Origin of the sequence: Dactylosporangium aurantiacum, from assembly GCF_000716715.1 — a bacterium.
GTDB lineage: Bacteria > Actinomycetota > Actinomycetes > Mycobacteriales > Micromonosporaceae > Dactylosporangium > Dactylosporangium aurantiacum.
Window position 1 is genome coordinate 57,672 of the sequence record NZ_JNYJ01000041.1, and the last position, 57,543, is coordinate 115,214.

Genomic DNA, 57,543 nt, shown 5'->3' on the forward strand with positions numbered 1-57,543 from the left:
GAAGCCGGGTGCCACGTCGGCGCCGGGGCGCAGGACGTCCTGCCAGTGCGGGAACTCCGCGACCCGGCCGGCGCGGGTGGCGTCGTCCTGGGCGACGCGGGCGTGGGCGCGCAGCGGCGTGCCGGCCGGCGGCAGCCGCGGGGTCCGGCCGTCGGCGATCGCGGCGCACGCGGCGGCGAGGTCGTCGGCGACGAGGGTGAGGGTCGCGTCGTCGGCGGCGAGCGGATGCCCGGCGAGCAGCACCTGCCCGGCGTCGTGCGGGCCGGCGTCGAACCACACGACGCCCAGCGTCGCCGCCGGGTCGAGGTCCGCGACGGCGGCCTCGACGGCGCCCTCGGTGCGGCCGCCGGGCAGCGGGACCCGCCGCAGCAGGGTCGCGGCCGGCACGGTGCCGGGGGCGGTGACCTCGAGGGTCAGGAACAGCCCCGCCTCCCGGGTGATCCGCAGCCGCAGCCCGTCATGGTGGTCCAGGACGGCCTGCAGGGCCCGCTCCAGCACCGGCGCGGTGAGCCCGGCGGGCGCCTGGAACAGCGCGAGCCGGGCGGGGGCGCCGGGGGCGTCGGTGAGCCGCTCGGCGGCCGGCAACAGCGGCAGCGGCCCGACCGCCGCCGGGTCCGCCGGCGCCGCGGGGGTCCGCGCGGACAGGTGCGCGTCGAGGGCGCCCGGGGTCCGGTGGTCGAAGATGTCGCGGGTGGTGAGCACGATGCCGTCCTGGGCCAGCCGGTTGATGACGCGGATCGCGGCGATGCTGTCGCCGCCGAGGGCGAAGAAGTCGTCGTCAGGCCCGGCGTCGGTGCCGAGCACGGCGCTGTAACAGGCGCCGATGCGGGCCTGCCGGGCGGTGCGCGGCGGGCCGCCGCGGCCGCGGGTCACGGCCGGCTCCGGCAGCGCGGCCCGGTCGCGTTTGCCGTTGGGCAGCGACGGGATCGCGTCGAGCACGGTGACGGTGGCGGGCACGAGGTACGCGGGCAGCTCGGCGCGCAGCGCGGCGCGGACCGCGGCGGGGTCGACGGCGGCGCCCGGCGCGGCGACGACGTAGCCGGCGAGGGCGTTGCCGCGCCGGACGGCGGCGGCGTCGGCGACGCCGGGGCGGCCGGCCAGGGCGGCCTCGACCTCGGCGAGCTCGACCCGGAAGCCGTTGACCTGCACCTGGTCGTCGGCGCGGCCGAGGAACTCGATCCGCCCGGCGGCGTCGCGGCGGCCGAGGTCACCGGTGCGGTAGAGCCGGTCCCCCGGCGCGCCGAACGGGTCGGCGACGAACCGGGCGGCGGTGGTCCCGGGACGGCCGAGGTAGCCGCGGGCGTTCTGCACGCCACCGACGTAGATCTCACCGGCGGCGCCGTCCGGCACCAGGGTGAGCGCCGCGTCGAGCAGGTGCACCCGGACGCCGGGGACCGCGGTGCCGAGCGGCACCGGGTCGTCCGACGGGGTGACGACCGCGGTGAGGACGTCGCCGGCGACCTCGGAGGAGCCGTAGGAGTTGACGATCTCCGCGGCCGGTGACGCCGCGGCGACCGCCCGCACGACGGCGGGGGTGAGCGCCTCGCCGCTGGTGATCCAGCGGCGCAGCCCACGCAGCCCGGTCCCGGCCCGCTCGGCGATCGCGGCGGCGAGGCCGGGCACGGCGAGCAGCTGCGCGGCGCCGCTGCGCTCGACGAGGCGGCCGAGGGCGGCGCCGTCGGCGGCGGTCGCGTCGTCGGCGAGCACCACGGTAGCGCCGGCGACGAGCCCGCCGAGCAGCTCGGTGGTGCCGTCGACGAAGCTCAGCGAGCTCTTCGCGATGCGGACCGCGGCGGTGGCGGCCGGCCACGCGTCGCGGGCCCAGGCGAGCCGGTTGGCGAGGGCCGCGTGGGTGCCGACGACGGCCTTCGGCTCGCCGGTGGAGCCGGACGTGAACAGCACGGTGGCGGCGTCGGCGCCGGTGAGCCGGGCGGCCCGCAGCTCGCCGGTGGCGGCGGCGACGGCCGGTGCGACGCGCAGCACCGGCAGCCCGTGCGCGGGCAGCGCCGCCGTGCCGTCGGTGAGGACGCACGCGGGAGCGGCGACGCGGAGCATCAGCTCGATGCGGGCGGCCGGGTACGCCGGGTCGACGGGCAGGACCGCGGCGCCCGCGCGCAGCACGCCGAGGACGGCGACGGGCAGGTCGACGGAGCGGGCAACGGCGACGGCGACGAGGTCGCCGCGGCGGACCCCGGCGGCGGCGAGGGCGTGCGCGAGCCGGCCGGAGCGCCGGTCGACCTCCGGGTAGCTCAGCTCCCGCCCGCCGCAGACGACGGCGGTGCGGTCCGGGAACGTCAGCAGGTCCAGGACCGTCCCGGTGTGTGCGGCCGGGGCGGCGGGCACGGCCCGGGCGCCGGACAGCGGGACGGCGCAGGTGCCGTCCAGGGCGGCCAGCAGCGTCTCGTACTGATGCAGCAACCGCGACGCGGTGGCGGTGTCGACGTGCCGGCGGTCGTGGGTGACGGTGACCGTGAACGGGTCGCCGGGGCGGACCATGAGGGTCACCGGGTAGTGCGGCGCCTCGACGACGTCGATGCCGGTGACGCGCAGGTCCCCGCCGGCGACGTCGACGTCGGGGTAGTTCTCCACCACGACGAGCGTGTCGAACAGCTCCGCGACGCCCAGGCGCCGCTGCAGCTCGGTGAGCGGCGCGTGCTCGTGGTCCATGGCGTCGCGCTGGTCGGCGGCGAACCGGGCGACGACCTCGGCGACGCGCTGCCCCGGCGCCCACCGGACCCGGGCCGGGACGGTGTTGATGAGCAGCCCGGCGATGCGTTCGATGCCGGGGACGGCGAGGCCACGGCCGGCGACGGTGGAGCCGAACGTGACGTCGGCGCGGCCGGTGAGCCGGCCGAGCAGCACCCCCCAGACGCCGCCGGCGACGTTGCCGACGGTGACCCCGTGCGCGGTGGCGAAGGCCCGCACGGCGACGGCCGGCCCGGCCGGCAGCGCCCGGGTGACCCGGCCGAAGCCGGCGCCCTCGGCGGGGGGCAGCGCCGCGACCAGCCGGGTCGGCTCGTGCACGCCGTCCAGCAGGCGGTCCCAGACGGTGTGGTCGGTCGCCCGCCCGGCGACGGCGGCGAGGAAGTCGCGGAACGGCACCGGCGGGGGCAGCGCGGCGCCGGCGTACAGCGCCAGGAGGTCGTTGAACATGACCGGCACCGACCAGCCGTCGGCCACGATGTGGTGGACCGTGTGGATGAGCACGTGCCGGTCGGCGGCGAGGCGGGCCAGCGTGAACCGCATCGCCGGCGGCTCGGCGAGGTCGAAGGGGCGGGACCGGTCCACGGCCGCGACGCCGTCGAGGTCCCGCGGGTCGGCGACGGTCACGGTCCGCCACGGCGCGGCGGTGCCGGCGGTGTGCACGGCCACGACATCGCCGGCACCGGTGGGGCGGAACGCGGCGGCGAGGTTCGGGTGCCGCGCCAGGAGCCGGTCGGCGGCGGCGCGCAGCCGGTCCGGGTCGAGGGGCCCGGCGAGCTCGACCCGCTGCTGCACCACGTACGGGTCGGCGCCGCTGGTGTGGGTGGCGTGGAAGTACAGCCCGGCCTGCAGCGGCGCCAGCGGCAGCACGTCGAGCAGGGCACCGTCGTCGAGGCGGTCGACGTCGGCCTGGGCGAGGGGGGCGAGGGGGAAGTCCGACGGGGTGTGCCCGGCGACGCGGGGGTCGGCGGCGATCGCGTCCAGGAGGCCGGTCCAGTGCCCGGCGACGGTCCGCACGGTGTCCTCGTCGAGGACCCCGGCGGGCCAGCTGAACGTGGCCGACAGCACCGGGCCGGCGGCGGTGTCCGTGGTGACCGCGTTGATCTCCAGCACCCGCGGCAGCGGCATGCGCGGGTCGCGGTCCTCGGCGACGGGCCCGCCGGGCGCCGCCACCGCGGTCCACGGCCGGTCGCCGCCGCCGAAGCGGCCCAGGTAGTGCACGAGGACCTGGGGGGCGGCCGCGAGGTCGGCGCGGCCGGCGAGGTGGCGCAGGACGCCGTGGCTGAGGCCGTGCGACGGCACCGCGCGCAGCTGGTCCTTGACGGCCTTCACCGACGCGCCGAGGTCGGTGCCGCCGCCGGCGTCGACGGCGACCGGGTACAGCGTGGTGAACCAGCCGACCGTGCGGGACAGGTCCAGGTCCCCGGCGAGCTCCTCGTGCCGGCCGTGCCCTTCCAGCTCCAGCAGGACGGGTCCGGGGGCGCCGCCGCGCCACCGGTGCACGGCGAGGGCGGCGGCGGTGACGAGAGCGTCGTCGACCCCGCCGTGGATGGCGGCCGGGACGGCGCCGAGCAGCCGGGCGGTGGTGGCGGTGGAGAGGCTGACGGTGAGCCGCCGTTCGGTGGCCACGACGTCGCGGGCCGGGTCCAGGGGGCGGCGGCCGAGCGGCGGGTCGGCGACGGCGGCGACCGCCTGCCAGTACGGGGCGTCGGCGGCGAACCGCCCGTCGCGGGCGGCGCCGCCGAGGGTGGTCGCCCACCGGCGCAGCGACGTCGCGGCCGGCGCCAGCTCGGCGGGGCGGCCGGCTTCGACCGCGTCCCACAGGGCGCGCAGGTCCTCGGCGAGCACGTGCAGGGACACGCCGTCCACGACCATGTGGTGCACGGCGACGACGAGCCGGCCGGGCCCGTCCGGTCCACCGTCGGCCCAGGTGAAGGCGGCCATGGCACCCCGCCGCGGGTCGAGCCGGGCGACGGTCCCGGCCACGGAGGCGTCCGGCGACGGCACGACGGCGGGCACGCGGTCCGGGTCGAACACGGCGATGGTGAGGCGGCCGCCGTCGTCGACCCGGGCGCGCAGCGCGTCGTGCGCCGCGACCAGCGCCGTGACCATCCGCCGCAGGACGTCGTGGGTCAGCCCGGCCGGGGTGTGCAGGGTGACCGCCTGGTAGAACCCGTCGAGGGCGGGCCCGTGCCCGCGCAGCCACGCCACGATCGGCGTGTCCGGCACGGCCCCGGCCCGGTCGACCTCGGCCGCCGGGGCGGCGGCGGCCGTCGCGACCCGCGCCACCGCCTCCGGGGTGCGGTGGGTCAGCAGGTCCCGGGGGCGCAGCGCGATCCCGGCGCGGCGCGCCTCGCGGACCACGCCGATGGCCACGATGCTGTCGCCGCCGAGGGCGAAGAAGTCGTCGTCGGCGGCGACGGGCACGCCGAGCACGGCGGCGAAGATGTCGCACAGCGCCCGTTCCAGGGCCGTGCGCGGAGGGCGGCCGGCGCTGCCGGGCAGCGCCGGCGCGGGCAGGGCGGCCCGGTCGACCTTGCCGTTGGCGTTGACCGGCAGCGCGTCCAGGCGCACGACCGCGCTCGGCACCGCGTACTCCGGCAGCCGCCCCGCGCACCAGGCCAGCAGGTCGGCGTCCTCGGCGGCGATGACGTAACCGACGAGGTGGGCGGCGCCGGCGGCGTTGCGCCGCACCGCGACGGCCGCGTGCCGCACGGCGGGGTGCGCGGCGAGGACGGCCTCGACCTCCTCCAGCTCCAGGCGCATGCCGCGGATCTTCACCTGGTTGTCGGCGCGGCCGACGAACTCCAGCGTGCCGTCCGGCGTCCAGCGGGCCAGGTCGCCGGTGCGGTACAGGCGGCCGCCGAGGGCGCCGAACGGGTTGGCGACGAACCGGGCCGCGGTGAGCCCGGGCGCGTTGACGTAGCCGCGGCCGAGCAGGAACCCGGCGGCGTACAGCTCACCGGTCGCGCCCGGCGGCAGCGGGGTGAGCGTGTCGTCCAGCACGTACAGCTGCGTGTGCGGGTTGGGCCGGCCGATGGAGGTGGCGATGCGCGCGGCGGTGTCGCGGTAGATGACGTGGGAGACGCCGATGGTCGCCTCGGCCGGTCCGTAGCCGTGGTACAGGGTGGTGCCGAGCTGGCTGCGGAACCGTTCGAACAGCTCCGGGGTGAGCACCTCGCCGCCGCACCAGACGTGCTTGAGGCGGGTGAGCCGGCCCTGCCCGCGGTCCATCTCCAGCAGCACGTCGAGCATCGAGGAGACCAGGTACACGAACGTGACCCGTTCGGCGGCGATGAGGTCCAGCAGGTACTGCGGGTCGCGTTCGCCGCCGGGCTCGGCGACGACGACGGTGCCGCCGGACACCAGCGGCAGCAGGATCTCGTTGACCGAGATGTCGAAGGCGAGCGGCGCCTTGAACAGGCCGGCGTCGCCGGGGCCGAAGCCGAGGACCTCCTCGACCTGCCAGCGCAGCCGCTCGCAGATCGCCTCGTGCCGGATCATCGCGCCCTTCGGCCGCCCGGTCGAGCCGGAGGTGAAGACGACGTACGCGAGCCGGCCCGGTGCCAGGTCCAGGTCGAGCGGCTCCGGCGACTCGGCGCCGTGCGCCCACGCGGCGAGGTCCAGGTCGTCCAGCACGATGCGCACGGCGGCGTCGGCGAGGACCTGCCGGCGGCGCTCCGCCGGCCATGCCGGGTCGACGGGCACGAACGCGCCGCCGGCGACCATCGCGGCGAGCACCCCGACGACCATCTCCGCGGAGCGCGGCACGGCGATGCCGACGATCTCCTCGTCGGCGAGGCCGCGCCGGCGCAGCGCGCGGGCCAGCTGGAAGACCCGCGCGCCGAGCTCGGCGTAGGTGAGCCGGGTGCCGCCCGCGACCAGGGCCGGCGCGTCGGGGGTGCGCCGGACCTGGGCGGTGAACAGTGCCGCGACGGTGCCGCGGCGACCGGGCACGGTCGGGTCGTTCCAGTCGTCCAGCTGCCGCAGCACGTCCACTGTGGACACGGTCGTCCCTGCCTCTGCGCTTGTTCGGAAAAAGACGGTGGTGGTCTACTCGGCCGGCAGCGGGGCGCGTGACTCCCAGGCGGCCCACAGCCGCGCGTACCGGCCGCCGGCGAGGAGCAGCTCGTCGTGGCTGCCCTCCTCGGCGACCCGGCCGCCCTCCAGGACGACGACCCGGTCCGCGGACCTGGCCTGGGTGAGCCGGTGCGCGACCACGAGGGTGGTCCGCCCGGCGGTCGCGGCGAGCGCGGCGTCCTCCAGGTCGCGGGCGCCGTAGCTGCCGGCCTCGGCGGTGGCCTCGTCGAGGATCGCGACCGCCGGATCGGCCAGGACGAGCCGGGCGAGGGCGACCTGCTGCGCCCGGGCGGCGGTCAGCTCGTGGCCGCCCTCCCCGACGACGGTGCGCAGGCCGTCGGGCAGCGCCCTGACCCACCCGGCCGCGCCGACGGCCGCCAGGGCCGCCGCGACCTGCTCGTCGCTCGCGCCGGGCCGGGCCAGGCGCAGGTCCTCGACGAGCGGGCCGGCGAAGACGTGGGTCTCCTGGCTGACGATGGCGACGTTGGTACGCAGCGTCGCCGGGTCCATGAGGGTGACGGGCATCCCGCCGATGGTCGCGGTCCCCTCGGCCGGGCGCAGGATCCCGGCGGCGACCGCGGCGAGGGTCGACTTGCCGGCGCCGGTCGAGCCGACGAGCGCGACCCGCTGCCCGGCGTCGATGCGCAGGTCGACGCCGTGCAGGACCTCGGGTCCGCCGGGGTAGCCGAAGCGCACGCCGCGCAGCCGCAGGGTCGCGTCGCGCGGCGGCGGCCCCTCCCAGGCGGGACCGGCGGGCTCGTCGGCGATGGTGACGACGCCGACCAGCCGGGCCAGGCCGGCGCCGCCCGCCTGCAGCTCGTCGAACGTGTACAGCAGCATCGACACCGGGTTGAACAGCCGGTGGAACAGCACGGCCGCCGTGGCGGTGCCGCCGACCGTCACCGAGCCCTCCCGCACCAGCCAGAAGCCGGTGACGACGATGACGGTGAGCCCGGCGAACTCGGCCCGGTTGATCCGGCCGACGAACCGGGTGAAGAGGCCGAACACGCTGACGGACACGTCGCGGGCGCGGGCGGAGGCGGCGTCGATGCCGCGCAGGTGCGGCGCCTCCAGCCGGTACGCGTGCACCGTGCGCAGCCCCTGCACGCTCTCCAGCAGCAGCTGGGACCGTTCGCCGGCGGCGGCGCGTTCCACGGCGTAGCCGGGGGCGGAACGGGGCAGGTACCAGCGCAGCGCCAGCACGTACAGGGGCACGGTGACGAGCCCGGCGAGGCCGAGCCGCCAGTCGATGCCGACCATCGCGGCGATGCTCAGCGCGGCCAGCAGCACCGACGACGTCATCGTCGGCAGCACGTCGGTGACGGCCTTGTCGACCGCGGCGACGTCCGCCCCGACCCGCGACATGAGCTCGCCCTTGCCGGCCCGCTCCAGGCGGGTCGCCGGCAGCGTGACCGCCCGTTCGACGGTGTCCTCCCGCAGCCGGGCCAGGATCCGGCCGCCGAGCCGGGCGATCAGGTAGCTGGACACCGCGGTGCCGACCCCGGCGACGAGGGCGGCGGCCGCGATGACGACGGTGATGCCGACGATGTCGGAGGCGGGCGCGCCGGCGCGGACCCGGTCGACGAGGACGCCGAGGGCGTAGACCGGGGTCACGCCGGCCGCGGCGGCGAGCAGGCCGACGGCGGCCGCGGCGGCCGCCTCGCCCCGGCGGGCCCGCAGCGCGCCGCGCAGCCACCGCAGCGTCTCGTGCCCGTCCGCGATCGGCAGCGGCCCGCCGCCGGGCTTCGCGTCGCTCACCGCAGCACCACCTTCCGGTAGTCGTCGTGGGCGCCGAGCTCGGCGTGGCCGCCCTCGGCGGTGACCCGGCCGTCGTCGACGACGACGACCCGGTCGGTGACGGCGAGCAGCGCGGGGCTGCTGGTGACCACGACGGTCGTGTACCTGCCGCCGGCCGGGTCGCCGTGACGCAGCGCGCGGACGGCCCGGGCGATCGACTGCTCGGTGACGGTGTCGACGGCGGTGGTCGGGTCGTGCAGCACCAGGATCGGTGGGCGGGCCAGCAGCGCCCTGGCCAGGGCGAGCCGCTGCCGCTGCCCGCCGGAGAGGGTGAGGCCGCGCTCCTCCACGTGCCGGTCCAGCCCGTCGGGGTGGTCGGTGACGACCCGGTCCGCGGCGGACGCGGCGAGCGCCTCACGCAGCGCCGCGGGATCGGCCGGCGCGGTCCGCTCCGGCGCCGGGTCCGTGGCGCCGGTGCGGGCGGTGACGTTGGCCGTGACGGTGCCGGTGAACAGGTCGGTGTGGTGCGGCTCGACCAGCAGGGCGGCCCTCGCGGCGGCCGGTGCGAGGTCGTGCAGCGGCACCCCGCCGACCAGGATCCCGCCCTCGAAGTCGCCGGGTGGGACCCCGCCGGCGAGCAGCCGCACGAGCGCCTCGCCGTCGGCGGCGCGGGGCGTCACGATCCCGAGAAGCTCGCCGGGGCGCACCGTCAGGTCGAGCCCTTCCAGGCTCCCGTGCCGCACCCCGCGCAGCACCAGGTCCGGCACCGGCACCGGCTGCCGCGCCGCCCCCTCGGGCAGCAGCAGGTCGGCGCCGAGGACGAGGGCGGCCCGGTCGGCGGAGGCGCGGGCCTCGGCGACCCAGCTCGGCACGATCGCGAGCAACCCGATCGGCTCCAGCAGGAACTGGGCCAGGCCGATCACCATGATGAACTCGCCGACGCTGATCCGCCCGTCGAGGGCGAACCAGCCGGCGAGCACGGCGACGCCGCACGCGAGCAGGGCGCTGCCGGTGGTCGAGAACGCCAGCGACCGGCTGGTGGTGGCGGCGGCGCGCAGCGCGGCGCGCAGCGACGCCTGGCTCACGTCGCGGTACCGGCGGGCGGCGGCCCGTTCGGCGCCGAGCCCGCGCAGCGGCCGGACCCCGCTGACCAGGTCGGTGGCCAGCGCGGTGGCCTTACCGGCCAGCTCCTGCTGCTCGGTAACCCGGCGGGTGATGAGCGGGCCGGCGAACTGCATGCCGACCAGCACGACCGGGGTACCGACGAGCACGACCAGCCCGAGCCGCCAGTCGACGGCGAGCAGCACGGCGGCGCTGACCCCGGTGGCGGTGACCGCGCCGGCGATCCGCGGCACGTAGTCCAGCAGGTACGACACGTTGTCGGCGTCGGTGCTGGACACCGTGAGCAGCTCACCGGCGCGCAGGTCGGTGCGCAGCCGCCGCGGGTGCATGATCTTCGCGGCCAGCTCGCCGCGCAGCAGGTACGCCTCGCCGGCGATGGCGAGCATCAGCTGGCGCGCGCCGAAGCGGTAGCACAGGTGCAGGCCGGTGAAGAGCGCGCCGAGCGCGGCGACCCACAGCAGCAGGGCCGTGCCGTCGCCGGGCGCCACGGCGCGGTCGATGCCGACGCCGATGAGGACCGGCACCGCCGCCTCGGCGAGCTGGTGCAGGCTGATGAGGCCGGTGCCGGCGGTGAGCCGGCGCCGGTTGCGGGTGATGGACCGCCGCAGGATGCGGCGGCCGGTGACCGGCGCCATCTCAGGCGGCCGCGGCGGTGTCCCGCGCCATGCTCTCGCGGAGGCTCCTGGGCCGTAGGTCGGTCCAGTGCCGCTCGACGTAGTCCAGGCACTCCTGGCGCCCGGTCCGGCCGTTCTCGCCGAAGACGATGCGCCAGCCGGCCGGCACCGCGGCGAACGTCGGCCACAGCGAGTGCTGGTCCTCGTCGTTGACGAGCACGAAGAACGTGCCGTTCTCGTCGTCGAACGGGTTGCTGGACATGCTGGTCGTTCCCCTTTCAGGAGGGTTGCGGGTCAGCGCGACGCGGCGTGCAGGGCGCCGGCGCGCGGGATGACGAGCGGGGTGCCGGTCTCCGGGTCGGCGATGATGCGGCACGGCAGGCCGAAGACGTCCTCGACGAGGTCACCGGTGACGACGTGCCGCGGGTCGCCCTCGGCGACGACGACACCGGCGCGCATGACCACGATGTGGTCGGCGTACCGGCAGGCGTGGTTGAGGTCGTGCAGGACGGCGACCATCGTGGTGCCCTGCTCGCGGTTGAGCCGCAGGCACAGGTCGAGCAGCTCGACCTGGTGGGCGATGTCCAGGAACGTGGTCGGCTCGTCGAGCAGCACGATCGGGGTCTGCTGGGCCAGCACCATCGCGACCCAGACCCGCTGCCGCTGCCCGCCGGAGAGTGTGTCGACCAGCTCGCCGGACAGCTCGGCGACGCCGGTGGCGTCCATCGCGGCGGCGACCGCGGCCTCGTCGGCGGCGGACCACTGCCGCAGCAGCCGCTGGTGCGGGTACCGGCCGCGGGCGACGAGCTCGGCGACGGTGATGCCGTCGGGCGCGACGGACGACTGCGGCAGCAGCCCGAGCCGCCGGGCGACCTCCTTCGCCGGGTACGCCTGGATGGCCCTGCCGTCCAGCAGCACCTGCCCCTTGGACGGGGTGAGCAGCCGGGACAGGGCCCGCAGCAGCGTCGACTTGCCGCACGCGTTGGGCCCGACGATGACGGTGAACCGCCCGTCGGGGACCGCCAGGTCCAGGTCGGTGCTGATCGTCCTGCGGTCGTAGCCGACGGTGATGCCGTCCGCGCGCAACCGGGTCATGCTCATCTCCTCGCCTGGCGGGCCAGTAGCCACACGAAATACAGGCCACCGATCGACACGGTGACCACGCCGACCGGCAGCTGCGTCGGCGCGAACGCCCGCTGCGCCGCGTGGTCGCTCACCATGAGCAGCAGGGCGCCCATCGCCGCGGACGGGGCCAGGGCGGTCCCGGCGGTGCGGGCCAGCCGGTGCGCGAGCTGCGGCGCGGCGAGCGCCACGAACGAGATCGGCCCGGCGACGGCGGTCGCGGCGGCGATGAGCGCCACGCCGAGGGCCAGGTACGCCAGGCGGGTGCGGTCGACGGCGACGCCGACCGCGGCCGCGGCGTCGTCGCCGAGCTCCAGCACCTGCAGCTTGCGGCCGAGCGCGAGCACCGCCACGCAGAGCGCGCCGATCGCCACGGCGGCGGGCGTGACCTGGGGCCAGCCGAGGCCGTTGAGGGTGCCCTTGCCCCAGATCGTGGCCGAGACGGCGGTCTGCAGGTCGACCTTGATGATGAACCACTGGTTGACCGAGCTGAGCAGGGCGCTGACGGCAATGCCGACGATGATGAGCCGGAAGCCCTGCACCCCGCGGCGCAGCGACAGCAGGTAGACCAGGGCGGCGGTGGCGAGGCCGCCGATCAGGGCGGCGGCGGCGGTCTGCGGGTAGCCGCGGCCGACGAACACGACGCAGACGAGCACGCCGGTGTACGCGCCGGTGCTGAACCCCAGCACGTCGGGGCTGCCGAGCGGGTTGCGGGTCAGCGCCTGGAAGATGGCGCCGGACAGGCCCATCGCGGCGCCGGCCAGCAGGGCGAGCAGCACCCTGGGCAGGCGCCACTCTACGACGACGAGGCGCACCGCGCGGGGGCCCTCGCCGGTGAGCGCCCGCAGCACCTCGGCCGGGGTGGCGGTGAACTCGCCGCTGCCGAGCGCGACGACGCCGACGGCGGCCGCGGCGAGCAGCAGCACGGCGGTGGTGGCGGCGGTGCGGACCCCGGCGCGGACCGAGACGGCGGGGCCGAGCCGCAGCACCAGCACCGACCGCCCGAAGTCGACGCCCCACCGCCCCGCCGCGCCGCGGCTCGTGCCCGGTCCGCCGTGGCTGCCGGTGCCCGTGCCGGGCTTCACAGCGCGCTCGCCGAGCGGCGGCGGACCAGCCAGATGAGCACGGGCGCGCCGACGAACGCGGTGACGATCCCCGCCTGCAGCTCGCCGGGGCGCAGCACGACCCGCCCGACGATGTCGGCGGCGAGCAGCAGCGTGGGCCCGCCGACGAGGGTGAACGCGAAGATCCACCGCTGGTCGGGCCCGGTGATCCAGCGGGCCACGTGCGGCACCATCAGCCCGACGAAGCCGATCGGCCCGACCGCCGCGGTCGCCGCGCCGGCGAGCAGGGTCACCGACAGCACCGCGCCGGCCCGGGTGCGGCCGAGGTTCGCGCCGAGGGACCGGGCCAGGTCGTCGCCGAGCGCGACGGTGTTCAGCGACCGGGCCACCAGCAGCGCCAGGACGAGCCCGGCGGCCATGAACGGCGCGACGGCGCCGATGACGTCCCAGCCGCGGCCGGTGAGCGCGCCGACGTCCCAGAACCGCAGGTAGTAGAAGGCTCTCGGGCGCACCAGCCGGACCCCGGCGGCGGCGCCGTCCAGCACGGCGCCGAGCGCGACGCCGGCCAGCAGCAGCCGCACCGGGGTGGCGGGGCCGCGGCCGACGGCGGCGAGGGCGTACACGAGCAGCATCGCCACGACCACGCCGGCGAACGCGAACCAGACGTAGGCGGTGACGCTGGACAGGCCGAGCAGGCCGATCGCGACGGCGACGAACAGTCCGGCACCGGCGTTGACGCCGAGGACCTGCGGGTCGGCGAGGGGGTTGCGGGTGACGGCCTGGATGACGGCGCCGCAGATGCCGAGGGAGGCGCCGGCGAGGACGGCCAGGACGGTCCGCGGCACCCGCAGGTCCCGCACGATCGACTGGTCACTGGTGCCGGTGTAGTGCGCGAACGCGTCCCAGATGACGGCCGGCGACAGGTGTTTGGTACCGACGACGACGCTGAGCAGGCAGCACACCGCGAGCACCGCGACGGACCCGGCGAGCCACGCCGCGCGGCGGGCGTTCGTGGCGGCCACGCCGACCGTCTTCGTGGCCGGCACCACGGCACGCCCGGGTGCCTCGGGACGTGCCGTGGTGAGCGTCGCGGCCGGTGGCTCCGCCGGGGCCGGGCGGGTCACGCGTAGGAGGCGGCTCGGCCCGAGCCGGACAGTGCGGGCGCCGCGTGGCGCCGGCCGCAGACCGACTCGAGGATCTCCGCGGCGCGGGTCGCGGTGTTGGACAGCAGCGACGAGCTGATGCCGTGCGTGTGCTCGGTGCCGCCCTGCAGGTAGATCCCGGCCCGCACGCCGGCGTCGGTGCGCACCCGGTAGTCGCGCTCGACCACGGCGCGGCCCCGCTCGTCGTGGTGGCAGCGGCCGGCCAGCTCGCCGAGCAGCGGGAACGGGTCGGCGGGCGCGTACCCGGTGGCGCAGACGAGCACGTCGGCGTCCAGGACGGTCCGCGCGCCGGTGAGCATCGACTCCACCGTCACGGCGACCCGGCCGGCGAGCTCCTCGGCGGCGGTCAGCCGGGACACGTTGAGCAGCCGCAGCCGCGGCGCGCCGAGCACCTTCTCCCGGTAGACCCGCTTGTAGAGCGCCTCGATGAGGTCGGTGTCCACGACGGAGTAGTTGGTGTTGGCGTGGTACCCCAGCAGCATCGACTTCACCTGCGTGGACGCCTCGAAGTAGTCGTCGACGGCGAGCGGGTCGAAGATGCGGTTGGCGAACGGGCTGTCGTCGGCGGGGCTGTAGCCGTAGCGGGACAGCACCCCGCACACCTCGGCCGACGGGAAGCGCTCGTGCAGGAAGGCGGTCACCTCGGCCGCGCTCTGCCCGGCGCCGACGACCACGAACCGGGACGGGTCGGTGCCGGCCAGCGTGTCCACATTGGTCAGCAGGTCGCGGCTGTGCCAGATCCGCTGGGACGCGGCGATGCCGGGCGGCAGCGCGGGGCGCAGGCCGCTGGCGAGCACGACGTTGCGGGTGCGCACGACGCCGCGGGCGCCGGCGGCGTCGCGGACCTCGACGTCGTAGGCGTCCACGACGCCGTCGGTGACGACCGGCCGGACCGCGGTGACGTCCTGGCCGTAGCGGACCATGTGCCGCACGCGGAGGGCCGCCCATTCCAGGTAGTCGTGGAACTCCACGCGCAGCGGGAACAGGCTCTTGTGGTTGACGAAGTCGATGAGCCGGCCGCGCTCGTGCAGGTAGCACAGGAAGCTGAAGGAGCTCGTCGGGTCGCGCATGGTGACCAGGTCCTTCAGGAACGACACCTGCATCGTCGCGTCCTCGATGAGCATGCCGCGGTGCCAGCCGAACGCGGCCTGCCGCTCCAGGAACAGCGCGCGCACCGGCGGTGCGGCGGCGTCGGCGCGTTCGTGCACGGCGATCGCCAGCGCCAGGTTCGACGGGCCGAAGCCCACCCCGACCAGGTCGAAGACCGGCACGGTGTCGTCCTGGCGCAACTGTGGCATCGCAGTCCCATCGTCCACGTCGAGACCGGCTCGACCGTTCCACCGCCGCACGTCCAGCGAGTCAAAGTTAGGGCAGCCTAACCTAAGTCATGCGCCTTGTCACGATCCGAGCGTCGCTGTACCGGGAATGAAGGTTAGACTAACCTAACCTCCGATCGAAGGCTATGGCATCGAAACCCGCCACTCATCCAGGAGGCCCCATGCGCGTCGTGATGTTCGGATATCAGACCTGGGGCCATCGCACGCTCCAGGCGCTGTTGGCCTCCGAACACGAGGTCACGCTGGTCGTCACGCACCCGGCGAGCGACCACCCGTACGAGCGGATCTGGAACGACTCCGTGGCCGACCTCGCCGCCGCGCACGGGATCGAGGTCCTCGTCCGGGACCGGCCCGGCGACCCGGAGCTGCTCGACCGGCTCAAGCTGGCCGACCCTGACGTGATCGTCGCGACGAACTGGCGCACCTGGATCCCGCCGGAGATCTTCCAGCTGCCCCGGTACGGCACCCTCAACGTGCACGACTCGCTGCTGCCCGCGTACGGCGGCTTCTCGCCGCTGATCTGGGCCCTCATCAACGGCGAGCGGGAGGTCGGGGTCACCGCGCACATGATGGACGCCGAGCTGGACGCCGGCGACATCGTGCTGCAGCGGGCGGTGCCCGTCGGCGACCGGGACACCACGACGGACCTGTTCCACAGGACCCTGGCCCTGTTCGGCCCGATCACCGTGGGGGGTCTGGACCTGATCGCGTCCGGGCGCACCGACTGGACCCCGCAGGACCGCTCCAGGGCCAGCTTCTTCCACAAGCGGGCCGAGGAGGACAGCCGCATCGACTGGACGTGGCCGGCGGAGGACCTCGACCGGCTGGTGCGGGCGCAGTCGGACCCGTATCCGAACGCGTTCACGTACCACCGTGGCCGCCGCATCCGCATCGTCGGCGCCTCGGTCTCCAAGGGCCGGTACGGCGGCACCCCCGGCCGGATCTTCATCCGCGAGGGCGACGCCGTGGTGATCGTGGCCGGTGCCGAGGCTCGCCGCGGGCGCGGCCACGGCCTGGCGGTGGAGCGGATCCGCACCGAGGACGGCACCGAGCTGGCCGCGGCCGACTACTTCACCACGATGGGCGGCTACCTCACCGCCCGCCGCTGACCACGCGACCGGCTCAGCCGCAGCGCTTCGGCGGCTGGGCAGCGGCCGTGGTGGCCGGCCCGTCCGCACCGGCCGCGGCGTCCGAGCTGTCCGAGACCGCCGGGCCCGACGCCGTCGCCGTGGCCGACGCCGTGGCGGTGACGGACCTGCTCGCCGCCGGGGTCTTCGGCGCCACCGAGGTCGCCGTGGCGCCGGGGCGCTGCACGGTGCCGACGGTCAGGGTCACCCCGGTCAGCGTCGTGCGGCGGCCGGCGGTGTCGGTCGCGCGGATCGTGAACGGTCCGGTGCCGGCGCCGTTCTGGGCGATCCAGTAGTTGTAATCGGTGTGGCTGAGCGCCTTCCAGCCGCCGCCGGCCTGGATCTCCACAGTGGACAGCGGGTTGCCGGTGTTGTCCAGGCGCAGCGCCAGCCAGTAGCGCGACGAGCCCTCCTTCACCCGCACCGTCACCGGGCCGGGCACGGGCGGGTTGACGACCCTGCTGTAGGTCACCTTGATGATGCCGGCGACCGGGTCGCCGATCTTCGCGAACGCCTGCCGGCTGAGGTCCAGGTGGCCGGGTGCGCACTCCGGGCAGCGGTCGGTGACCTTCACCCGGACCGTGCCCTTGGGGCCCTTCACGTCCAGGTAGCCGCCGCACGCGGCGCCGGCGGCGTACTCGGCGTTGCCGAGGGCCACCACCATCGGGTTGGCCACCTGGTCGAACGAGCAGTTGCCGCCGCCGTCGGCGGCGTAGTAGGTGGCCTGCCCGGACGACACGGCGGGCGCGGCGCAGGCGGCGCCGGACGCCTGCGCGACGAGCGCGACGGTCGCGGTGCCCGCGACGACGGCGCCGGCGGCCGCGACGACCCACGTGCGCCGGCGCAGCCACCAGGGCGGGGGTTCGGGGTTGTCGAGCACGTCCGGCATCGTAGCCGGGGGCCGGCCGCCGCCGGCCCCACCAAAGCAACGCTTAAGACTGTCCTCAACCTCACTCCGCGCCCGGCGCGGTGCCGTCGTCGTTGTGCGGTGTCGCCGTGCCGTGGCTCAGCGCAGGCCGGCGAACAGGTCGTCCTCCGGCAGCGGGGCGCCGGTCGTGTCCCGCACCCGCACGAACGTCTCCACGCCCATCAGCTCGGTGAACGTCTCCTTGCCCATGCGCAGGAAGAAGATGTTCTCGCCCTGGCTGGCGTGGGCGGCGAGCGCGTCGAACTTCTGCGACCCGTACGCCTTGGTGTCGACCCACGTCGAGATCTCCTCGTCGGGCAGGCCCATCGGCGGCCCGGCCGGCGGCGCGTCCGGGTCCGGCTCGGGGAACTCGACGCCGAGCTCGCGCAGCGTCCTGCCGAACGCCTCCATCCCGGAGCGCGGCACCGTCGTCCAGTACACCTTGGCCGGGCTGCCGGCGAGCTCGACCGCCGCCATCGTGATGCGGTGCGCCTGGATGTGGTCGGGGTGGCCGTAGAAGCCGTTCTCGTCGTAGGTGACGATGACGTCGGGCTCGTACTTGCCGATCAGCTCGGCGAGCCGCTGCGCGGCGTCGGTCACGGGCGTGGTCCAGAACGAGCCGGCCGCGTCGTTCGTCGGCCAGCCCATCATCCCGGAGTCGGGGTAGCCGAGCACCTCCAGGTGCGTGACCTTCAGCGCGGCGCAGCTGGCCTCCAGCTCCCGCAGCCGCATCGCGGCCACCGCGTCGGGGTCGTGCCCCGGCTCCCCCGGCTTGACCCCGCCGGGCCCGTCGCCGCACCGTCCGTCGGTGCACGTCACCAGCACGGTGGTGACGCCCTCGTCGGCGTACCTCGCCAGCACGCCGCCCGTGCCGGTCGCCTCGTCGTCAGGGTGCGCGTGCACCGCCATCAGCGTCAGGGGTCGCTTCGCCATGCACCCACCCTATCCACCACCGTGCCACCGCCCGGGATCGCTGCCGTTGACGCGGCGTAGCGGCGACGGCTCAGACGGTGAGGACGACCTTCGCGCGGGCGTGCTCGACCTCGAGGTAGCGCACCGCCTGCGCGGCCTCGCCGAACGGGAAGGTGCGGTCGATGACCGGGGTGAGCGCCCCGGACTCCGCGAGCTCGCGCAGCGTGGCGAGGTTCTCCTGGCTGGGCACCGCGGTGAGCACGCGCACCCGGTGGCGCACGAACCGCGACACCAGCCGTCCCCGGGCGATCAGACCGATCGGGCCGAGGAGGCTGCCGCCCTCGAAGACGCCGCCGCCGGAGAGCACGAGGGTGCCGGTCGGGGTCAGCACCCGGCGGCAGTCCGCGAGGGAGCGATTGCCGACGAGGTCGAACACGACGTCGTACCGGACGTCGCCGGCGCGGGTGAAGTCCTCCCGGGTGTAGTCGACGACGTGGTCGGCGCCCAGGGACCGGACCAGGTCGAGGTTCCTGGTGCTGCAGACGCCGGTGACCCGGGCGCCGAGCGCCTTGGCCAGCTGCACGGCGAACGTGCCGACGCCGCCGGACGCGCCGTTGACGAGCACGTGCTGCCCGGCGCGCAGGCCGGCCGCGTCGCGCAGGCCCATGAGGGCGGTGTTGCCCGCCAGCGGCAGCGCGGCGGCCTGCTCGAACGTCAGGTTGGCCGGCTTGGTCTCCAGCGCGCCGGTCTCGGGCACCCGCACGTACTCGGCGAACGCGGCGTCGGTCTCGCCGAACACCTCGTCGCCGGGGCGCAGGCGGGTGACCCCGGCGCCGACGGCCTCGACCCGGCCGGCGAAGTCGGTGCCCCGGATCCGCACCTTGGGCGCGGCGAGCCCGAAGTCCAGCCGGGCGAGGTACGGGTCGCCGCGCATGACGTGCCAGTCGCGGGCGTTGACCGAGGCGGCGTGCACCCGCACGAGCACCTCCCCCGGGCCGGCCTCGAGTGGCTCGACCTCGCCGAGCCGCAGCACGTCGGACGGGCCGTAGCGGTCCTGGACGATCGCCTTCATGAAGTCCTCCTGGTGACGGCGGCGGTGGCAGGTGTACGGCGTACACCTGCTGCGTCAACGGTAGGGTGTACGGTGTACACCCGTCAAGAGGCGATAGTGTCAGCGGCTGCGGAAAGGGACGGTGGTCGAGGTGGCGCAACAGGTGGACACGGCCCGTCGGGCGCCGCTGACCAGGGACCTCGTCCTGCGCGCCGCTGTGGAGCTGGCCGACGGCACCGGGATCGACGCGCTCAGCATGCGCAAGCTCGCCCAGGCGCTCGGCGTCGTGCCGATGGCGCTGTACAAGCACGTCACCAACAAGGAGGAGCTGCTCGACGGGATGCTCGACGTGGTGGTCGGCGAGATCGACCCGCCCGCCGCGGGCGAGGACTGGCAGCGCGCCGTCCGGCAGCGGATCCTGTCCGCGCGGCGGGCCCTGCTGCGCCACCCGTGGGCGTCGCGGGTGCTGGAGTCGCGGACCGCGCCGACGCCGGTCGTGCTGGCCTACCTCGACTCGATGATGGGCATGTTCCGGGCCGGCGGCTTCTCCGTCGACCTGACCCACCACGTGATGCACGCGATGGGCAGCCGCATCATGGGCTTCTCCCAGGAGCTGTTCGGCGCCCCGGCGGCCGGCGGCCAGGACGCCGCGCAGGACGTCGACCCGGAGACGGCCCGGCAGCTGGCCGCGCGGTTGCCGTACATCACGGAGATCACCACGCGGGTCGCGCACGACGACGCGTCGGTGGTCGGCAGCGGCTGCGACGACCAGTTCGAGTTCGAGTTCTCCCTCGACCTGCTGCTCGACGGCTTCGAACGGCTGCGCCGGGAGGGCTGGACGTCCCGCTGACCACCACCGGCGCGGGACGCCGCAGCGTGCGCCCGTACGCCACAATCGGCGCCGGGGGTGCGCATGTCTACCGAGCCGGAGTTCGGCGGCAGGGTCGCCGGGGTGTTGCGGGGGGCGGTGCTGTCGCCGGTTCGGCCGGCGGAGCCGGCGCCGGTCGTGGACGCGTCGACGCTGCTGATGCTGAGCGTCGGCGGCGAGTCCGCCCACCTGGAAGCCATGCGGCGGGTGGCCCGCCGGGTGGCGGCCGAACCCGGCCACCGGTCATGGCGGCCGCCGGCCACGCCCTGGACGGACGGGCTGGTGGTCGTCGCCGGCCCCGACCCGGTGTCCCAGGCCCTGCGCGAGGCGGAGCTGATGACCCGGGCCACCGGATGGCCGGCGGGCCGCGAACGGGTGCGGTGGCACACCTCGGCGGTCGCGGCGCTGTGGGCGGCGCTGGACGAGGCGCGGCAGCCCGGGGTCGGGGTCGCCGGGCACATCCACCTGGTCGCCGGCCTGCTCCGGGACCCGGCCGGGGCCCTGGAGGGGGTGCGGGCCGACGCCGGCGAGTTGGTCGCGGCGCTGCGCGCCGAGCCGGCCTGGCGGGAGCCCGGCGAGCCGCACCTGCCGGCGGTGGCGCAGCTCGGCATGGCGCGGGAGCTGCACGACCGCGCCGGCGTGGCCGGCTGGTTCGACCGCCGGATCCGCCACGGCGAGGTCGGCGGCAGCCGCTACGGCAGCGCGGTCGCGCCGAGCGTCATGTGGGAGGCGATGCGCCAGGTGGTCCGCCTCGACGACGGCCCGGTCACCGCCGCGCACCTGCTGCTCGGTGTCGTGGGCACGGGCGCGCAGCTGCGCACCGCCGGCCGGACCATGCGCGCGGGGCTGCGGCCGTACGAGAGCGCGACGGACGTCCTCGACGCGCACGGCGTCACCGAGGCCCGCGTGATCCAGGCGCTGCCGGCGGTGCGCCCGGCGCGGCCGGTCGTCGTGCCGAAGGGCCGCGCCCAGCGGGTCATCCGCACGGTCTGGCCGGCGTGGACCGCGGAGGCGGTCGGGGTCGTCGACCTGGCGGTCGAGCTGGCCCGCGCCGCCGGGCACCCCGCGACGGGATCGTCGCACCTGGTGCTCGCGGCCCTGCACGACGCCGGCGACACGGACGGCACGGCGGTGCGGCTGCTACGGGCCGTCGGTGCCGACCCGGGTGCCGTGCGCGCCGCCGTCGAACCGGCACTGGCGGCGGTCGAGGCCGCACCCTCGCCGGGGAGACGCGCCGATCGGTCCCCGGCGAAGGCGCGGCGGCTCAGCCCTTGACCGATCCGGTGAGACCACCGACGATGTGCCGTTCGGCGAACACGAAGAAACCGATCGCGGGGATCATCGACGCCGCGGTGTAGGCGAGGATGCGGGCCGTGTCCTGGGAGAACTGGGACTGGAACGCGGCCACGCCGAGCGGCAGGGTGAAGTTCGACGGGTCGCTGAGCACCAGCAGCGGCAGCAGGTAGGCGTTCCAGCTGGTGACGAACGCGAGGATGGCGACCGTGGTGAGCGCGGGCCGGCTCAGCGGGATCAGGATCCGCCAGAAGAAGCCGAGCCGCCCGGCGCCGTCCATCGCCGCCGCGTCCTCCAGCTCGCCGGGGATCGCGGCCATGAACGGGCGCAGGATGACGATCGTGATCGGCAGGGCGAACGCGGCCTGCGGCAGCGCCACCCCGAACGGGTTCTCCAGCAGGTCCAGCTCGCGCAGCAGCAGGTACAGCGGCAGGGCCGCCGCCGTGAGCGGGAACAGCAGACCCAGCGTGAACAGCGTGTAGAGCGACTCCCGCCCGCTGAACGTGTAGCGGGACAGCGCGAACGCCGCCATCGCGCCCACGCTGACGGCGAGGGCGGTGGTGATGACGGAGATGAGCGTGCTGTTGCCCATCGCCTGCCAGAACACGTCGGACGTGAGCACGTCGGCGTAGTTCTCCAGGTTCCACGGGCTCGGCCAGCCGACCGGCTCGTTGTTGATCTGGGCGTTGGTGCGGAACCCGCCCAGGATGGTGAACAGCAGCGGCACGACGGTCACGCCGACGACGAGCAGCACGATGAGGTACGTGAACGGCGTCCCCAGGGACATGCGCTTGTTCATGCCGGTCACCTTCTGGTCCCAGTCAGTGCGCCCTGCAGGTCGCGGCGCAGCGCGAAACGCTGGTACAGCAGGGCGAAGATGAAGCACACGACGAAGAGCACGACGGCGACGGCGCTGCCGAACCCGAACTCATACCGGCTGAAGCCGTGGTCGAGCAGGTAGGTCGCCATGGTGGCCGAGGCGCTCGCCGGACCGCCGAGCGTCATGATCCACACCAGGTCGAACAGTTGCAGCGACCCGATGACGGACAGGAAGATCCAGATCCGGATGGTGGGGCCGAGCAGTGGCAGCACGATGTGGCGGGTCGTGGCCCACGGGGACGCGCCGTCGGTGGAGGCGGCCTCCCGCAGCTCGGCCGGGATGCTCTGCAGGCCGGCGAGGAGCAGGATCACGCCGAAGCCGATGTACTTCCAGGTGATGACCACGAACAGCGTGTAGAGCACCAGGTCACCGTCGGCGAGCCAGGTCTGGATCAGGCCACCGGCGCCGACCGCCTTGAACAGCTGGTCGACCAGGCCGCCGGGCTGCAGCATCAGCAGCCACACGACCGCGGTGATCGCCTCCGACAGCACGTACGGCGCGAAGACCACCAGGCGCAGCACCGCCCGCCCGCGGATCTTCCGGTTGAGCAGCAGCGCCAGGGCGATGGACAGCGGCAGCTGGACGACCACGGACAGCACCGCGATGATCAGGTTGTGCAGCAGCGCGGACCGGAAGACCTCGTCCTCCAGGACCCGCTGGTAGTTGGCCAGTCCGTACGGGGTGCGGGGGCTGAAGCCGGTCCATTTGTAGAAGCTGTAGTAGACGGCGACCGCGATCGGCAGCAGCACGAACCCGATGAACAGCACCAGCGCCGGGCTCAGCAGCAGCGCGAGCTCCAGCCGGGTGGTGCGGCGCCCCGGCCGGCGGGCCGGCCGCGATGACTCGCGGCCGGCCTGCTTCGCGGGCGCCGTTGCGGCGGCAACGGTTCCCATCAGTGACCCATCACTTGTTCGCGACCGCCTTGTTGAAGGCGTCGACGATGCCCTGCGGCGTGCCCTTGCCGGCGAAGAAGTCGGCGATGGCGTCGTTGAGTGCCTGCCCGACGCTCGTCGGCAGGGCCTGGTCGAAGTACACCTGGATGAACGGTGCCTTGTTCAGGTAGTCCTGCACGGTCTTGAGCGTGGGGTCCTGGATCGCGGAGATCGCCGCCGGGTTCGCCGGGAGGCTGATCGTGTTGCTCTGCACCAGCTTCTGCTGGACCGGGGCGCTGGCGATGTACTTGAGGAAGTCGGCGCAGGCCGGACCGGCCTTCACCGCGCAGGAGTAGCCGTCGCCGCCGCCGAGCGCGGTGCCCGGGGTGCCCTTGCCACCGGCGATGGTGGGGAACGGGAACCAGCTGAGCTTCTTGGCGTATTCCTTGTCCTCGGTGAGCGGGATCATCGTGGGCAGCTCCCAGTCACCCTGCAGCTCCATCGCGGCCTTGCCGTTGGCGACCAGACCGGCGGAGCTGCCGGCGCCCTGCTGGGCGGGGGTGCCGAGGAAGGCCTCCTGGAACGGCTTGGTGTCGAGGAACGCCTTGAGGTCCTCACCGGCCTTGACCCAGCACGGGTCGTCCATCTTGAGGCTCTTGGTGGTGTTCTTCACCGTGTCCAGGGAGCACTCGCGGATCGCGAAGTAGGACCACCAGAAGGCGTCGGGCCACTTGTCCTTGCCACCGAGGGCGATCGGGGCGATGTTCTTGGCCTTCAGCTTGGTGACGGCGGTGTTGAGCTCCTCCATCGTGGTCGGCGGGGCGGTGATGCCGGCCTGCTCGAACAGGTCCTTGCGGTACCAGAAGCCGACGACGTGCAGGCCGAATGGCACGCCGTACTGCTTGCCCTCGACCTGCCAGCCCTTGGCGCCGGCGCCGAGCTCGGAGATCCAGCTCGAGGTCGCGTCGGTGATGTCCAGCAGCTTGCCGGACTCCACCTGCGTGGCCAGGGCGCCGCCGCCCCATTGCTGGAAGATGCTCGGCGGGGTGGGCGACTGCAGCGCCACCGAGATCTTGGTCTTCAGTGCCTCGTTCTGTGCCGGTTCGACCTTGAACGACACATTCGGGTGGTCGGCGTGGTACTGGTCGGCGATCGACTGCCAGACGCCCTTGGCGGGGTCCTGGGCGCCGTTGTGCCACCAGGTCAAGGTCGTGGCGGCATTCGGGTCGCCGCTCGTTCCAGGTTCGTCGTCACCGCATGCGGTCAGGGAGGGGACCGCCACCGCAAGTGCGATGGCAATCGTGGCCAGCCTCCGTGGGGTGCTCAGGCGGACGTTCAAAGTGATCATCTCCTGACGGGGGCGAGCCGAGCCGAAGGGCTCGGCCCTCGATGACCGCAGAGTCTCCGCCTCGGGAACTCCGCTTGTCAATCGTTGTTGATATCGTTATCGGAAGTTACTCTGCCACTCGTGAAGCCCAGTTCTCGAATCACGATCCGGGACGTCGCCGCGACCGCGGGCGTCTCGGTGGCGACGGTGTCCAAGGTGCTCAACGCCCGTTACGGGGTGTCCGCCGCAACCAGTGCACACGTCCAGTCCGTCATCCGCGAGCTGGGTTACGAGGCGAGCCTCGTGGCGCAGAGCCTGCGCAACCACAAGACCAACGTGATCGGCATCCTGGTCGCCGACCTGGAGCCGTTCAGCACCGAGCTGCTCAAGGGTGCCGCGAAGGCGATCAAGGGCACCGGCTACGAGCTGGTCGTCTACTCCGCCGGCGGGCGCACCAGCGACCAGGCCGGCTGGGAGCAGCGCTACCTGTCGCGGCTGTCCGGCACCCTCATCGACGGCGCGGTGCTGGTCACGCCGACCGTGGTGGACGTCGACTACGGCACCGCGGTGGTGGCCGTCGACCCGCACGCCGGCCCGTCCGGCCTGCCGACCGTCGACTCGGACAACCTCAACGGCGCCAGGCTCGGCACCCAGCACCTGCTCGACCTCGGTCACCGCCGCATCGCGATGATCACCGGACGGCCCGACCTGGAGTCCTCCAGGCTGCGTGAGCGGGGCTTCCGGGAGGCGATGCAGGACGCCGGCGTGCCCGTCGACCCGGACCTGATCCAGGTCGGCGACTACGACCCGGACTCCTCCGCCGCCGCGGCCCGGCTCCTGCTCGAGGGTCCGGACCGGCCCACCGCCATCTTCGGCGCCAACGACGTCTCGGCGATCGTCGCGGTCGAGGTCGCGGCCTCGATGGGCCTGCGGGTCCCCGACGACCTGTCGGTCGTCGGCTTCGACAACGTGCCCGAGGCGGCCCTGGCCAGTCCGGCGCTCACCACCGTCGAGCAGCCGATCCACGCCATGGGCCAGCGCGCGATCGAGCTGCTCATCAAGCTGATCCACAACGAACCGGTCGACACCACCCACGTGCGGCTCACGACCCGTCTCGTCGTGCGCCAGTCGACCCGTGCCGCCTGAAACCTTCCAAACGTCCAGCCACCCATCCCCGGCACGTCCAGGCACGTCCCCAGCGTCCCGAGACGCCGTGCGCAACGCCGCACGCGGCGCTCAGTGCCACCCTGCAACGAACATTGGAGCCCCGAGCGTGACACTCGACAGCGGCGTCTCCGCCGACACCTGGCGGGACACCACGGCGCCCGCGTCCGCACGCGTGGCCGACCTGATGACCCGGATGACCCTGCGCGAGAAGGTGGCGCAGATGTACGGCGCCTGGCTCGACGTCGACGACAGCGCCGGTGAGGTCGCGCCGCACCAGCACGATCAGACGCCCGACCCGATCGACTGGGCCGCCCTGCTCCCCCACGGTCTCGGCCAGGTGACCCGGGCCTACGGCACGACGCCGGTCGCACCGGCCGACGGTGCCCGGCGGGTCGCCAACCTGCAGCGCGAGATCATCGCGGCCGGCCGGTTCGGCATCCCGGCGATCATGCACGAGGAGTGCCTCACCGGCCTGGCCGCCTGGCAGGCGACCATCTACCCGGCGCCGCTGTCGTGGGGTGCCAGCTTCGACCCGGACCTGGTCGAGCGGATGGGCGCGCAGATCGGGCGCACCATGCACCGCCTCGGCATCCAGCAGGGCCTGGCCCCCGTCCTGGACGTGGTCCGGGACCTGCGCTGGGGTCGGGTCGAGGAGACCATCGGCGAGGACCCGCACCTGGTGGGCACCATCGGCGCCGCCTACGTGCGCGGCCTGGAGTCCGCGGGCGTCGTGGCGACGCTGAAGCACTTCGCCGGCTACTCCGCCTCCCGGGCCGGGCGCAACCTCGCGCCGGTGTCGATCGGGCCGCGCGAGCTCGCCGACGTGCTGCTGCCGCCGTTCGAGATGGCGCTGCGCGCCGGCGCCCGCTCGGTCATGAACAACTACACCGACCTCGACGGCGTCCCGGTCGCCGCCGACCCGGCGATGCTCACCGAGCTGCTGCGCGACCGGCTGCGCTTCGAGGGCACCGTCGTGTCGGACTACTTCGCGATCGCGTTCCTGCAGACGCTGCACGGGGTGGCCGCCTCCCGCGCAGACGCGGCGGCGCTGGCGCTGCGCGCCGGCATCGACGTGGAGCTGCCCGGCGCCAACTGCTACGGCGCCCCGCTGCTGGACGCCGTCGAGGCCGGTGACATCGACGAGGCCCTCATCGACCGGGCGGTGACCCGGATCCTGCTGCAGAAGTGCGAGCTGGGCCTGCTCGACGCCGACTGGCGGCCCGAGCCGCCGGCGCTGGACGAGGAGGGCTCGGCCGTCGACATCGACGAGCCCGACGCGCGGGACCTGGCCCGGCGGCTCGCGGAGCGCTCCGTGGTGCTGCTGCGCAACGCTCCCGTGGACGGCACGCCCGTGCTCCCCCTCGCGCCCGGGGCACGGCTCGCGGTCGTCGGGCCCGGCGCGGCGGAGTCCGGGGCGATGCTCGGCTGCTACTCCTTCCCCCGCCACGTCCTCGTGCACCACCCCGACGTGCCCGCCGGCGTGTCCATCCCCTCGGTGCTGGACGCGCTGAAGGCCGGCCACGACGTGACCTACGCGCAGGGCTGCCCCGTGCTCGGCGGCGACGACGAGCAGATCGCCGCCGCGGCCGAGGCCGCCGCCGGCGCCGACGTCTGCGTCGCGGTCCTCGGCGACCTGTCGGGCCTCTTCGGCGGCGGCACGTCCGGAGAGGGCTGCGACGCCGCCGACCTGCGGCTGCCCGGCCGCCAGGAGGAGCTGCTCGAGGCGCTGCTGGCCACCGGTACCCCGGTGGTGCTGGTCCTGCTGGTGGGCCGCCCGTACGAGCTGTCCCGGCAGATCGACCGGCTCGCCGCCGTGGTGTGCGGGTTCTTCCCCGGCGAGGAGGGCGCCGCCGCGATCGAGGGCGTCCTCAGCGGGCGCGTCGACCCGGCCGGCCGGCTGCCGGTGAGCTTCCCGGGTGCCGGGGCCAGCCAGCCGTCGACGTACCTCGCCGCACCCCTGGCGGCCAGCAGCGGCGTCAGCACCGTCGACCCGACGGCGCTGTTCCCGTTCGGCCACGGCCTGTCGTACACGCCGACGACCTGGGGCGAGGTCAGCCTCGGACCGGCCGGCGGCTGGGCCACCGACGGCACCGTCGAGGTGGCGGTGCCGGTGAGCAACGACGGCGACCGCGCGACCAGCACCGTCGTGCAGGTGTACCTGCACGACCCGGTCGCCGAGGTGGCCCGCCCCGAGCGGCAGCTGATCGCCGCGGCCCGGGTGGACCTGGACCCGGGGCAGTGCCGCACGGTCACCTTCGGGCTGCACGCCGACCTGCTGTCCTACACGGGCCGCGACGGGCGCCGGCTGGTCGAGCCGGGCGACGTGGAGCTGCGGGTGGCGCGCTCCAGCGCCGACGTGCACGCCGCGGTGCGGATCCCGGTCGTCGGGCCGCGCCGGGCCGTCGGGACCGACCGGCAGCTGCACCCACTGGTCACGATCACCGGCTGAGCGGCGACGAAAGGGCGGGACCCCGGCGGCGCAGCGGTCGGGGTCCCGCCCTTCGTCATGCGGTCAGGCGAGCGCGCAGGCGCTGCCGTTCAGGGTGAACGCGGGCGGCGTGCCCGTGTTGCCGGTGTGGTTCGCCTGGAACCCGAACGACGTCGAGCCGCCCGGCGGGATCGTCGCGTTGTAGCTGACGTTGCGGGCCGTGACCGCGCCCGAGGTGGGGCTGACGGTCGCGTTCCACGCCGACGTGACACTCTGCCCGGCCGGCAGCGTGAACCCGAGGGTCCAGCCGTTGACGGCGGTGGTCCCGGCGTTGGTGATCGTGACGGCCGTGGTCAGCCCGGTGTTCCAGGCATTCACGGTGTACGACACCCGGCAGCCACCGACCGGCGCCGGCACCGACCCCGAGGGCGAGGACGACGGGGAGGACGACGGCGAGCTCGACGGCGACCGGGAGGGCGAGGCCGACGCCGAGGACGGCGACGGGCTGGTGCCCCCGGACAGCCCGAAGAACGCGATGGCCATGGCGGCCTGCCCGGCCATCGGCAGCGAGTGCCCGACCCCGGCGATGCTGATGCCCTCGACCGGTGCCATGGTGCCCGTGCCGCCGTAGCGGGTGCGGGTCCAGTTCTGCTGCGGCTGGTCGGTGAACGCCGGCGTCTGGCTGACGCCGAGGACGTTCGTCCACTGCTCGATCTCCTCGCCGAAGTTCGGGTAGGCGAGGGTCGTGTCGGTGGTGCCGTGGAAGACCTGCATCCGCGGGCGGGGCCCGCTGTACCCGGGATAGGCGGCCCGGACCAGGTCACCCCACTGCTGCGGGGTCTTGTTCAGCTGCCCGCTGGAGCACTGGCTGTTCCAGGACGAGCCGTCGGTGGTGGCGAAGCAGCCGAACGGCACGCCCATGAACGCGGCACCGGCCTTGAACACGTCCGGGTAGTCGCCGAGCAGGACGTTGGTCATCATGCCGCCGGACGAGGCGCCGGTCACGAAGATCCGGTCCGGGTCGACGGCGTACCGCTGCTGGACGTACGTGACCATCGACATGATGCCGACCGGGTCGCTGCCGCCGCCGCGCCGCAGCGCCTGCGGCGAGGACACGTCGAAGCAGTTGCCGCTGCGGGTCGCGGACGGGTAGATCACGATGAACCCGTACCGGTCGGCCAGCGACGCGAACTCGGTGCCGGAGTAGAACGCGGGCCCGGAGCCGGTGCAGTAGTGCACGGCCACGAGGACCGCCGGCCGGGCCGCGACCGTGTTCGGCACGTACAGGTGCATGCGCAGGTTGGTCGGGTTGGTGCCGAAGCCGGTCACCTCGGTCAGGGTGGCAGCGGCCGCCGGCGAGGCGACCAGGGTGACGCCGGCGACCGCGACGGCCGCGACCGCGACCGCGGCGCCGAGGAGCCTGCGTAGGACGCGCATCTGCCGCTCCTCTCAGCTCGCCGAGCAGGACGGGGTGAGGGTGCCCGCGGTGCCCGTGCCCTGGAAGCCGAACTCCGTGAACTGGCCCGCGGCGATCCGGCCGTTGTACGACACGTTGCTGAACACGCTGCCGGACCGGTTGGTGTTCCAGGCGTTGGTGACGGTGGCACCGGACGGCAGCGGCAGGGTGACGGCCCAGCCGTTGGTGCCGTTCGCGCCGGCGGTGACGCGGACCGTGACGACGAACCCGCCCTGCCACTGGTCGACCCGGGCGACGGTGGCGGTGCAGCCGTCCGACGGGATCGGCGGCTGGCTGGAGCTGCTGCTGCTCACCGGCGGGGAGCTGGGCGGCGTCGAGGTCGGGTTGCCGCCGCCGAGCGCGGTCAGGGTGCTGGTGTAGGCGGGCTTCTTGTTGCCGTTGCCGTCGAAGAGCAGCGGGGTGCCGGACGCGCGCCACGAGTCGCTGTCGCGGATGCCCCACACGGTGATGCCGGTGCAGCGGGTCACGGCCAGGCAGGCCTGCACGACGCGGCGGTAGTTGTCGGCCTGCGTGGTGCCGGAGCCCTCGATGTCCAGCTCGGTGATCTGCACGTCGACGCCGAGGTTGGCGAAGCGCTGCAGGTTGGCCTGGTAGTCCGAGGGCACGGGGCTGGCGGAGTTGAAGTGCGACTGGAAGCCCACGCAGTCGATCGGCACGCCACGGGCCTTGAAGTCCTGCACCATCGCGTAGACGCCGTTGGACTTCGCGTTCTGCCCGTCGGTGTTGTAGTCGTTGTAGCAGAGCTTCGCGTCGGGGTCCGCGGCCCGCGCGGTGCGGAACGCGACCTCAATCCAGTCGTTGCCGGTGCGCTGCAGGTTCGAGTCGCGCCGGGCCCCGGAGCCGCCGTCGTCGAACGCCTCGTTCACCACGTCCCAGGCGTAGATCTTGCCCTTGTAGTGGGTGGCGACGTTCGTGATGTGGTTGACCATCGCGTTGCGCAGCGCGGTGCCGGACAGGCTCTGCGCCCAGCCGGGCTGCTGCTGGTGCCAGGCCAGGGCGTGCCCGCGCATCCGCTGGTTGTGCGACAGCGCCCGGTTCACGATCTGGTCGGCCGAGCCGTAGGAGAACGAGCCCTGTGACGGCTCGGTCGCGTCCCATTTCATCTCGTTCTCCGGCGTCACCATCCCGAACTCGCGGTCCAGGATGCCGGTGTAGACGGAGTCGCTCAGCTTGTACGCCGCGACCGCGGTGCCGAAGTAGCGGCCCTGCTCCGCCGCGGCGGCGTGCAACGTCGACGCCGCGGCGCCGGCGCTCGACGCGATGCCGAGGGCGACCACGACCGCCAGGGCACCGGCCCCGGCGGCGCCGAGCGCCCGTTTCCGTGTGTTGTCCATTGCCAAGCCCTTCGTTTCGAAACATGTTCGGCGGGGACCCGATCAGCATCACGGAATTGACCGACGTGCTCCTGCACCGAAGCCCGGCTTTCCTGCAACTACCGGGGTTGCCCTGCTGAAGACCGCCGGATGCACCCAGTTTCGAAAAACCAAAACTGAAACTTTCATTGATCTGCGCGGCTGTTTCTTGATTCGATGTCGGTGCGCCGCACGCGGTCGAAACGAAAGGACCAGGAAATGGTGCCGTTACGGTTCGAAGGTCACCGCGACGCGGCCGGTCCGCTCACCGCCGGCCAGCGCAACATCGCCAAGTGGCTGCGCAACGCGCCGCTTTCGCCGGCCGCCGTGCTGGAGCACGCCTTCGCCGTCCCGGCGGGCACGACCGTCGAGGACGTGGCGGCGTGCCTGCGGGTGCTGCTGTGCCGGCACGAGGGGCTGCGCAGCACGTACCGGCTCGACGACCCCGGCGAGCAGCGGGTCCTGGCGGCCGGGTCGGTGCCGCTGCTGGTCCGCGACGCCGCTGACGGTGCCGGCGACGCCCGGCGGCTCGTCGCGCTGTGCCGGGCCGAGCCGTTCGACCTCGCCGCCGGGCCGCCGGTGCGCTTCGCGGTCGCCGTCGCCGGCGGTCAGGTCACCGCCGCGGTGATGGTCTGCTCGCACATCGCCGTGGACTTCCAGGCCATCGCGGTGCTGGACGCCGAGTTCGCCGGGATGGTCGGTGACCCGGCCGCCCGGGTGCCCGGCGAGCCGCGCCCGCAGCCGCTGGACCGGGCCGAGCTGGAGCTCAGGCCGGCCCGCCGGCGGCGCATGGACCAGGCGGTGCGGCACTGGGCGCGGGCGCTGCGGGCCGCGCCCGCGCACCCGTACGCCAAGCCACGCACCGGACCGCCGGCCGCGTCCGGCACCGGATCGGGCGCGTACGGGATGTCCTCGCCCGCCGCCGCGATGGCGCTGGAGCACGTCGCGGCCCGCACCGGCGCGAGCCGTCCGGCGATCGTGCTGGCCTCGTTCTGTGCGCTGCTGTCCCGCCGTACCGGCGACGCCACCTGCACGTTCGTGACCCTTTCCGCGAACCGGTTCGAGTCGGACCTGCTGCGCTACGTCGGCACCCTGGCCCAGGCCACGTTCCTGACCGTCGAGGTCGGCGAGTCGGGCTTCGACGCGCTGGTGCGCCGCTGCTTCGGCGCGGTGCTGCAGGCCGGCCTGCACGGCACGTACGACGTGCAGCAGCAGCACGAGCAGTCGGCCCGCATCGCCGCCGAGCGCGGGATCGCGCCCACGTTCGAGCCGATGTTCAACAGCATCGTGATGGACACCCGCGCCCCGGCGCCGGGCCCGCTGCGCGACATCGCCCGCGCCCCGGCCACCGAGACCAGCTGGGTCGACCTGCCCGCCACCGACATCCTGCTGCGCTTCGACCTCGGCAGCGTCGACGGCGCCCTGATCGCCCGGTGCTGGACCGGCGACACCAGCCGGGTGAGCCCGGCGGAGGCGGAGTCGCTGCTGCTCGCCCTGGAGCGGCTCATCATCGCGGCGGCCGGCGGCGACCTCGACCACGCCGGCATCGTCGGCGCGCTCGGCCTGCCGCCCATCGAGCGGCCCGCCGGCTGGCTGCACGTCGACCACTGCTGGGTCGACGTCGCCGAGGTCCAGCGGCTCCTCGACGACGCCCTCGCCCCCGCGGTCTGCCGGGTCTTCGCCGGCGTCGGCGGCGTGCCGCTCACCGCCTACATCGCCGGCGGCCCGGACACGGCGCAGGAGGCGCACCAGCGGTGCCTGGCCGCGCTACGCGGACGGCACGCCGCGATGGCCCCGCAGCGGTACGTCCTCTGTGGACAGTCTCCGGCCGACCCGGACCTGCTCGCCGGCTGGCAGGCCGCACCGGTGCTGGCCGAGGGCTCCGGCCGCGCCGGCGACCTGGCGCTGAGCGCCGTCTGACCGTCCGATCTCCAACAGTCGCGGGACACCACGCCCGGCACGCTGCCATCCTGACGCTTCCATTTCGACGTGACGGAGGCCGACATGGACGCGCCAGCCAGGAAGCGACTGCAGACCGTGGTGGTCGTGGTGTGCGTCGTCGTGGTCGCGATCGCCATGATCGCCGGATTCGGTGACGACTCGGACAGCGAGTACGTCGTCGTCGGCGCCGTCATGGCGTTCCTGGGCATCTGGTCGTGGATCACCGACCGGCGCAGGAAGCGCGACTGACCCTCAGGCCCGCCGCGCCGGGCCGGCCGCCGGGCCGGCCGCCGGGCCGGCCGCCGCGCCGGTGACGCAGACGCCGTCGAGCATCAGGTCGATGGAGCGGGTCGCGGCGTCGGCGTCGGCGGTCTCCACGACGCCCTCGACCATCGTGCACAGCAGGGCCAGGTCGGCCGGGCCGAGGTCGGCGCGGACGTAGCCGTCCTGCTGGGCGCGGCGCAGCGGGCCGGCGAGGGTGGCGATCATCCGTTGCTGGTACCGGTCGCGGGTGGCCCGGTCCAGCCGGCGCACGTGCAGCACCAGCGGGCGCATCGCGATCTGCGTGCGCAGCAGCTCGGCGAGCAGGTCACGGAAGGCGGCCGGGCGGTCGGCGTTGGCGGCCACGTACGCCTCCAGCCGGGCCAGCTCGTGCGCGATGACGGCGGCGGTCAGCGCCTGCCGGTCCGGGAAGTGGCGGTAGAGGGTGGCCTGGCCGACGCCCGCCCGGCGGGCGATCTCCGGGACCAGGACGGTGGTGCGGCGGCTGAGCATCATCTCGGAGGCGGCCTCGACGATCGCCGCGCGGTTGCGCTGCGCGTCCCGGCGACGCGGCGTCTGGGCTCCGTACAGCACCGGCCACACCCCTCCAAAGCGGCATCGCAGCGACATATGTTACCGGCAAGTAACGATAATGTCATGAACTTCAAATTCTCGGTACCCGCTTCTACGCTCCCGCCACCGAGGCATCCGCCCTGACCGACCCGCCTCGGCCCACTCCCGGCCGTCAAAGGAGCGCGCATGGCGAAGCGCCGAACACCCCTGCCCGTCTGCCTGCTGTCCGTGCTCGCCGCCGCCGCGCTCACCGCGGCGGACCCGTCCGCGGCCGCCGCCGCCCCGGCCGCCGCCGTCCCGGTCACCGCGCAGGCCGCGACCGCCGCGGTGCCGACGACGGGGTTCCGGTTCGTCGACGTCACCGGCTCCGGCGGCGTGGTCCTCAAGGCCAACGTGATCGCCCCGTCGGCCGCCGGCCGGTACCCGGCGATCGTCTTCCCCTCCAGCTGGGGACTCAACGACCTCGAGTACATCGCGCAGGCGAAGACCCTCGCCGGGCGCGGCTACGTGGTGGTCTCCTACACCCCGCGCGGCTGGTGGTCCTCCGGCGGCGAGATCGACACCGCCGGGCCGAAGGACATGGCGGACCTGTCGAAGGTCATCGACTGGACGATCGCCAACACCGCCGCCGACCCGTCGCGCATCGGCGCGGCCGGCATCTCGTACGGCGCCGGCATCAGCCTGCTCGGCTCGGCCTTCGACCCGCGCATCCGGGCCGTGGTCATGATGAGCGGGTGGACCGACCTGGTGTACTCGCTGTACGGCGACCAGACCCGCCACCAGCAGTCGGCCGGGCTGCTGCAGCTCGCCGCCGCGCTGCTGGGCAACGCCGGCCCGGACCTGTCCGGCAAGCTCGCCGACTTCACCGCCAACCGCGACATCGCGCAGGTCATGGCGTGGGCCGGTGCCCGCTCCGCGGCGACCTACCTCGACGCGATCAACGCCAACCGCCCGGCGGTCCTCATCGCCAACTCGTGGGGCGACTCGATCTTCCCGCCCAACCAGCTCGTCGACTTCTACGGCCGCCTGGCCGGCCCGAAGCGCCTCGAGCTGCGCCCCGGCGACCACGCCATCGCCGAGCTGACCGGCGTCATCGGCCTGCCCAACGCGGTGTGGAGCAGCGCGTACCGCTGGTTCGACCAGTACCTGGCCGGGATCGACACCGGCATCGCCGGCGAGCCCGGGGTGCTCGTGCAGCCGCACAACGCCGCCACCGAGACGTATCCCGCGTGGTCCTCGCTCAGTTCGAGTGTCCGCCGGTACGGCCTGGGCGAGATCCGCTGGTGGGACGGGACCGGCCTGCTCGGCGGCGCCCCGGGCGGGGGCTGGAGCAAGACCCTGCCGACGGAGCTGAACACCACCGCCGACGGCGGGGTCGTGCTGCTCACCAACGGCGCCGCCGCGCTCACCGGCGTCCTGCCGCAGATCTGGCTGCCGACCGTGGACCGGCTGCGCGCCGGGGTGTGGGCCGCCGAGCGGCCCTCGACGCCGCTGCGCATCCGGGGCGTGCCGAAGGTGCACCTGAACCTGACCGGCACCGCCGCGCAGGGCACCGTGGTCGCGTACCTGTACGACCTGGACAGCCTCGGCAACGCCAAGCTCGTCACGCACGCCCCGGTGACGTGGCTCGGCACCGCCGGCGGCAGCCGCAGCGTCGACGTCGCACTGTCGGCGACCGCGTACGACGTGCCCGCCGGGCACTCGCTGACCCTGGTGGTGGACACGGTCGACCCGCTGTACTACGACGCCAACGCGCCGGGCGGCACGGTCACCGTCGCCGGTGGGTCCTATGTGGACGTGCCGGTCCGCTGACCGCGGCCGGTGCGCCGCTGGTGCGCTGCCCGCCTCCCGGCGGCGCACCGGCGGCGCACCGTCGGCGCGGTGTCGGTGCCGCGACGGCGTGATCCTCGACGCACGGCGGGTGTCGGCGGCCCGACCCACACCCGGGCCGCCGGCACCTACGGTGACCGCATGACGCGCAAGCTCGCCCTGGCCGCCTGCCTCGCCCTGACCCTCACCGGCTGCGGCTTCCCCGGCACCGACCCGTTCGGCTACGGCGACGGCAAGCGCATCAAGGCCGCCGTCGAGCAGCTCTTCGGGGAGCTGGAGCGCGCCGACTACGCCGCGGCCGCGTCGCACTGGTGCGCCGCCGAGCCGCCCGCGTCGCCGCCGACCGCCGACGAGCTGAAGGCGGGCTTCGCCGCCTACCCGCGCCCGTGGCGGGTCAAGCCCGTCACGGCGCAGCACACGCCCGGCGGCACCGGCTTCGTCAACGTGACGCTGACCGACGGCGCGGGCGCCGCGCACCCGTACAACGTCGACTTCACCATGGCCGGGGGTGGCGTCACGGTGTGTGACGTGGACACCGGCACCGTGCACATCGAGGTCGACGTCTGAGGGACCGGCGGTGGCGCGGCCGGGCTATCGTGCCCCGGCATGGGATACGCGTTCAGTTTCGACCCGCCGACCGACGAGGGCTATGCCAGCACCCCGTGCGCCTTCAACGGCGAGCAGATGAACTACGTCCGGCTGATCATGATCGAGGCCGGGGCGATCGCCGGGGACGGCTTCGAGCAGGCGCTGCGCACGCCCGGGCTGGAGCCCGGGGAGCAGACGCTGCGGGCCCGGCGCTTCCAGTACAACGAAGGCCACGTCACCGCGGCCGAGGCGGCGTTCGTCGCCGGGCGGCTGCGCGCCGCCGCCGAGGCGAAGGTCGCCGCCGAGCTGCTGTCGTTCTACGACGAGCACCCCGGCGTCGACCAGGTGACCGCGTGGGTCGAGCAGTTCGCGGCCTTCAACGAGCAGGCCGCCGCGCGCGACGGCTACTACATCTGCTGACGCCCCGGCATCACGCCAGCCGCGATGGCGGAGGGTTTCCGCTGTTGCGGCTGGCGTGGGGACCGTCCTGGCGAGCCTCGCCGCGCAGCTGCGCCAGCTGCGGACCGGGCGCGGGCTGAGCGTCGAGGACCTGGCCGCCGCCAGCGGCGTCAGCCGCAGCATGATCTCCGAAGTGGAGCGCGGCCTGAAGGCACCGAGCGTGCCGGCTGGTCCGGCGGCACGTCCCGGCCGTGCTGGCCGAGGCCGGCATGGGCGTCGAGCACCTGGTCAAGGTGACCACGTACCTGTCGTCCCGGGAGCACCGCGCGCTCAACAGCACCATCCGGCAGGAGGTCCCGGGCGCGCCGGCCCGCCCTGACGATCACCATCACCGGCATCTACGAGGAAGCCTGGCTCCTGGAGATCGACGCGGTCGCGGTCGCCTGACCCCCACGGCGAGCGGTCAGCCCTCCGGCGCGACGGTCAACAGGCCCGGGCCGGACGGCTGGTCAACGGCCCGGCGCCAGGGATGGCCGGCGCACCGGCACGTCGGGCGGTCCCCGGATTCCGCGCCGCGGGCGGTAAGCGGACCCAGCACCGCGGGAATCAGCGAACCCAGCACCGCGGGCGATCGGCGAACCCGGCGCCGCGGGCGATCGGCGAACCCGGCGCCGCGGGCGATCGGCGAACCCAGCACCGCGGGCGATCGGCGAACCCAGCACCGCGGGAATCGGCGAACCCAGCACCGCGGGCGATCGGCGAACCCAGCACCGCGGGCGATCGGCGAACCCGGCGCCGCGGGTAGCCGGCCCGCCGGCACCGCGGGTGGTCAGCGCGCCGTCAGTTCGGCGAGGCCGGCCGACGACGACCGCATGCCCGCCGGTGCGGGCCGCGGCGAGCGCTTCGCCGGCGAGGCGGGGCAGGACTTCGTCGAGGGGACGGCGGCCAACTCCACCGCGACGAGCCGCGCCTCGCCGTCCCGAGCGCCGGGCTGGTCGCCGCCGCCGCACCGGTGCGGCGGCCCTTGACCACGGCGAGCATCGCCCCGCGAGCGGCCGCCGCCACGGTGCGAACAGCGTCAGATCCGTCCCGGCCGCCGCGAAGTCCCGGAGCGCGCCCTCGGCGCCGGCGAGCCGCCCCTACGCCTACGGCGCCGCCTGCGGGCCCGGTGCGCCACCGCTGGTCCCGCCGCCCTGCCCGGGCGTGCCGGGCCACGTGTGGCGCCTCGGCCGCGTCCGCGGGCCCGGCGGGTAGGCGGCGACCGCCACGCGCAGGTCGCCCCGGCGGCGGCATGCGCGCCGTGCACACCGCGCCCGCGTCAGCCCGCGGTTGCAACAGCGCGCCGCGGACCACTCCGCGCGGGACGCGATGCGAGCCGGGCGCCGGGCAGCGCGACCCTCGTCGGTGGCGCAGACGCGGCGCGTTCGCATCAGCAGGCAGCAGGCAGCAGGCAGCAGTCGCGGCGTCGCCCGGCTCCCGGTGATGCCGGCCAGCCCCGGGACGCCTCCGCGAGCTCCAGGGCCCGTGCAGGCGCCCGCGCCGCTCAGGGGTCAGGTGCGCGACGGCGGTCTCGCCGACCAGGTCGTGGACGGCGGCCCGGCCGTCCTCGCCGCGAGCGGGACGGGCCCGGCCCGGCCCGGCGAGCCCGACAGCGTGTCCAGGACCGCACGCCACGGCAAGCCCGGCGGCCCGGGTGCGGAGGAACGCGGCAACGCCGAGGTCACAGGTGCGGGCCGAGCAGGGTCAGGTCCGCCGGGGAGAGCCGGTCCCGCGCGGTCTTCGCCTGGTGCCAGTACGGGTACAGCAGGTTGACGGCGCTGACCTCGTCGAGGCGGCGGCGCTCCTCGTCGCTGAGGACGAGGTCGGCGGCGGCGAGGTTGTCGGCGAGTTGGTCGCCGGTGCGGGCGCCGATGACCAGTGACGTCACCGCGGGCCGGCCCAGGATGTAGGCCAGGGCGACCTGCGCGGCCGACACGCCGTGGCCGGCGCCGATCTCGACGAGCAGCTCGACGGTGTCGTAGAGCTTGTCCTGGTCGTACACCGGCGGCTCGTCCCAGTCGGAGAGGTGCCGGGACCCCGCCGGGGCCTGCTGGCCGCGCCGGTACTTGCCCGACAGCAGCCCGCCGGCGAGCGGGCTCCACACCAGCACGCCGAGGTGCTGGTCGACGGCGGCGGGGATCAGCTCGTACTCCGCGTCGCGGGCCTGCAGGGAGTAGTAGATCTGCTGGCTGACGGGGCGCGGCAGGCCGTGCAGCACGGCGGTGCCGACCGCCTTCATCAGCTGCCACCCGGCGTAGTTGGACAGCCCGACGTAGCGGACCTTGCCGGCGCGCACCAGCAGGTCGAGCGCCTCGAACGTCTCCTGCAGCGGGGTGACGCCATCCCACTCGTGCAGCTGGTAGAGGTCGATGTGGTCGGTGCCGAGCCGGCGCAGGCTCGCCTCGCAGCCGGCGATGACGTGCTGGCGGGACAGCCCGGCGTCGTTGGGGCCGGGCCCCATCGGCATGCGGACCTTCGTGGCGACGAGCACGTCGTCGCGGCGGCCCTTGAGCACCTCGCCGACGATGCGCTCCGACTCGCCGGTCGAGTAGACGTCGGCGGTGTCGATGAGGTTGACCCCGGCGTCGAGGCACTGGTCGACCTGGCGGCGGGCCTCGGCCACGTCGGTGGCGCCCACGGCGGCGAAGCCGCCCTTCCCGCCGAACGTCATCGTGCCCATCGTGAGCACGGAGACCATGAGACCGGACCGGCCGAGCGCGCGATACTCCACCCCGCCACCATACCCAGCCGCGGCGGCTCAGGAGCGCAGCCGGTCCAGCCCGTCCAGGAGCAGGTCGAGGGTGAACTCGAACTCGACCTGGCTGTCGCACCAGCCCAGGGCCGGGTCGCCGGCGGCGTGGACCTCGGCGGCCACCATCGCGGTCAGGTGCGGCATGGTCCGCGCCATCGCGGCGAGCTCCGCCGCCGTCGCCTCGACGTCCATGCTGCCGCCGGCCGTGGCGGGGCTGAACACCTCCTGCGCGAAGCCCAGCGGCATGCTGCCGAACGCGTGCAGCGCCCGGTGGGCGAGGTGGTAGGTGAACCCGCCGCCGACGAGGGTGCCGAGGATCCCGTCGTAGTACGCGAACACGCCGGCCGGGACGGTGCGGCGGGTGCCGAGCAGGCCCGGCGCCCACGGGTGGCGCAGCATGACCTCGCGCGCGGTGAGGAACTGCCGGCGCAGCACCTCCCGCCAGGTCCCGCCGGTCACCGGGGCGACCGCGGCGGCGATCTCCCCGACGACGGTCTCGGCGACGCCGTCGAGCAGGGTCTCCTTGTCGGGCAGGTGGTAGTACAGCGACATCGCCTCGACGCCGAGGTCGACGGCGAGCCGGCGCATCGTCAGCGCCTGGATGCCGTGCCCGTCGGCCAGCGCGACGGCCGCCGCGAGGACCCGCTCGCGACTGAGCGGCGGCCGGTCCGCCCTGCGTGCCACCCGGTGCTCCTCTCGACCCTTGTCACCACCTTACAACGTATGGTTACCTTACGCGGTAAGGTTGCCGCTACCAGCGAAGGATGCCGTCATGGATCCGCTGATCCGCACCGCCCGCGTCACCGGCCTGCTCTATCTCGGCCTCGCCGGCACCGGCGGGCTCGGGTTCCTGCTCGTGCGCTCGCGGCTGTTCGTCGACGGCGACCCGGCCGCGACCCTGGCCAACCTGGTGGCGCACCAGCCCCTCGCCCGCGCCGGCGTGGCCCTGGAGCTGCTCGTCGTGCTCACCCAGGCCCTGCCGCGGTCTGGTTCCACCGGCTGTTCCGCACCGCGCACGAGGCGGCCGCGGCCGGCATCGCCGCGTTCGGCCTCGTCAACGCGGCGCTGATCCTGGGCAGCGCGGCGCTGCTCGGGGCGGCGGCACAGCTGGCCCGCGACCCGTTCGGCGACGCGGCGTCGCTCGTGCAGCTGCTGTACGTGGTGAGCGGCGGCCTCTGGAGCGCCGGCGGGATCTTCTTCGGCCTGTGGCTGATCCCGATGGGCTGGTGCGTGCTGCGCTCGGGGTGGATGCCGCGCGCGCTCGGCTGGATCCTGGTGGGCGGCGGCGTCGGGTACGTGCTCGACACGTTCGTCGGGTACCTCGCGCCAGGGCTGGCCGCCGCCGCGGACGTGCTGGTGGTGCCGGCCACCGCCGGCGAGCTGTGGATGATCGGCCACCTGCTGGTCCGCGGCGTGCGCCGACCGGCTCCACAGCCCGCCCCGCAGCCCGCTCGTCAGCTGTAGTCGACCGAAAAGCCGCCGCCCCGGCGGCGGCACGGTTCCGGGCGGTTGTCAGGCCGGGACGGCGGCGGGTGCGAGGCGGCCGCCGGCGAGGTCGTAGACGGCGTCGACGTGCCCGAGGCCGTCGCGGCGGTGGGTGAGCAGCAGCACCGCGCGGCCGCTCGCGGCGGTGAGCAGGTCGGTCATGAGCGCGGCCGCCTCCTGCTCGTCGAGGCCCTCGGTCGGCTCGTCGAGGATCAGCAGCGCCGGGTCGGCGAGCAGCGCGCGGGCCATCGCGAGGCGGCGGCGCTGCCCGCCGGAGATGGTGGTGCCGCCCTCGCCGAGCCAGGTGTCCAGGCCGTCGGGCAGGGCGGCCAGCCACGGACCGAGGTGGGCGCGGGCGAGCGCGGCGCGCAGGTCGGCGTCGGTGGCCTCGGGCCGGGCCAGGGCCAGGTTCTGCCGGACGGTGGTCGCGAACACGTGGTCCGCGGCGTCACCGACGAGGCCGACCGTGCGGCGCAGCACAGGGTCGGGCAGGTCCCGCAGGTCGGTGCCGCCGAGCATGACCCGGCCGTCGCGCGGGTCCAGCATCCGCACCAGCACGGCCGCGAGGGTCGACTTGCCGCTGCCGGACGCGCCGAGCACCGCGACCCGCCGCCCCGGTGGCAGCTCCAGCTCGAGGCCGTCGAGGGCCGCCGGCCGCCGCGGGTCCCAGCCCGCGCGCAGCCCTTCGACCGACACCGTGACCGCTCCGTCCACTGTGGATGCGGCTGCCGTACCGCCCACCGCCGCCGCCCTCGACGGCGCGGCCGGGCACGGCTGCGCGGCGATCGCGGCGAGGCGGCGGCGGGCCCCGGCCGCGGCGCGCCGGGCGACGGCGGCGGCGGGCAGGGCCAGCAGGGGCTCGGCGAGAGCGACCGCGCCGAGCAGCAGGATCCCGGCGGTCTCGGCCGGGTGCCGGCCGCCGGCGACGGCGAGTGCGGTGCCGGCGACGGCCACGCCGCAGCCGAGCTGGGCCAGGGCCGCCGCGGCGCCCGCCGTGGTCGCGGCGCCGGACTCCAGGCGGGACAGGGCGCGGCTGCGCCGGTCCGGCACGGCGAGCGCGGCCGTGGTGTCGCGCACCGCGAGGTCCTCGACGCCGTCGACGGTCTCGACGACGGCGTCGCGCAGCTGGGCGCGGGCCCGGCCGGTGGCGGCGTCGGTCCGGTCCGCGTGGCGGGCGGCCAGCCACGGCGCGACCCCGCCGGCGACGGCGGCGCCCGCGGCGAGGGCGGCGGCGACCGGCGGCGAGACGGCACAGGCCGCGGCGACGGCGACGGCGACGGCGGTGGCGCCCCACGCGGCGTACGCGGGCAGCCTCCCCCGCAGCACCCCGTCGACCCGGCCGTCCACGTCGTCGACGACCCTGGTGAGCAGGTCGCCACGGCGGTGCAGGGCCGGGCCGGGCACCCGCGGCACCAGGTGGGCGTACACCTCGGCCCGCCACGCCGCGAGCCGGGCGAACGCGACCTCGTGCGAGACGAGCCGTTCGAGGTACCGCAGCAACGGCCGGGCGACGGCGCTGCCGCGCACGAGCACGACGGCCGCGGACAGGGTCAGCACCGGCGGCAGCGCGGCGGCGCGGACGATCAGCCACGTCGCGGCGCCGGTGAGGGTGATGCCGGCCAGCCACGACGCCGCGCCGAGCACGACCGCCGTGACCGGCCGCCGCCCGGCGGCCCGCGCCCAGCCCGGCCCGCCGCCCGCCGGCGTGGGGTCGGGCTCGGACGCGGACATGGGGGCCGGCGCCGGCGGGCCGGCGGTGGCGGCGGGCTGCGGGGTGACGAAGGCGGTGCGGTCGGCGACCGGCGGGGTGAGCAGGACGGTGCGGTCGGCGACCGGCGGCGGGGTGAGCAGGACGGTGCGGTCGGCGACCGGCGGCGGGGTGAGCAGGACGGTGCGGGCCCGCAGCTCGGCGATGACGAGGCGTTCGGCGGCCGCGTCCAGGTGCGCGGTCGGCTCGTCCAGCAGCACGACCGCCGGGCCGGCGGCGGCCTGCCGCAGCAGCCGGGCCAGGGCGAGCCGCTGCCGCTGCCCGGACGAGAGGCCCTGGCCGCGTTCGCCGAGCGGGCTCCGCAGCCCGTCCGGCATGGCGAGGACCTCCGCGTCGAGCCCGACGGTCCGCAGCGCGGCGAGCAGCTCGCCGTCGCCCGGGCGGTCCTCACCGTCGAGGGTGAGCGCCCCGGCCACGGTCCGCGCGTGCGGCAGCGTCGGCTCCTGCGGCAGGTACAGGGGGCGGCCGCCGGCCTCGAACGTGCCGGCGAGCACCGGCTGCAGCCCGGCCAGGACCCGCAGCGTGGTGGTCTTGCCCGCCCCGGACGGCCCGCGCAGCGCGACGAGCTCTCCACCGTGGACGCTGAGCGACGGCAGGGACAGCGCGTCGACGGCGGCGCCGGGGTGCCGCACCCGCAGCCCGGCCGCCACGACGCCCACGGCCGCACCCGGCGCCGGAGCGCCGGCGCCGGCCGGGGCGAGGATCTCGTCGACGTCGGCGATGACGGCGCCCGCGTCGGCGCTGGCGTGGAAGCGGGCCGCGACCTCGCGCAGCGGGCGGTACGCCTCCGGGGCCAGCAGGATGACCAGCAGCGCCGGGGCGAGGTCGAGCCGGCCGGCGGCGACCCGCAGCCCCGCCTCGACGGCGACGAGGCCGACGGACAGCGTGCCGACCAGGTCGAGCGCGGTCGAGGAGAGGAACGCGACCCGCAGCACCCGCACGGTCGCGGCCCGGTGCCCGTCGGTCATCCGGCGCACCGCGGCGATCTGGCGCTCGGCGCGGCCGTACAGGCGCAGCGTCGCGATGCCGCGCACGGCGTCGAGGAAATGTCCGGCCAGGCGCGCGCCGGCCTGCCAGCGGTCCTGGGCGCGCCGCTGGGTGGCCCAGCCGATGAGGGCGCCGAGCAGCGGCACGAGCGGCAGCGTGACCAGCACGATGACGGCCGAGGCCGGGTCGACGACGAGCATGGTGGCCACCACGAGCGGCGGCAGCGCCACCCCGAGGACGAGCGACGGCAGGTATCCGCTGAACCACGGCCGCAGCGCGTCGAGGCCGCCGCCGAGGACGGCGACGAGCCGGCCGGTGCCGTACCCGGCGACCCAGGCGGGTCCGCGGCGCAGCGCGGCGTGCAGCACCGAGCGGCGCAGCTCGTCGGTGACCCTGGCGGCGGTGCGCTGCCCGGCCACCTGCTCGGCCCAGGTGAGCGCGGCCCGGGCGGCGTACACCGCGGCGAGCGCGGCCAGCGGCCAGGCACCGACGGTGCGGGGGCCCGGGCCGGCCAGGGTGCCGACGATCCCGGTGAGGATCACCGCGAGCACCACCGTCGCGGCGGCCTGGGCGGCGCCGATCGCGGCGAGCACGGCGATCCCGGCGCGGCTGGTCCGCGCGTGCCGCAACAACCGCGGGTCCACCGGTCCCCGCGCGCTCACGACGCCACCTCCGCTACGCTCCGGCCCGCTCACGACGCCACCTCCGCTACGCTCCGGCGCCGCCGCGAGCCAACACTGAGCCCATGGCTCGCGGCTCCTCCGCTGCGCTCCGGCCCGCTCACGAGGCGACCCGTTCGCTGGCGACCCGGTTGCGGAACACGCGGTACGACCACGCCTGGTACACCAGCACCCCGGGCAGCACCACGACGCCGGCGAGGCTGAGCAGCCGCAGCGCGGAGCCGGTCGCGGCGGCGTCGCGCATGGTGAGCGAGAACGCGCCCGACACGGTGCTGGGCAGCACGACGTCGCCGTTGGCGGTGAGGGCGGCCACGACGGCCCCGGCGACGGCGGCGGCGGTCAGCGCGAACGCCGCCGCCTCCCACCGCGTGCCCGGCCGGCGGGTCAGCACGGCCAGCCCGGCGAGGAACAGCGCGGCGACGGAGGCGACGGCGGCGGTGCCGGTCGCCCCGGCGAGGGCCGCGCCGCCGGCGGCGAGGAGCGCGGCGGCCGCGGCGGCCAGGGAGACCCGGCGGGCCAGCAGCGCGGCCCGGCGGCGCACCGGGCCGGTGGTGCGCAGCGCCAGGAACGTCGCGCCGAGCAGCACCGCGGCGGTCAGGGCGAGCAGCGCGCCCAGGGCGGCGGCCGGGGTGAGCACCGGCGCGAGGGTGCGGCCGAGCCCACCGCCGGTGACCTCGCCGCCCGCGCCGAGGGCGAGGCCGCGCACGAAGACGGTCAGCACGGCGCCCCACAGCAGCACGACCCCGGCGGAGCAGGCGGCGAGGGCCGCGTCGCAGCGGCGGCGCCAGCGCGGGTCGTCGTGCTTGCCGCGGAACTCCAGGGCCACGCCGCGCCCGGCGAGCAGCAGCAGGATCGCCACCATCGGCAGGTACAGACCGGACAGCAGGGCCGCGTACCAGCCGGGGAAGGCGGCGAAGGTGACGCCGATCGCGGCGACGAGCCACACCTCGTTGCCGTCCCAGAACGGGCCGATGGTGCGCACCGCGGCGGCGCGTTCGTGCTCGTCCCGGCCGAGCATTGGGCTGAGCAGGCCGACGCCGAAGTCGAAGCCCTCCAGGACGAAGAACAGCACCCAGCAGAGCACGACGAGGGCGTACCAGATGACGACGAGATCCATGTCGGGCTCCTCAGTAGCTCAGGGCCGGTTCGGCGGCGGCTTCATCGGCCTGGCGGGGGCGGTCGAGCGGGCGGCGCGCGAGGTGGCGCACCAGGCGCAGCCAGACGACGGCGAGGATGCCGTAGACGGCCGCGAAGCCGAGCAGGGACGCCAGGACCTCGCCGCTGGTGAGGCCCGGGGAGATGCCGTCGGCGACCTTCGACAGGCCGAACGCGATCCACGGCTGCCGGGCGGTCTCGGTGAAGATCCAGCCGAGGCTGTTCGCGGCGGCCGGCAGCAGCGGCAGCAGCGGCGCGGCCCGCACGATCCACCCGTCGGGGCGCCGGCCGCGGCGGGTGCGCCACAGGTAGACGGCGGCGAACAGCATGGCGAGCATGCCGGCGCCGATCATCGCGCGGAACGTCCAGAACGCCACCGGGACCATCGGGATGTAGCTGCCGGCACCGTACGCGGCGCTGTACTGCGCCTGCAGGTCGTCGATGCCGGCGACGGTCGCGTTCGGGTCGCCGTAGGCGAGGATCGACAGCAGGTGCGGGATCTCGATGCTGAGGAACGGCTCGCCGCCGTCGGGGCCGCCGACCGCGAAGACGGAGAACGGCGCGCCGGTCGTGGTGGAGTACAGGGCCTCGGCGGCGGCCATCTTCATCGGCTGCACCTGGGTGATGACCTTGCCGAGGTGGTCGCCGGTGACGGCGGTGAGGGCGCCGCCGGCCACGGTCATCCAGGCGCCGACCCTGGCGAGGGTGCCGAAGGCGGCGGCGTCACCGTCCGCGGGGCCCCGGCGCGGCCAGGCGCGCCACACGCCGACGGCGAGCAGCAGCGCGCCGCCGACCATCACGGCGCCGGCCATGGTGTGCGGAAACGCGGCGAGGTTGACCTCGTTGAGCAGCAGCTCGCGGAAGCTGGTGAGGTGGGCGCGGCCGGTGACCGGGTCCAGCTCGTAGGCGACCGGGTGCTGCATGAACGAGTTCGCGGCCAGGATGATGAACGCCGACAGCAGCGTGCCGACCGCGACCACGACGATGGTTGTGAGGTGGACCCGGCGGGACAGCCGGTCCCAGCCGAAGTACCACAGCGCCAGGAACGTCGCCTCGAGGAAGAACGCGAGCATGCCCTCGATGGCGAGGGTGGGGCCGAACACGTCGCCGTAGAAGCGGGCGAAGCCGCTCCAGGCCAGGCCGAACTGGAACTCCTGGACCAGGCCGGTGACCACGCCGACGGCGAAGGTGACGATGAGCAGCTTGCCCACGAGCAGCGTCAGCTGCCGGTACCGGTCCTGGCCGGTGCGCAGCCAGGCGATCTGCAGCCCGGCGGTGGCCGCGGACAGGCTGATCGACAGCGGCACGAACAGGTAGTGGTAGATCGTGACGACGGCGAACTGCAGCCGGGTCAGGTCGAGCACGTCGAGTCCCATGCGACTCCCCCTCTACGACACTTCGTAGTAGATACTACGACCTGTAGTACGACGTGCGCCGTAATCCGGATTACACTTGGGGCATGGCCGGACTGGGAGATCTTGAGCGCGAGGTGATGGCGCGCCTGTGGGACGCCGGCGAGCCGCTGACGGTCCGGCAGGTGCACGAGCGGCTCGACCCGGACCGGGGCCTGGCCTACACCACCGTGATGACCGTGCTGGACCGCCTCGCCAAGAAGGGCGTGGTCACCCAGCAGAAGGCGGACCGCGCCTACCGGTACGCGGCGGCCCAGACCCGCGAGGAGATGACCGCGGCGCTCATGCTCGACGCGCTCAGCGCCGCCCCGGACGGCGCGGCCCGCGACGCCGCCCTGGCCCACTTCGTCGGCCGGGTCGGCCCGGCCGGCGCCGCCGCGCTCGCCGCCGCGCTGAAGGCCGCCGAGGGCCGGTGACCGCGCTCCTGCTAGGGGCGCTCGGCCTCACCCTGTCGCTGGTCGTGCCCGGCCCCCTCGCACGGGCGCGCTGGACGGCCCGGGCGCCGGGGGCCACCGTCGCGCTGTGGCAGTCGGTCACCCTGGCCGCGGTGCTGTGCGCCCTCGGCGTCGTGCTCGCCGGCCCCGAGGAGCTGGTGCGGGCGCGCGGCGCCGACCAGACCCTGGCCGTGGCGGCGCTCGTCGCGGCCCTGGCGGTGGCCGGCGTCATCGTCGTGCGGCTGCTGGTGTCGGTCGGCCTGGTGGCGTACCGGTCCAGGGTCCGCCGGGCCCGGCACCGCCTCATCGCCGACCTGCTCGACCGGGCCGAGGAGCACGCGTCCTTCGACGCCGAGGTGCCCGCCGGCGCGCTGCGAGTCCTCGACGGCGGGCTGCCGTTCGCGTACTGCGTGCCGGGCCGCTCGCCGCGCATCGTGCTGAGCCAGGGCACGCTGCGGGTGCTGGACCCGCCGCAGGTGACCGCGGTGCTCGCGCACGAGCGGGCGCACCTGCGGGCCCGCCACGACGTGGTGATGGAGTCCTTCACCGCCTTCTACCGGGCGGTGCCGGCCCCGCTGCGCAGCCGCGCCCCGCTCGACGCCGTGCACCTGCTGCTGGAGGCCCTGGCCGACGACGCGGCCCGCCGGCGGCACGGCACCGAGCCGCTGCGGGAGGCGCTGCGGGCGCTCGGCGGCCCCGTCGGCGCCCCGGCCGGCGACCTGGAGCTCGACGGCGACGGCCGGGACACCGAGCGGGAGCGCCGGTGGCGGCTGGACCGGCTGGCGCCGGACGCGCCGGGCACCGACGGGCGGCTCAGCGCGGCCGTCTACGCCCTCGCCGCCGCGATCCTCGTGCTGCCCACGGTGCTGCTCGTGGTGCCCTGGCTCGGCCAGGCGCTGCGCACCTGGCCGCTGTGAACGCTCAGACCGCGACGGTCAGCCGGATCGTGACGGTGTCGCCGAGGTCGATCTCCTCGGCCCGGCGCACCCGGTCCTTGAGCGGCACGACGTAGCCGCCGTCCTTGGGGAACAGCGACGTCGTCCACCGGGTGCCGCCGATGCGCGCCGCGACCGGGATCATGCCCCAGCCGTAGGTGACCAGCGCCGCGGCGGCCCGCAGCGCCGCGCACTCGTCGGCGGGCACGGTCACGAAGTGGAAGGGTGACGGGCCGCGCCAGAACCACACCTCGCCGCTGAACTCCAGGTCCACCGGACCACAGTAGGGCTCAGCGGCGCCGGCCGTGCTGCGCGCGCCGCGCGAGGGGCGCGTTGTCGAGGATGACCACGCACTTGTGCTCCAGGCGCAGCCAGCCCCGGCCGGCGTAGTCGGCGAGGACCTTGTTCACCGACTCGCGGGAGGCGCCGACGAACTGCGCCAGCTCCGACTGGGTGAGGTCGTGCACGACCCGGGTGGCGCCGCCCTCGGCGACGCCGAAGCGCTGCGCGAGCTGGATGAGCCGGCTGGCGACCCGGCCGGGCACGTCGCTGAAGAGCCGGTCGTCGACGGCGGCGCGGTGGCCGCGGATGCCGCGCGCGATCACCCGCAGCAGCTGCTCCGCCACGTGCGGGTGCAGGGCGACCCACCGGTCCAGGACCGGCTTGGGCAGCACGGCGAGCCGGGCGTCGGACACGACGGTGGCGGCGGCGACCCGCGGGCCGCCGTCGAGCAGCTCGAAGTCGCCGAAGTGGTCGGTGGGGCCGAGCAGCGCCATGAGCCCCTCGCGGCCGTCGCGGGAGCGGCGGCTGAGCTTCACCTTGCCGCTCAGCACGATGTAGAGCCGGTCGCCGGGGTCACCCTCGGTGAACAGCACCGTGCCGCGCTCGGCGCGCACCGGCTCGAACTCGGCGGCGAGCGCCGCGGCCGCGCCCGGGTCGATGCTGCGGAACAGGTCCGTGGAGCGCAGCACCGGGTCGGCGGCGAGCCCGGCGGGCGCGGTGCTGGGTGGAAACGTCAGGACCATGAGCCCTCCCCGAGCCAGGTGGTACTGAGTACCATTGCGACGGTACCCGATACCGGAACCGGAAAGCAACAGCTCAGACCGATGCGCGAGGATGGGACCGTGACCGGGATTCCCGTACGAGACCGTCTTGTCGATGCCGCCCTCGAGCTGTTCGACGAGCGCGGCTACGAGCAGACGACGGCCGACGACATCGCCGACCGGGCGGGCGTCGGGCGGACCACCCTCTTCCGCCACTACCGGTCGAAGGAGGACGTGATCTTCCCGGATCACGACCGGCTCCTCGCGGCCGTCAAGGACCGCCTCGCCACGTCGAGCGCCGACACCGCGATCGTGGCCGTGACCGAGGCCGTGCGGCTGGTGCTGCTGCGGTACGTCGAGGAGGACGACCGGGCCCGCCGGCGCTACGCGCTCACCAGCCGCATCTCGACGCTGCGCGACCGGGAGATCGCCAGCGTCGCGCGGTACCAGCGGCTGTTCCGGGAGTTCATCGCCGAGTGGATGGGGCCCGACCCCGGCGCGGCGCTGCGGGCCGAGCTGATGGCCGCCGCCGTCGTCTCCGCCCACAACCACGTGCTGCGGCGGTGGCTGCGGCGCGACACCACCGAGCCGGCCGCCGAGCTCGACGCCGCCATGGCCCAGGTGGTGGCGCTGTTCACCGCCCCCGAGCCGGCCCCGGGCACGCCCAACGGCGGGAGCACCGCCGTGATCGTGCTGCACGACCGGCGCGACCCCGAGTACGTGGCGGCCACGATCCGGCGGGCGCTGCAGGAGGCCTGAGCACCCGCCGGCGGCCGGGTCGGGCGGCGGTGCGGCCGGTCACGGCGAGCCCGGCACGCCCGGGGCTCGGGCGGTCAGTGGATGCGGCGGCCGTGCGCGTCCGGGACGCCGGACTTGCGGTGGAAGTACGTGTTGATCTGGTCGCGCCACTCGCGCGCGCTGCGCACCTGCTCGTCGAGGCGCTCCGCGACCCGTCCGGCCACCGCCGGGTCGACCAGCCCGGCCGGCAGCTGCGCCCATCGTTGCCGCATCCGCTCCGCCTCCTGCGCGCCGGCGAAGTGCGTGTCGTAGATGTGCTGGATGACGGTGGTGCCGTCGTGCAGGACGTGGCCGTAGGGCACGTGGTGGAAGAACAGCAGCAGCTCGTCAGGGCACTCGGCGGGCGAGCCGTAGACGCGTGACCACGCCGGTGGGTACTGGCCGGCGAAGCCGGTGCCGGTGGCGGTGCTGCGGTCCACGCCGACGCCGTCGCGGTCGGCGAAGTGGTAGGTGCCCCACGGCGTGTACTCGTAGCCGTCGACGTCGGGACCGTAGTGGTCCCCGGGCCGGACCATGAACCCGACGCCGAGCGGCGCGGTGTACCGCTCGTACGTGCGCCACGAGTCGTCCATGACCGCGTGCAGGGTGCCGCGCAGCAGCGCCGGGTCGGCGGTCGTGTCCGGCGCGAACGTCAGGTCGATCCACTCGTCGAGCACGGCGACCGGGTCGAGGTGCGGGTCCCAGGTGAGCCGGCCGAACGCGTACAGGTTCGCCTGGGCGAGCGGGTGCCCGGTCCAGAACGGGTCGTCGCCGGCGTTGGAGACCGCGACGAGCCCGTCGGCGACCCCGGCGACCGCCGGCCCGTCCGCGCCCCACGGCGCGAAGCCGAGCACCTCCCGCCACATCGGACCGAGGTGGCACACGTGCCGCTGCTGGCCGGTGTACTCCTGGGTCGCCTGCAGCTCCACGGCGACCCGGGTGCCGGGCATCGCGGCGATGACCGGCGACACCGGCTCGCGGACCTGGAAGTCGACCGGGCCGTGCTTCACCTGCAGCACGACGTTGTCCAGGAACTGCCCGTCGAGCGGGGCGAAGTGGTCGTAGGCGGCGCGGGCCCGGTCGGTGCCGCGGTCGCGCCAGTCCTGCCGGTGGTTGTAGACGAACGCCCGCCAGTGCACGACACCGCCGTGCGGGGCGAGCGCGGCGGCGAGCGCGTTCGCCCCGTCGGCGTGGCTGCGGCCGTACGCGAACGGTCCGGGCTGCCCTTCCGAGTCGGCCTTCACGACGTACCCGCCGAAATCGGGGATCGCCTCGTAGACCCGGTCCGTGGCCAGCGCCCACCAGGCCGTCACCCGCGGGTCGAGGGGGTCGGCGGTGCCGAGGTCGCGGGCCGGCGCGGCGAAGCTCACCGACAGGTGGACGCGGATGCCGTACGGGCGCAGCACGTCGGCCAGGGTGACCACGTCGCCGAGCCGGTCGGTCAGCAGCAGCGCCTCGGTCGCGTGCACGTTGACGTTGTTCACGGACACGGCGTTGACCCCGACCGAGGCGAGCAGCCGAGCGTAGGCGGCGGCGCGGGACAGGTCGGCGCGCAGCGCGCCGTCGTGCCAGAAGAGCGACCCGCCGGCGTAGCCGCGCTCGACCTGCCCCATGACGGGGTGCACGTCGACGTTGTCCCAGTGCTGCACCATCCGCCGCTCGTACGCCGGCCGGTGCACCCGCGGCGGGAACGGCGCGCCGAAGGCGGCCTCGCCCAACCGGGCGACGTGGAACAGCCCGTAGAGCAGCCCGGCGCCGTCGCCGGCGGCGACGGTGGTGACACCCGCCGCCCGGGACACGGTGAAACCGTCCGGGGGCTGCGCCGGGGCGAGCGCCAGGACGAGGTCGGGCGGGCCGTCACCGTCGCCGCCGTGGTCCGCGCGGGCCCGCGCCACCTCGGCGCGCACCGTCGCCACGAGCGGCCCGTCGCCGTGCACCTGGACGCGGCGGCGGCCGACGGCCCGCATCGCCGACGGCGGCAGCCAGGCCGGATGCACGCCGCCGGACACGCCCGGGACGCCGCCGGGTGTGTCGCGCTCCGGTCCCGTCATGACCACGCCGCCTCCAGGGTCAGGGGCACGGACGCCTCCGGGCCGGCGGGCGGACCGTCCATGCGGGAGTGGCAACGGGTGGTCACGCCACGAACCGTTCCGTGATGCCGTTGATCATGGGGCGGGTGACGGACAGCAGCGCGGCAGTGAACGCCGAGCCGAGCAGCAGCAGGACCGCCTCGGAGGTCAGCGCGGTGACCGCGGCGGCGGCGAGCAGCAGCCCCGCGGTGCCGAGGGCGACGGCGGGCCGGCCGGCGACGAAGTGCACGGCGAGGCGCAGCACGTCGACCGGCCGGAACTCGAACAGCGACACGATGACCAGGGCGGCGAGGCCGAGCAGGGTGACCGCCGCGGCGACGACCACGAGCAGCGCCGACCACCACACCGGCACCCCGGCGGCCTCCCGGTGCGTGAGGCTGACCGCGACCACGGCCAGGACCGCCAGCAGCGGCACCCAGATCCGCAGTGCGGCGCCGACGTTGCGCCGGTAGCCGCGCCCGAACGCGGCGGCGGGGCGCAGGTCGGTGAGGTCGGCGGGCTGCCGGTGCAGCGCGTAGACGGCGGCGGACAGGGCCGGGCCGGCCGGCAGCGCGCACAGCAGGAACAGCGGGACGTTGCTGGCGTCCCGGTCGAGCAGCACGAGCAGCGCCAGGCCGGGCGCGGTGGTGGCGACGAGCGCCGCCTCCACCACGAGCAGCGTGTAGGTGCGCGCCGCGAGCCGGGACAGCGGCCCGGTGCCGAAGCGGCGCATCACGGGCCGCCCGCGCCGAGCAGCCGGTCCTCGTCCCACCACGGCGGGGTCTCGTCGTGCACGGCGGTGACCTCCACCAGGGTCACCTCGTGCGCGGCGAGGGTGAGGTCGAGGCAGGCCAGGCCGGCGGCGACGGGCACGGTGTGGTGCCGCCGGGCCGGCTCCGCCGCCTCGCGCAGCGCGTCGAGCTGCCGGGGCCGGGGCGAGCGGGGGCTGCCCATGTCCCGCCACGCGGCCCACACGTTGCCCGCCTCCTCCGACACCGAGGAGCGGGCCACATAGGCCGTGCCGGTGCCGGGCGGCCCGACCGGCACGGACAGCCGGACCCGGTGCCCGGTGACGGGCGCGGCCAGCCCGGTGTGGTCGACCGGCGCCCAGGCCAGGACGGTGACCCGGCCGTCGCCGTCGCGGGTCACCAGGTGGTCCTCGCCGCGGGCGAGCACCTCGTCGCCCATCCGGGCCAGGAACGCGTACAGGTGGAACGTCGGCTTGCGGATCTGGCGGTGGGTGAGCAGCCCGAACCCGCCGTGGAACAGCGACACCGGGATGCCGTTCTCCTCGAACACGTCGCTGAACGTCCAGTAGGAGAACGAGTCGACGAGGTCGCCCCCGGCGGCCACGACCGGTGCCAGGTAGGCGGCGTGGAACGCGGTGTCGTGCACCGGGTTGTCGGGCCGGTAGGAGGAGTTGAACTCGGTGATGTGCACCGGCAGGCCGGCCAGCGGGGTGCCGGCCAGCTGCCGGCGCGGCGCGCCGAACTGGGTCAGCAGCGTCGCGGCCGGCGCGAGGGTCTGGTGCACGCCGAAGGGTACGTGCTGGGCGGTGCCGGAGGTGTAGCCGTGCCGGCTGACGAAGTCGACCGGCACGTCGCGGGCGGTGACGAACTCGGCGAACCGCGGCAGCCACCCGTCGTCCGCGCCCGGCGACAGGGCCGGGCCGCCGACCTGCAGCCCGGCGTCGACGTCCTTCACCGCGAGGGCGGTGGCCTCGTACAGCTCGTGGTAGGCGTCCTGGTCCGCGTGCTGCCAGAAGACGTCGAGGTCCGGCTCGTTCCAGACCTCGATCGGCCACCGGCGCACCTCGTCGATGCCGTACCGGTCGACGAGGTGCGTAACGGTGGCGCGGACCAGCGCCGCCCACTCGGTGCGGGAGCTGGGCGGCGTGACGTTGCCCCGCCACCAGAACACGGTCTGGTCGCCGGAGGCCAGCCCCGGCGGGGTGAACCCGAGCTCGACGAACGGCCGGATGCCCAGCTCCAGGTAGGCGTCGATGACCTGGTCGACGTAGGTGAACGCGTGCAGCACGTGCCGCGCGCCGCCGTGGTCGTAGGGCCGGTGCACACCCATGCCGTCGCTGAACAGCCCGTGCTGGCGCACGTACCGGAACCCGATCTCGCGTTGCAGCAGCGCCAGGGAGTCCTGGTAGTCGCGGCGCAGCGCGAGGTCGAAGCGGCCGGCACCGATGCAGTACCGCCAGGCGTCGCCGAGCCTCCCGGTCATCCGTGGTTCTTCTTGTACCGGTTGTAGGCGGCGTTCACGACCTCGACGTACCGGGTCATGTTCTTGCCCTTGAGCTCGCCGACGTACGCGTCCCACTCGCTGAGGGGCCGCTGGCCGAGGATGAACTTCAGCGTCTGCTGGTTCACGTGGTCCTTCAGCGCCGTCTCCCACAGCGTCACCTGCTCCCGCTCCTCGGCGTTGAGCGGGCGCGGCGGGGGCAGCGGCTGGTTCTTGCGGGCGCTCATCACGTCCTGGATCGCCTGCTCCTCCTTGGGGAACTGGGAGTTGCGCAGCTTGGTGGGGCCGCCGTAGCTGAACACGCCGTTGAGGAAGCCGTACTCGACCTGGAGGTTCTTCGTGCCGGACGGGTTCAGCCCACCCCAGTTGACGTCCGGGGCGAGCTTGAACGTGCCGTCGTCGACGCTGCCGGTGTACGTGGTGCCCTCCACGCCCCACTTGGCGAACAGCTTGCCCTGGGGCGAGTAGTACAGCCAGTCCATGAACTGCATCAGGGCGACGAAGTTCTTGCTGTCGCGCGCCTTCGACGAAATCATGACGCCGCTCTCCAGGCGGAGGCCGGCCTTCGTGTCGCCCATCGGGCCGGTCGGCGCGGGGATCTTCGCGACGGTCGCGCCGGCGATCTTCGCGATGCTCGGCCGCAGCTCGTTCACCAGGGTCTGCGCGTTGCAGCTGATCACGAACGACTTGCCGTTGGCGAACTTCTGCCTGGCGAGGTCGTCGGACTGGGTGAAGCTCTCCGGGTCGACGAGCTTCTCGGTGACGAGCGAGTTGAGGTATTCGACCATCTGCTTGTACTGCGGGGAGGCGCCGGTGTAGACGAACGCCTTCGCCGCGTCGTCCCATTTGGCGTGCTGGTAGGTCCAGCCGGCCTGGACGCCGTACGCGGTGCCGACGATCGACAGCAGGCTGTTGGCGCCGGGGTTGGGCGGGGTGCTCCACCGGTCCGACAGCGGGTACACGTCCGGGTGCGCGGCCTTCATCGCCCGCAGCACGGTGCGCAGGTCCTCCCAGGTCTTCGGCACCTGCAGGTTGAGCTGCTGCAGCACGTCGGTGCGCATCGCCAGGGAGTACTCGGACCAGACGTCCTCGTGCAGGCCGGGCAGCAGGTAGAACTTGCCGTCCTCCTGCCGGTACGCGTCGAGGTCGGGCTGCAGGTTCCACTTGGCGACCTGGTCGCGGAAGTTCGGCATCAGGTCGAGGTGGTCGCTGACGGGCAGGATCGCCCCGCTGGCGATGTACGCCTCCTCGTCGGGGTGGTACGTCTTCGGGATGATCATCGGGGCGTCGCCGGCGGCGACCATGACGCTGCGCTTCTGGTTGTAGTCGCTGCCCGGCACGACGGTCGCCTGCAGCGTCACGTTGGTGCGCTTGGTGAGCTCCTTGAAGAACAGCCAGTCGGCCTTGTACGGGTACGCCGAGTTGCTCAGCACCATGATGGAGAAGTTCAGCGGCTGGGTGGCGGTGAACTGCTGGCCGAGGCCGTAGGCGTCCATGGCGCCGTCACGGTGCCCGGTGTAGTCCTGCCCCTTCGACGGGTCGTCGTCGTCGCCGCAGCCGGCGAGGGCGACCACCGCGGCGGCGCCGCACGCGCCGAACAGGGCACGCCTGGAAACCTGGTGCATGGGGGACTCCTTAGTCTGGCTCCGGGCGGCGCGGTCATCCCTTGACGGCGCCGAGGGTGACCCCGGAGACGAAGTAGCGCTGGATGAACGGGTAGACGAGCATGATCGGCAGCGCGGTGAGCACGATCGTCACGGCCTGGATGTTCGCGGCGATCTGCAGCGCCGTGTCCGACGGCGTGGAGATGTCGGAGCCGCCGGTGGAGCCGGCGATGAGGTTGCGCAGGTAGATGGTGACCGGGAACAGGTCCGCGTCGTCCATGTAGAGGAACGCCGGGAACCAGGAGTTCCAGAAGGCGACCGCGTAGAACAGCACCATCGTGGCGATGACCGCCTTCGACAGCGGCAGCACGATGCGCCACAGGATGCCGTACGTGCCGAGCCCGTCGACGGCGGCCGCCTCCTCCAGCTCGACCGGCAGACCCTCGAAGAACGCCTTCATCACCAGCAGGTTGAACACGCTGATCGCGTTGGGCAGCACCACCGCCCAGATCGTGTTGCGCAGGCCGAGGCCGCTGACCAGCACGTAGTTGGGGATCAGGCCGCCGTTGAAGAACATGGTGAACACGGCGACGGCGACCAGCAGCCCGCGGCCCTTGAGGTGGCGCTTCGACAGCACGTACGCGTAGCAGGTGGTCAGCACGATGGAGATCGCGGTGGCCACCACCGTGTAGACGACGGTGTTGCGGTAGTTGGTCCAGAACACCGGGTCGGACATCACCACCTCGTAGGTGGTGGCGTTCAGGCCGCGCGGCAGCAGGTTCACCTGTCCGGCCTGGATGTAGCGCTCCTGGCTGAACGAGCGGGCGACGACGTTCACGAACGGGTACAGCGTCAGCACCACGAGGCCGGTGAGGATCAGCGCGTTGACGGCCTGGAAGACGCGCCGCCCCTTGGTCATGTCGGTGGTCACCACAGGCTCGCCCCGACCGTGCGGCGGGAGATCCAGTTCGCGGTCAGCACCAGGGTCAGGCCGATCAGCGACTCGAACAGCCCGATGGCGGCGGCGTAGCTGAAGCTGCCGGACACGACGCCGACCCGGTACAGGTAGGTGGCGATGACGTCGGCGGTCGGGTAGGTCAGGGGGTTGTACAGCAGCAGCACCTTCTCGAACCCGACGGACAGGAAGGTGCCGATGTTGAGGATCAGCAGCGTCACCATGGTGGGGCGGATGCCGGGCAGCGTCACGTGCCAGGTCTGCCGCCAGCGGCCGGCGCCGTCGATGCGGGCCGCCTCGTAGAGCTCGTGGTCGACGGTGGTGAGCGCGGCGAGGTACAGGATCGTGCCCCAGCCGACGGTCTGCCACATCTCCGAGGAGATGTAGATGGTGCGGAACCAGCCGGGCTGCTGCAGGAACGGCACCGCGTCGGCGCCGACGGCGCGCAGGCCCGCGTTCACCGCGCCGTCGAGGGCGAGCAGCTGCATGACGATGCCGGCGACGACCACGATCGACAGGAAGTGCGGCAGGTAGGAGACCGTCTGCACGAACCGTTTCAGCCAGCGGGTGCGCACCTCGTTGAGCAGCAGGGCGAGCACGATCGGCAGTGGGAAGACCAGCAGCAGGGTGAGCCCGCCCAGCACGAGGGTGTTGGTGAAGACGTGCCAGAACGTCGGGTCGTGCCAGAACATCTTGAAGTAGCGCAGGCCGACCCACGTGTCGCCGAAGAGGTCGCCGCCCGGCCGGTAGCGGCGGAACGCGATGACGTTGCCGGCCATCGGCAGGTACCGGAAGATCAGGAAGAACAGCAGCGGCAGCACGGCCAGGGAGTACAGCTGCCAGTCGCGGCGCACCGCGGTCCGCCAGGTGCGCCGCCGCTGAGTTCTCATCCCCGATCCCTTCCAAACACCGAAAGTTTCGGAAACAATCGGTCACGCATCGGGTAATGTAGATTTCTCCCCGACGCGCTGTCAAGGACCACTTCAATGCGGCATGACCTGCA

Annotated in this window: 47 protein-coding genes (1 of these 47 cut by a window edge); 17 read left to right on the forward strand and 30 right to left on the reverse strand. The window is 74.6% G+C overall.

Annotation, left to right across the window (positions count from 1 at the left end; genetic code table 11):
* The 8 genes in view from OP18_RS37090 to OP18_RS37125 are tightly spaced (at most 45 nt apart) and all read right to left on the reverse strand, a layout consistent with a single transcriptional unit that may run on beyond the window.
* Positions 1-6,711 carry the start of a non-ribosomal peptide synthetase gene (locus OP18_RS37090; RefSeq protein WP_081971428.1) on the reverse strand. It extends 16,374 nt beyond the left edge of the window, so only the first 6,711 of its 23,085 coding nucleotides appear in the window; it begins with the start codon at positions 6,709-6,711; the stop codon falls past the left edge of the window.
* 45 nt (positions 6,712-6,756) lie between these two features.
* Positions 6,757-8,541 carry an ABC transporter ATP-binding protein gene (locus tag OP18_RS37095; RefSeq protein ID WP_245635653.1) on the reverse strand — a complete coding sequence of 595 codons (1,785 nt, stop codon included), beginning with the start codon at positions 8,539-8,541 and terminating at the stop codon, positions 6,757-6,759.
* Complete coding sequence (locus OP18_RS37100; RefSeq protein ID WP_033363833.1) at positions 8,538-10,277, reverse strand: ABC transporter transmembrane domain-containing protein; 1,740 nt, start codon at positions 10,275-10,277, stop codon at positions 8,538-8,540. Before OP18_RS37100 ends, OP18_RS37095 begins: the two co-directional genes overlap by 4 nt.
* 1 nt (position 10,278) lies before the next feature.
* On the reverse strand, positions 10,279-10,518 hold the full coding sequence (locus OP18_RS37105) for an MbtH family protein (protein WP_033363834.1): 240 nt from the start codon (positions 10,516-10,518) through the stop codon (positions 10,279-10,281).
* 32 nt (positions 10,519-10,550) lie between these two features.
* Positions 10,551-11,351 carry an ABC transporter ATP-binding protein gene (locus OP18_RS37110; protein WP_211273786.1) on the reverse strand — a complete coding sequence of 267 codons (801 nt, stop codon included), beginning with the start codon at positions 11,349-11,351 and terminating at the stop codon, positions 10,551-10,553.
* A gap of 2 nt (positions 11,352-11,353) precedes the next feature.
* On the reverse strand, positions 11,354-12,463 hold the full coding sequence (locus tag OP18_RS37115; protein WP_081971429.1) for a FecCD family ABC transporter permease: 1,110 nt from the start codon (positions 12,461-12,463) through the stop codon (positions 11,354-11,356).
* On the reverse strand, positions 12,460-13,566 hold the full coding sequence (locus OP18_RS37120; protein WP_245635654.1) for a FecCD family ABC transporter permease: 1,107 nt from the start codon (positions 13,564-13,566) through the stop codon (positions 12,460-12,462). Before OP18_RS37120 ends, OP18_RS37115 begins: the two co-directional genes overlap by 4 nt.
* Positions 13,563-14,903, reverse strand: a complete 1,341-nt coding sequence (locus OP18_RS37125) for a lysine N(6)-hydroxylase/L-ornithine N(5)-oxygenase family protein (RefSeq protein WP_033363836.1) — start codon at positions 14,901-14,903, stop codon at positions 13,563-13,565. Before OP18_RS37125 ends, OP18_RS37120 begins: the two co-directional genes overlap by 4 nt.
* A gap of 200 nt (positions 14,904-15,103) precedes the next feature.
* Between OP18_RS37125 and OP18_RS37130 the strand changes: the two genes are divergently transcribed.
* A complete protein-coding gene (locus OP18_RS37130) occupies positions 15,104-16,051 on the forward strand; it encodes a methionyl-tRNA formyltransferase (RefSeq protein ID WP_033363837.1) in 948 nt (315 codons plus the stop codon).
* A gap of 13 nt (positions 16,052-16,064) precedes the next feature.
* Here OP18_RS37130 and OP18_RS37135 read toward each other — a convergent pair whose 3' ends face one another.
* From OP18_RS37135 to OP18_RS37145, 3 genes are all read right to left on the reverse strand, one after another.
* Positions 16,065-16,949 (reverse strand): expansin EXLX1 family cellulose-binding protein, encoded by an 885-nt coding sequence (locus tag OP18_RS37135; protein ID WP_245635655.1) that lies wholly within the window; start codon positions 16,947-16,949, stop codon positions 16,065-16,067.
* 126 nt (positions 16,950-17,075) lie between these two features.
* Entirely contained in the window at positions 17,076-17,909 is an 834-nt protein-coding gene (locus OP18_RS37140; RefSeq protein WP_033363838.1) for a PIG-L family deacetylase, read from the reverse strand.
* A gap of 70 nt (positions 17,910-17,979) precedes the next feature.
* Positions 17,980-18,960 (reverse strand): NAD(P)-dependent alcohol dehydrogenase, encoded by a 981-nt coding sequence (locus OP18_RS37145; RefSeq protein WP_033363839.1) that lies wholly within the window; start codon positions 18,958-18,960, stop codon positions 17,980-17,982.
* Positions 18,961-19,090: 130 nt separating this feature from the next.
* Here OP18_RS37145 and OP18_RS37150 point away from each other — a divergent pair, with 130 nt between their 5' ends.
* Positions 19,091-19,789: a TetR/AcrR family transcriptional regulator C-terminal domain-containing protein gene (locus tag OP18_RS37150; RefSeq protein ID WP_033363889.1), complete on the forward strand. Its 699-nt coding sequence runs from the start codon at positions 19,091-19,093 to the stop codon at positions 19,787-19,789.
* Between the two features lie 63 nt (positions 19,790-19,852).
* Positions 19,853-21,082 carry a Clp protease N-terminal domain-containing protein gene (locus tag OP18_RS61175; protein WP_033363840.1) on the forward strand — a complete coding sequence of 410 codons (1,230 nt, stop codon included), beginning with the start codon at positions 19,853-19,855 and terminating at the stop codon, positions 21,080-21,082.
* Here OP18_RS61175 and OP18_RS37160 read toward each other — a convergent pair.
* The 3 genes from OP18_RS37160 to OP18_RS37170 are packed head-to-tail and all read right to left on the reverse strand — an operon-like array spanning position 21,072 to position 24,059.
* Positions 21,072-21,899 carry a carbohydrate ABC transporter permease gene (locus tag OP18_RS37160; RefSeq protein WP_081971436.1) on the reverse strand — a complete coding sequence of 276 codons (828 nt, stop codon included), beginning with the start codon at positions 21,897-21,899 and terminating at the stop codon, positions 21,072-21,074. The genes OP18_RS61175 and OP18_RS37160 overlap by 11 nt on opposite strands.
* A 5-nt stretch (positions 21,900-21,904) precedes the next feature.
* Positions 21,905-22,873, reverse strand: coding sequence for a carbohydrate ABC transporter permease (locus tag OP18_RS37165; RefSeq protein ID WP_033363841.1), 969 nt, complete (start codon positions 22,871-22,873; stop codon positions 21,905-21,907).
* 10 nt (positions 22,874-22,883) lie between these two features.
* Positions 22,884-24,059, reverse strand: coding sequence for an extracellular solute-binding protein (locus OP18_RS37170; protein ID WP_211273787.1), 1,176 nt, complete (start codon positions 24,057-24,059; stop codon positions 22,884-22,886).
* Positions 24,060-24,320: 261 nt separating this feature from the next.
* On the opposite strand from OP18_RS37170, the gene OP18_RS37175 reads away from it, so the two are divergent.
* Together OP18_RS37175 and OP18_RS37180 are read left to right on the forward strand one after the other, a co-directional pair.
* Entirely contained in the window at positions 24,321-25,325 is a 1,005-nt protein-coding gene (locus OP18_RS37175; RefSeq protein ID WP_245635656.1) for a LacI family DNA-binding transcriptional regulator, read from the forward strand.
* A gap of 127 nt (positions 25,326-25,452) precedes the next feature.
* Positions 25,453-27,795 (forward strand): beta-xylosidase/alpha-l-arabinosidase, encoded by a 2,343-nt coding sequence (locus OP18_RS37180; RefSeq protein WP_033363843.1) that lies wholly within the window; start codon positions 25,453-25,455, stop codon positions 27,793-27,795.
* A gap of 63 nt (positions 27,796-27,858) precedes the next feature.
* Here OP18_RS37180 and OP18_RS57950 read toward each other — a convergent pair whose 3' ends face one another.
* On the reverse strand, positions 27,859-29,211 hold the full coding sequence (locus tag OP18_RS57950) for an extracellular catalytic domain type 1 short-chain-length polyhydroxyalkanoate depolymerase (protein WP_033363844.1): 1,353 nt from the start codon (positions 29,209-29,211) through the stop codon (positions 27,859-27,861).
* 12 nt (positions 29,212-29,223) lie between these two features.
* Complete coding sequence (locus OP18_RS57955; protein ID WP_033363845.1) at positions 29,224-30,585, reverse strand: glycoside hydrolase family 10 protein; 1,362 nt, start codon at positions 30,583-30,585, stop codon at positions 29,224-29,226.
* Positions 30,586-30,822: 237 nt separating this feature from the next.
* Between OP18_RS57955 and OP18_RS37195 the strand changes: the two genes are divergently transcribed.
* Positions 30,823-32,523: a condensation domain-containing protein gene (locus OP18_RS37195; protein ID WP_033363846.1), complete on the forward strand. Its 1,701-nt coding sequence runs from the start codon at positions 30,823-30,825 to the stop codon at positions 32,521-32,523.
* Between the two features lie 84 nt (positions 32,524-32,607).
* Positions 32,608-32,793, forward strand: coding sequence for an LPXTG cell wall anchor domain-containing protein (locus OP18_RS37200; RefSeq protein WP_156090065.1), 186 nt, complete (start codon positions 32,608-32,610; stop codon positions 32,791-32,793).
* 3 nt (positions 32,794-32,796) lie between these two features.
* On the opposite strand, the gene OP18_RS37205 is transcribed toward OP18_RS37200, so the two are convergent.
* Positions 32,797-33,399: a TetR/AcrR family transcriptional regulator gene (locus OP18_RS37205; RefSeq protein ID WP_052387905.1), complete on the reverse strand. Its 603-nt coding sequence runs from the start codon at positions 33,397-33,399 to the stop codon at positions 32,797-32,799.
* A 165-nt stretch (positions 33,400-33,564) separates the two neighbouring features.
* Between OP18_RS37205 and OP18_RS37210 the strand changes: the two genes are divergently transcribed.
* The 5 genes from OP18_RS37210 to OP18_RS57965 all read left to right on the forward strand — a co-directional run bounded on the left by OP18_RS37210 (position 33,565) and on the right by OP18_RS57965 (position 37,223).
* On the forward strand, positions 33,565-35,190 hold the full coding sequence (locus OP18_RS37210; protein ID WP_033363848.1) for a CocE/NonD family hydrolase: 1,626 nt from the start codon (positions 33,565-33,567) through the stop codon (positions 35,188-35,190).
* A 159-nt stretch (positions 35,191-35,349) separates the two neighbouring features.
* A complete protein-coding gene (locus OP18_RS37215) occupies positions 35,350-35,775 on the forward strand; it encodes a hypothetical protein (protein WP_156090066.1) in 426 nt (141 codons plus the stop codon).
* Positions 35,776-35,814: 39 nt separating this feature from the next.
* The gene (locus OP18_RS37220; RefSeq protein WP_033363850.1) at positions 35,815-36,216 is read left to right on the forward strand and encodes a hypothetical protein; all 402 of its coding nucleotides are present in this window, start codon (positions 35,815-35,817) and stop codon (positions 36,214-36,216) included.
* A 55-nt stretch (positions 36,217-36,271) separates the two neighbouring features.
* The gene (locus tag OP18_RS61180; RefSeq protein WP_081971431.1) at positions 36,272-36,574 is read left to right on the forward strand and encodes a helix-turn-helix domain-containing protein; all 303 of its coding nucleotides are present in this window, start codon (positions 36,272-36,274) and stop codon (positions 36,572-36,574) included.
* Positions 36,575-37,067: 493 nt separating this feature from the next.
* Entirely contained in the window at positions 37,068-37,223 is a 156-nt protein-coding gene (locus OP18_RS57965; RefSeq protein WP_156090067.1) for a hypothetical protein, read from the forward strand.
* A 692-nt stretch (positions 37,224-37,915) separates the two neighbouring features.
* On the opposite strand, the gene OP18_RS37230 is transcribed toward OP18_RS57965, so the two are convergent.
* Entirely contained in the window at positions 37,916-38,965 is a 1,050-nt protein-coding gene (locus tag OP18_RS37230; RefSeq protein WP_033363852.1) for an aldo/keto reductase, read from the reverse strand.
* A 27-nt stretch (positions 38,966-38,992) separates the two neighbouring features.
* Entirely contained in the window at positions 38,993-39,670 is a 678-nt protein-coding gene (locus OP18_RS37235) for a TetR/AcrR family transcriptional regulator C-terminal domain-containing protein (RefSeq protein ID WP_033363853.1), read from the reverse strand.
* Between the two features lie 88 nt (positions 39,671-39,758).
* On the opposite strand from OP18_RS37235, the gene OP18_RS62075 reads away from it, so the two are divergent.
* The gene (locus OP18_RS62075; RefSeq protein WP_260709514.1) at positions 39,759-40,055 is read left to right on the forward strand and encodes a DUF4386 domain-containing protein; all 297 of its coding nucleotides are present in this window, start codon (positions 39,759-39,761) and stop codon (positions 40,053-40,055) included.
* Positions 40,022-40,450, forward strand: a complete 429-nt coding sequence (locus OP18_RS62080) for a DUF4386 domain-containing protein (protein ID WP_260710623.1) — start codon at positions 40,022-40,024, stop codon at positions 40,448-40,450. The genes OP18_RS62075 and OP18_RS62080 overlap by 34 nt, the downstream gene beginning before the upstream one ends.
* Before the next feature lie 48 nt (positions 40,451-40,498).
* Here OP18_RS62080 and cydC read toward each other — a convergent pair whose 3' ends face one another.
* The 3 genes from cydC to OP18_RS37255 all read right to left on the reverse strand — a co-directional run bounded on the left by cydC (position 40,499) and on the right by OP18_RS37255 (position 46,437).
* On the reverse strand, positions 40,499-43,888 hold the full coding sequence (gene cydC / locus OP18_RS37245) for a thiol reductant ABC exporter subunit CydC (protein ID WP_033363854.1): 3,390 nt from the start codon (positions 43,886-43,888) through the stop codon (positions 40,499-40,501).
* A 118-nt stretch (positions 43,889-44,006) separates the two neighbouring features.
* Positions 44,007-45,023 carry a cytochrome d ubiquinol oxidase subunit II gene (gene cydB, locus OP18_RS37250; protein WP_033363855.1) on the reverse strand — a complete coding sequence of 339 codons (1,017 nt, stop codon included), beginning with the start codon at positions 45,021-45,023 and terminating at the stop codon, positions 44,007-44,009.
* Positions 45,024-45,033: 10 nt separating this feature from the next.
* Positions 45,034-46,437 (reverse strand): cytochrome ubiquinol oxidase subunit I, encoded by a 1,404-nt coding sequence (locus OP18_RS37255; RefSeq protein WP_033363856.1) that lies wholly within the window; start codon positions 46,435-46,437, stop codon positions 45,034-45,036.
* Between the two features lie 83 nt (positions 46,438-46,520).
* Here OP18_RS37255 and OP18_RS37260 point away from each other — a divergent pair, with 83 nt between their 5' ends.
* Positions 46,521-46,889: a BlaI/MecI/CopY family transcriptional regulator gene (locus tag OP18_RS37260; RefSeq protein ID WP_033363857.1), complete on the forward strand. Its 369-nt coding sequence runs from the start codon at positions 46,521-46,523 to the stop codon at positions 46,887-46,889.
* Positions 46,886-47,824, forward strand: coding sequence for a M56 family metallopeptidase (locus tag OP18_RS37265; protein WP_033363858.1), 939 nt, complete (start codon positions 46,886-46,888; stop codon positions 47,822-47,824). Before OP18_RS37260 ends, OP18_RS37265 begins: the two co-directional genes overlap by 4 nt.
* A gap of 4 nt (positions 47,825-47,828) precedes the next feature.
* Here the strand turns inward: OP18_RS37265 and OP18_RS37270 are convergent, their stop codons facing one another.
* The gene (locus OP18_RS37270; RefSeq protein WP_033363859.1) at positions 47,829-48,116 is read right to left on the reverse strand and encodes a DUF1905 domain-containing protein; all 288 of its coding nucleotides are present in this window, start codon (positions 48,114-48,116) and stop codon (positions 47,829-47,831) included.
* 16 nt (positions 48,117-48,132) lie between these two features.
* Complete coding sequence (locus tag OP18_RS37275; RefSeq protein ID WP_081971432.1) at positions 48,133-48,867, reverse strand: Crp/Fnr family transcriptional regulator; 735 nt, start codon at positions 48,865-48,867, stop codon at positions 48,133-48,135.
* 99 nt (positions 48,868-48,966) lie between these two features.
* Between OP18_RS37275 and OP18_RS37280 the strand changes: the two genes are divergently transcribed.
* Positions 48,967-49,644 (forward strand): TetR/AcrR family transcriptional regulator, encoded by a 678-nt coding sequence (locus tag OP18_RS37280; protein WP_033363860.1) that lies wholly within the window; start codon positions 48,967-48,969, stop codon positions 49,642-49,644.
* Between the two features lie 74 nt (positions 49,645-49,718).
* On the opposite strand, the gene OP18_RS37285 is transcribed toward OP18_RS37280, so the two are convergent.
* From OP18_RS37285 to OP18_RS37310, 6 genes are all read right to left on the reverse strand, one after another.
* A complete protein-coding gene (locus OP18_RS37285; RefSeq protein ID WP_052387906.1) occupies positions 49,719-51,713 on the reverse strand; it encodes an alpha-glucuronidase in 1,995 nt (664 codons plus the stop codon).
* 82 nt (positions 51,714-51,795) lie between these two features.
* Entirely contained in the window at positions 51,796-52,464 is a 669-nt protein-coding gene (locus tag OP18_RS37290; protein ID WP_033363861.1) for a hypothetical protein, read from the reverse strand.
* Complete coding sequence (locus tag OP18_RS37295; RefSeq protein ID WP_033363862.1) at positions 52,464-53,963, reverse strand: GH39 family glycosyl hydrolase; 1,500 nt, start codon at positions 53,961-53,963, stop codon at positions 52,464-52,466. Before OP18_RS37295 ends, OP18_RS37290 begins: the two co-directional genes overlap by 1 nt.
* On the reverse strand, positions 53,960-55,606 hold the full coding sequence (locus OP18_RS37300) for an ABC transporter substrate-binding protein (protein ID WP_033363863.1): 1,647 nt from the start codon (positions 55,604-55,606) through the stop codon (positions 53,960-53,962). The genes OP18_RS37295 and OP18_RS37300 overlap by 4 nt, the downstream gene beginning before the upstream one ends.
* Before the next feature lie 34 nt (positions 55,607-55,640).
* Positions 55,641-56,516, reverse strand: a complete 876-nt coding sequence (locus tag OP18_RS37305; RefSeq protein WP_245635657.1) for a carbohydrate ABC transporter permease — start codon at positions 56,514-56,516, stop codon at positions 55,641-55,643.
* Positions 56,513-57,430, reverse strand: coding sequence for an ABC transporter permease (locus tag OP18_RS37310; protein ID WP_033363864.1), 918 nt, complete (start codon positions 57,428-57,430; stop codon positions 56,513-56,515). Before OP18_RS37310 ends, OP18_RS37305 begins: the two co-directional genes overlap by 4 nt.
* Between the last annotated feature and the right edge of the window lie 113 nt (positions 57,431-57,543).

Bases quoted from the DNA above. Each gene is read 5' to 3' on its own strand.
- OP18_RS37100 (WP_033363833.1), bottom strand. From the start codon at position 10,277: ATGGCGCCGGTCACCGGCCGCCGCATCCTGCGGCGGTCCATCACCCGC.
- OP18_RS37105 (WP_033363834.1), bottom strand. From the start codon at position 10,518: ATGTCCAGCAACCCGTTCGACGACGAGAACGGCACGTTCTTCGTGCTC.
- OP18_RS37110 (WP_211273786.1), bottom strand. From the start codon at position 11,351: ATGACCCGGTTGCGCGCGGACGGCATCACCGTCGGCTACGACCGCAGG.
- OP18_RS37125 (WP_033363836.1), bottom strand. From the start codon at position 14,903: ATGCCACAGTTGCGCCAGGACGACACCGTGCCGGTCTTCGACCTGGTC.
- OP18_RS37130 (WP_033363837.1), top strand. From the start codon at position 15,104: ATGCGCGTCGTGATGTTCGGATATCAGACCTGGGGCCATCGCACGCTC.
- OP18_RS37140 (WP_033363838.1), bottom strand. From the start codon at position 17,909: ATGGCGAAGCGACCCCTGACGCTGATGGCGGTGCACGCGCACCCTGAC.
- OP18_RS37145 (WP_033363839.1), bottom strand. From the start codon at position 18,960: ATGAAGGCGATCGTCCAGGACCGCTACGGCCCGTCCGACGTGCTGCGG.
- OP18_RS61175 (WP_033363840.1), top strand. From the start codon at position 19,853: ATGTCTACCGAGCCGGAGTTCGGCGGCAGGGTCGCCGGGGTGTTGCGG.
- OP18_RS37160 (WP_081971436.1), bottom strand. From the start codon at position 21,899: ATGAACAAGCGCATGTCCCTGGGGACGCCGTTCACGTACCTCATCGTG.
- OP18_RS37165 (WP_033363841.1), bottom strand. From the start codon at position 22,873: ATGGGAACCGTTGCCGCCGCAACGGCGCCCGCGAAGCAGGCCGGCCGC.
- OP18_RS57950 (WP_033363844.1), bottom strand. From the start codon at position 29,211: ATGCGCGTCCTACGCAGGCTCCTCGGCGCCGCGGTCGCGGTCGCGGCC.
- OP18_RS57955 (WP_033363845.1), bottom strand. From the start codon at position 30,585: ATGGACAACACACGGAAACGGGCGCTCGGCGCCGCCGGGGCCGGTGCC.
- OP18_RS37195 (WP_033363846.1), top strand. From the start codon at position 30,823: ATGGTGCCGTTACGGTTCGAAGGTCACCGCGACGCGGCCGGTCCGCTC.
- OP18_RS37200 (WP_156090065.1), top strand. From the start codon at position 32,608: ATGGACGCGCCAGCCAGGAAGCGACTGCAGACCGTGGTGGTCGTGGTG.
- OP18_RS37210 (WP_033363848.1), top strand. From the start codon at position 33,565: ATGGCGAAGCGCCGAACACCCCTGCCCGTCTGCCTGCTGTCCGTGCTC.
- OP18_RS37215 (WP_156090066.1), top strand. From the start codon at position 35,350: ATGACGCGCAAGCTCGCCCTGGCCGCCTGCCTCGCCCTGACCCTCACC.
- OP18_RS37220 (WP_033363850.1), top strand. From the start codon at position 35,815: ATGGGATACGCGTTCAGTTTCGACCCGCCGACCGACGAGGGCTATGCC.
- OP18_RS57965 (WP_156090067.1), top strand. From the start codon at position 37,068: ATGCCCGCCGGTGCGGGCCGCGGCGAGCGCTTCGCCGGCGAGGCGGGG.
- OP18_RS62075 (WP_260709514.1), top strand. From the start codon at position 39,759: ATGGATCCGCTGATCCGCACCGCCCGCGTCACCGGCCTGCTCTATCTC.
- cydB (WP_033363855.1), bottom strand. From the start codon at position 45,023: ATGGATCTCGTCGTCATCTGGTACGCCCTCGTCGTGCTCTGCTGGGTG.
- OP18_RS37255 (WP_033363856.1), bottom strand. From the start codon at position 46,437: ATGGGACTCGACGTGCTCGACCTGACCCGGCTGCAGTTCGCCGTCGTC.
- OP18_RS37260 (WP_033363857.1), top strand. From the start codon at position 46,521: ATGGCCGGACTGGGAGATCTTGAGCGCGAGGTGATGGCGCGCCTGTGG.
- OP18_RS37275 (WP_081971432.1), bottom strand. From the start codon at position 48,867: ATGGTCCTGACGTTTCCACCCAGCACCGCGCCCGCCGGGCTCGCCGCC.
- OP18_RS37285 (WP_052387906.1), bottom strand. From the start codon at position 51,713: ATGACGGGACCGGAGCGCGACACACCCGGCGGCGTCCCGGGCGTGTCC.
- OP18_RS37290 (WP_033363861.1), bottom strand. From the start codon at position 52,464: ATGCGCCGCTTCGGCACCGGGCCGCTGTCCCGGCTCGCGGCGCGCACC.
- OP18_RS37295 (WP_033363862.1), bottom strand. From the start codon at position 53,963: ATGACCGGGAGGCTCGGCGACGCCTGGCGGTACTGCATCGGTGCCGGC.
- OP18_RS37300 (WP_033363863.1), bottom strand. From the start codon at position 55,606: ATGCACCAGGTTTCCAGGCGTGCCCTGTTCGGCGCGTGCGGCGCCGCC.
- OP18_RS37310 (WP_033363864.1), bottom strand. From the start codon at position 57,430: ATGAGAACTCAGCGGCGGCGCACCTGGCGGACCGCGGTGCGCCGCGAC.